Source organism: Staphylococcus sp. 231237_7MaSpsaltlick, from assembly GCF_043107035.1.
In genome coordinates, this window is sequence record NZ_JBICNX010000017.1 from 1 (window position 1) to 57,671 (window position 57,671).

General features: G+C 33.6%; 57 protein-coding genes and 5 tRNA genes (1 of these 62 running past the window's edge). 51 read left to right on the top strand and 11 right to left on the bottom strand.

Going from position 1 to position 57,671, the window contains the following annotated elements:
• Positions 1-48 precede the first annotated feature (48 nt).
• From ACF91D_RS22665 to glmM, 9 genes are all read left to right on the top strand, one after another.
• Positions 49-120, top strand: a tRNA-Glu gene (locus tag ACF91D_RS22665).
• Between the two features lie 8 nt (positions 121-128).
• Positions 129-204 (top strand) — tRNA-Val (locus ACF91D_RS22670).
• Positions 205-219: 15 nt separating this feature from the next.
• Positions 220-303: transfer RNA gene (locus tag ACF91D_RS22675), tRNA-Tyr, on the top strand.
• Between the two features lie 4 nt (positions 304-307).
• Positions 308-382 (top strand) — tRNA-Gln (locus ACF91D_RS22680).
• A gap of 3 nt (positions 383-385) precedes the next feature.
• Positions 386-458: transfer RNA gene (locus ACF91D_RS22685), tRNA-Lys, on the top strand.
• A gap of 259 nt (positions 459-717) precedes the next feature.
• Positions 718-1,626 carry an arginase gene (gene rocF, locus ACF91D_RS22690; protein WP_107527268.1) on the top strand — a complete coding sequence of 303 codons (909 nt, stop codon included), beginning with the start codon at positions 718-720 and terminating at the stop codon, positions 1,624-1,626.
• A 131-nt stretch (positions 1,627-1,757) separates the two neighbouring features.
• On the top strand, positions 1,758-2,564 hold the full coding sequence (gene cdaA, locus ACF91D_RS22695) for a diadenylate cyclase CdaA (RefSeq protein WP_042739451.1): 807 nt from the start codon (positions 1,758-1,760) through the stop codon (positions 2,562-2,564).
• Positions 2,565-3,497 carry a CdaR family protein gene (locus ACF91D_RS22700; RefSeq protein WP_119624582.1) on the top strand — a complete coding sequence of 311 codons (933 nt, stop codon included), beginning with the start codon at positions 2,565-2,567 and terminating at the stop codon, positions 3,495-3,497.
• 26 nt (positions 3,498-3,523) lie between these two features.
• On the top strand, positions 3,524-4,876 hold the full coding sequence (gene glmM, locus ACF91D_RS22705) for a phosphoglucosamine mutase (RefSeq protein WP_119624583.1): 1,353 nt from the start codon (positions 3,524-3,526) through the stop codon (positions 4,874-4,876).
• 104 nt (positions 4,877-4,980) lie between these two features.
• Here glmM and ACF91D_RS22710 read toward each other — a convergent pair whose 3' ends face one another.
• From ACF91D_RS22710 to ACF91D_RS22725, 4 genes are read right to left on the bottom strand one after another with little or no spacing between them, the layout of a single operon-like run.
• Positions 4,981-6,084: a mannitol-1-phosphate 5-dehydrogenase gene (locus ACF91D_RS22710; RefSeq protein ID WP_107527265.1), complete on the bottom strand. Its 1,104-nt coding sequence runs from the start codon at positions 6,082-6,084 to the stop codon at positions 4,981-4,983.
• Positions 6,084-6,518 (bottom strand): PTS mannitol transporter subunit IIA, encoded by a 435-nt coding sequence (locus tag ACF91D_RS22715; protein WP_042739455.1) that lies wholly within the window; start codon positions 6,516-6,518, stop codon positions 6,084-6,086. Before ACF91D_RS22715 ends, ACF91D_RS22710 begins: the two co-directional genes overlap by 1 nt.
• A 12-nt stretch (positions 6,519-6,530) precedes the next feature.
• On the bottom strand, positions 6,531-8,558 hold the full coding sequence (locus ACF91D_RS22720) for a BglG family transcription antiterminator (RefSeq protein ID WP_107527264.1): 2,028 nt from the start codon (positions 8,556-8,558) through the stop codon (positions 6,531-6,533).
• Between the two features lie 40 nt (positions 8,559-8,598).
• Positions 8,599-10,140 carry a PTS mannitol transporter subunit IIBC gene (locus ACF91D_RS22725; RefSeq protein ID WP_107527263.1) on the bottom strand — a complete coding sequence of 514 codons (1,542 nt, stop codon included), beginning with the start codon at positions 10,138-10,140 and terminating at the stop codon, positions 8,599-8,601.
• A gap of 653 nt (positions 10,141-10,793) precedes the next feature.
• Here ACF91D_RS22725 and glmS point away from each other — a divergent pair.
• The 4 genes from glmS to ACF91D_RS22745 all read left to right on the top strand — a co-directional run bounded on the left by glmS (position 10,794) and on the right by ACF91D_RS22745 (position 14,879).
• Complete coding sequence (gene glmS / locus ACF91D_RS22730; RefSeq protein ID WP_119624584.1) at positions 10,794-12,599, top strand: glutamine--fructose-6-phosphate transaminase (isomerizing); 1,806 nt, start codon at positions 10,794-10,796, stop codon at positions 12,597-12,599.
• A gap of 159 nt (positions 12,600-12,758) precedes the next feature.
• Positions 12,759-13,115, top strand: coding sequence for a DUF2200 domain-containing protein (locus ACF91D_RS22735; RefSeq protein ID WP_107512925.1), 357 nt, complete (start codon positions 12,759-12,761; stop codon positions 13,113-13,115).
• A gap of 58 nt (positions 13,116-13,173) precedes the next feature.
• A complete protein-coding gene (locus tag ACF91D_RS22740; RefSeq protein WP_107590179.1) occupies positions 13,174-13,983 on the top strand; it encodes an ABC transporter ATP-binding protein in 810 nt (269 codons plus the stop codon).
• 41 nt (positions 13,984-14,024) lie between these two features.
• On the top strand, positions 14,025-14,879 hold the full coding sequence (locus ACF91D_RS22745; RefSeq protein WP_042739461.1) for an HAD family hydrolase: 855 nt from the start codon (positions 14,025-14,027) through the stop codon (positions 14,877-14,879).
• A gap of 712 nt (positions 14,880-15,591) precedes the next feature.
• Here ACF91D_RS22745 and ACF91D_RS22750 read toward each other — a convergent pair.
• The gene (locus ACF91D_RS22750; RefSeq protein WP_119624585.1) at positions 15,592-16,695 is read right to left on the bottom strand and encodes a hypothetical protein; all 1,104 of its coding nucleotides are present in this window, start codon (positions 16,693-16,695) and stop codon (positions 15,592-15,594) included.
• Between the two features lie 130 nt (positions 16,696-16,825).
• Here ACF91D_RS22750 and ACF91D_RS22755 point away from each other — a divergent pair, with 130 nt between their 5' ends.
• A complete protein-coding gene (locus ACF91D_RS22755; RefSeq protein WP_042739463.1) occupies positions 16,826-17,557 on the top strand; it encodes a metallophosphoesterase family protein in 732 nt (243 codons plus the stop codon).
• A gap of 238 nt (positions 17,558-17,795) precedes the next feature.
• Here ACF91D_RS22755 and czrB read toward each other — a convergent pair whose 3' ends face one another.
• A complete protein-coding gene (czrB, locus tag ACF91D_RS22760) occupies positions 17,796-18,764 on the bottom strand; it encodes a CDF family zinc efflux transporter CzrB (RefSeq protein WP_107527830.1) in 969 nt (322 codons plus the stop codon).
• Between the two features lie 19 nt (positions 18,765-18,783).
• Positions 18,784-19,083, bottom strand: a complete 300-nt coding sequence (locus tag ACF91D_RS22765) for an ArsR/SmtB family transcription factor (RefSeq protein WP_042739465.1) — start codon at positions 19,081-19,083, stop codon at positions 18,784-18,786.
• Positions 19,084-19,237: 154 nt separating this feature from the next.
• Here ACF91D_RS22765 and ACF91D_RS22770 point away from each other — a divergent pair, with 154 nt between their 5' ends.
• The 9 genes from ACF91D_RS22770 to ACF91D_RS22810 all read left to right on the top strand — a co-directional run bounded on the left by ACF91D_RS22770 (position 19,238) and on the right by ACF91D_RS22810 (position 27,433).
• Positions 19,238-19,894, top strand: a complete 657-nt coding sequence (locus tag ACF91D_RS22770) for an SDR family oxidoreductase (protein ID WP_042739466.1) — start codon at positions 19,238-19,240, stop codon at positions 19,892-19,894.
• Positions 19,895-20,111: 217 nt separating this feature from the next.
• Positions 20,112-20,810: a FadR/GntR family transcriptional regulator gene (locus ACF91D_RS22775; RefSeq protein ID WP_042739467.1), complete on the top strand. Its 699-nt coding sequence runs from the start codon at positions 20,112-20,114 to the stop codon at positions 20,808-20,810.
• A 646-nt stretch (positions 20,811-21,456) separates the two neighbouring features.
• Positions 21,457-22,392 (top strand): type I phosphomannose isomerase catalytic subunit, encoded by a 936-nt coding sequence (locus ACF91D_RS22780; RefSeq protein ID WP_042739468.1) that lies wholly within the window; start codon positions 21,457-21,459, stop codon positions 22,390-22,392.
• 28 nt (positions 22,393-22,420) lie between these two features.
• Positions 22,421-22,651, top strand: a complete 231-nt coding sequence (locus ACF91D_RS22785; RefSeq protein WP_107512402.1) for a hypothetical protein — start codon at positions 22,421-22,423, stop codon at positions 22,649-22,651.
• A 208-nt stretch (positions 22,652-22,859) separates the two neighbouring features.
• Positions 22,860-23,840: a YeiH family protein gene (locus ACF91D_RS22790; protein ID WP_107527915.1), complete on the top strand. Its 981-nt coding sequence runs from the start codon at positions 22,860-22,862 to the stop codon at positions 23,838-23,840.
• Between the two features lie 73 nt (positions 23,841-23,913).
• Positions 23,914-25,284, top strand: a complete 1,371-nt coding sequence (locus ACF91D_RS22795; protein ID WP_107590184.1) for an EVE domain-containing protein — start codon at positions 23,914-23,916, stop codon at positions 25,282-25,284.
• A 244-nt stretch (positions 25,285-25,528) separates the two neighbouring features.
• The gene (locus ACF91D_RS22800; RefSeq protein WP_107528044.1) at positions 25,529-25,912 is read left to right on the top strand and encodes a thiol-disulfide oxidoreductase DCC family protein; all 384 of its coding nucleotides are present in this window, start codon (positions 25,529-25,531) and stop codon (positions 25,910-25,912) included.
• A 27-nt stretch (positions 25,913-25,939) separates the two neighbouring features.
• Positions 25,940-26,803 (top strand): ribokinase, encoded by an 864-nt coding sequence (gene rbsK, locus ACF91D_RS22805; protein ID WP_107528045.1) that lies wholly within the window; start codon positions 25,940-25,942, stop codon positions 26,801-26,803.
• Positions 26,804-26,986: 183 nt separating this feature from the next.
• Complete coding sequence (locus ACF91D_RS22810; RefSeq protein WP_107512398.1) at positions 26,987-27,433, top strand: Dps family protein; 447 nt, start codon at positions 26,987-26,989, stop codon at positions 27,431-27,433.
• 189 nt (positions 27,434-27,622) lie between these two features.
• On the opposite strand, the gene deoD is transcribed toward ACF91D_RS22810, so the two are convergent.
• Positions 27,623-28,333, bottom strand: a complete 711-nt coding sequence (deoD, locus tag ACF91D_RS22815; protein ID WP_042739475.1) for a purine-nucleoside phosphorylase — start codon at positions 28,331-28,333, stop codon at positions 27,623-27,625.
• 174 nt (positions 28,334-28,507) lie between these two features.
• On the opposite strand from deoD, the gene deoC reads away from it, so the two are divergent.
• The 4 genes from deoC to ACF91D_RS22835 are packed head-to-tail and all read left to right on the top strand — an operon-like array spanning position 28,508 to position 32,065.
• A complete protein-coding gene (gene deoC / locus ACF91D_RS22820) occupies positions 28,508-29,170 on the top strand; it encodes a deoxyribose-phosphate aldolase (RefSeq protein WP_107527253.1) in 663 nt (220 codons plus the stop codon).
• A gap of 43 nt (positions 29,171-29,213) precedes the next feature.
• Positions 29,214-30,515 carry a pyrimidine-nucleoside phosphorylase gene (locus tag ACF91D_RS22825; RefSeq protein ID WP_107512396.1) on the top strand — a complete coding sequence of 434 codons (1,302 nt, stop codon included), beginning with the start codon at positions 29,214-29,216 and terminating at the stop codon, positions 30,513-30,515.
• A 12-nt stretch (positions 30,516-30,527) separates the two neighbouring features.
• Positions 30,528-31,715, top strand: a complete 1,188-nt coding sequence (gene deoB / locus ACF91D_RS22830; protein WP_042739478.1) for a phosphopentomutase — start codon at positions 30,528-30,530, stop codon at positions 31,713-31,715.
• Positions 31,712-32,065, top strand: coding sequence for a DoxX family protein (locus tag ACF91D_RS22835; protein WP_042739479.1), 354 nt, complete (start codon positions 31,712-31,714; stop codon positions 32,063-32,065). The genes deoB and ACF91D_RS22835 overlap by 4 nt, the downstream gene beginning before the upstream one ends.
• A gap of 500 nt (positions 32,066-32,565) precedes the next feature.
• On the opposite strand, the gene ACF91D_RS22840 is transcribed toward ACF91D_RS22835, so the two are convergent.
• Positions 32,566-33,036, bottom strand: coding sequence for an S-ribosylhomocysteine lyase (locus ACF91D_RS22840; RefSeq protein WP_042739480.1), 471 nt, complete (start codon positions 33,034-33,036; stop codon positions 32,566-32,568).
• Positions 33,037-33,309: 273 nt separating this feature from the next.
• Between ACF91D_RS22840 and ACF91D_RS22845 the strand changes: the two genes are divergently transcribed.
• From ACF91D_RS22845 to ACF91D_RS22855, 3 genes are all read left to right on the top strand, one after another.
• Positions 33,310-34,494 carry a M20 family metallopeptidase gene (locus tag ACF91D_RS22845; RefSeq protein WP_107527251.1) on the top strand — a complete coding sequence of 395 codons (1,185 nt, stop codon included), beginning with the start codon at positions 33,310-33,312 and terminating at the stop codon, positions 34,492-34,494.
• Positions 34,491-35,687: an L-aspartate--L-methionine ligase LdmS gene (ldmS, locus tag ACF91D_RS22850; RefSeq protein WP_107527250.1), complete on the top strand. Its 1,197-nt coding sequence runs from the start codon at positions 34,491-34,493 to the stop codon at positions 35,685-35,687. The genes ACF91D_RS22845 and ldmS overlap by 4 nt, the downstream gene beginning before the upstream one ends.
• Before the next feature lie 142 nt (positions 35,688-35,829).
• A complete protein-coding gene (locus ACF91D_RS22855) occupies positions 35,830-36,495 on the top strand; it encodes a DUF2750 domain-containing protein (protein ID WP_107527249.1) in 666 nt (221 codons plus the stop codon).
• Between the two features lie 125 nt (positions 36,496-36,620).
• Here the strand turns inward: ACF91D_RS22855 and coaW are convergent, their stop codons facing one another.
• Positions 36,621-37,418: a type II pantothenate kinase gene (gene coaW / locus ACF91D_RS22860; protein ID WP_107527248.1), complete on the bottom strand. Its 798-nt coding sequence runs from the start codon at positions 37,416-37,418 to the stop codon at positions 36,621-36,623.
• Between the two features lie 90 nt (positions 37,419-37,508).
• Here coaW and ACF91D_RS22865 point away from each other — a divergent pair, with 90 nt between their 5' ends.
• From ACF91D_RS22865 to ACF91D_RS22880, 4 genes are all read left to right on the top strand, one after another.
• Positions 37,509-37,880, top strand: coding sequence for a VOC family protein (locus ACF91D_RS22865; protein WP_107527247.1), 372 nt, complete (start codon positions 37,509-37,511; stop codon positions 37,878-37,880).
• Positions 37,881-37,954: 74 nt separating this feature from the next.
• The gene (locus ACF91D_RS22870) at positions 37,955-38,815 is read left to right on the top strand and encodes a GNAT family N-acetyltransferase (RefSeq protein ID WP_107512392.1); all 861 of its coding nucleotides are present in this window, start codon (positions 37,955-37,957) and stop codon (positions 38,813-38,815) included.
• Positions 38,816-38,925: 110 nt separating this feature from the next.
• Entirely contained in the window at positions 38,926-39,474 is a 549-nt protein-coding gene (gene rpoE / locus ACF91D_RS22875) for a DNA-directed RNA polymerase subunit delta (protein ID WP_107527245.1), read from the top strand.
• Positions 39,475-39,800: 326 nt separating this feature from the next.
• Positions 39,801-41,411: a CTP synthase gene (locus tag ACF91D_RS22880; protein ID WP_042739488.1), complete on the top strand. Its 1,611-nt coding sequence runs from the start codon at positions 39,801-39,803 to the stop codon at positions 41,409-41,411.
• Positions 41,412-41,572: 161 nt separating this feature from the next.
• Here the strand turns inward: ACF91D_RS22880 and ACF91D_RS22885 are convergent, their stop codons facing one another.
• Complete coding sequence (locus ACF91D_RS22885; protein ID WP_042739489.1) at positions 41,573-42,094, bottom strand: DUF2529 family protein; 522 nt, start codon at positions 42,092-42,094, stop codon at positions 41,573-41,575.
• A gap of 218 nt (positions 42,095-42,312) precedes the next feature.
• Here ACF91D_RS22885 and fdaB point away from each other — a divergent pair, with 218 nt between their 5' ends.
• The 17 genes from fdaB to atpB form a co-directional block, all read left to right on the top strand.
• The gene (fdaB, locus tag ACF91D_RS22890; protein WP_042739490.1) at positions 42,313-43,173 is read left to right on the top strand and encodes a class IIb fructose-bisphosphate aldolase FdaB; all 861 of its coding nucleotides are present in this window, start codon (positions 42,313-42,315) and stop codon (positions 43,171-43,173) included.
• 328 nt (positions 43,174-43,501) lie between these two features.
• Complete coding sequence (locus tag ACF91D_RS22895) at positions 43,502-44,761, top strand: UDP-N-acetylglucosamine 1-carboxyvinyltransferase (RefSeq protein ID WP_107527936.1); 1,260 nt, start codon at positions 43,502-43,504, stop codon at positions 44,759-44,761.
• 93 nt (positions 44,762-44,854) lie between these two features.
• The gene (locus ACF91D_RS22900) at positions 44,855-45,175 is read left to right on the top strand and encodes a winged helix-turn-helix transcriptional regulator (RefSeq protein ID WP_042739492.1); all 321 of its coding nucleotides are present in this window, start codon (positions 44,855-44,857) and stop codon (positions 45,173-45,175) included.
• A gap of 312 nt (positions 45,176-45,487) precedes the next feature.
• Positions 45,488-46,915: an aldehyde dehydrogenase family protein gene (locus ACF91D_RS22905; RefSeq protein ID WP_119624586.1), complete on the top strand. Its 1,428-nt coding sequence runs from the start codon at positions 45,488-45,490 to the stop codon at positions 46,913-46,915.
• 288 nt (positions 46,916-47,203) lie between these two features.
• Complete coding sequence (gene rho, locus ACF91D_RS22910) at positions 47,204-48,520, top strand: transcription termination factor Rho (protein WP_042739494.1); 1,317 nt, start codon at positions 47,204-47,206, stop codon at positions 48,518-48,520.
• A 143-nt stretch (positions 48,521-48,663) separates the two neighbouring features.
• A complete protein-coding gene (locus tag ACF91D_RS22915) occupies positions 48,664-48,921 on the top strand; it encodes a type B 50S ribosomal protein L31 (protein WP_107527136.1) in 258 nt (85 codons plus the stop codon).
• A 194-nt stretch (positions 48,922-49,115) separates the two neighbouring features.
• On the top strand, positions 49,116-49,715 hold the full coding sequence (locus tag ACF91D_RS22920) for a thymidine kinase (RefSeq protein ID WP_042739496.1): 600 nt from the start codon (positions 49,116-49,118) through the stop codon (positions 49,713-49,715).
• On the top strand, positions 49,715-50,791 hold the full coding sequence (gene prfA, locus ACF91D_RS22925) for a peptide chain release factor 1 (protein WP_107512794.1): 1,077 nt from the start codon (positions 49,715-49,717) through the stop codon (positions 50,789-50,791). Before ACF91D_RS22920 ends, prfA begins: the two co-directional genes overlap by 1 nt.
• Positions 50,778-51,620, top strand: coding sequence for a peptide chain release factor N(5)-glutamine methyltransferase (gene prmC / locus ACF91D_RS22930; RefSeq protein WP_107527138.1), 843 nt, complete (start codon positions 50,778-50,780; stop codon positions 51,618-51,620). The genes prfA and prmC overlap by 14 nt, the downstream gene beginning before the upstream one ends.
• Before the next feature lie 88 nt (positions 51,621-51,708).
• A complete protein-coding gene (locus ACF91D_RS22935; RefSeq protein ID WP_107527139.1) occupies positions 51,709-52,755 on the top strand; it encodes an L-threonylcarbamoyladenylate synthase in 1,047 nt (348 codons plus the stop codon).
• Complete coding sequence (locus ACF91D_RS22940) at positions 52,752-53,177, top strand: low molecular weight protein arginine phosphatase (RefSeq protein WP_107512791.1); 426 nt, start codon at positions 52,752-52,754, stop codon at positions 53,175-53,177. Before ACF91D_RS22935 ends, ACF91D_RS22940 begins: the two co-directional genes overlap by 4 nt.
• A gap of 140 nt (positions 53,178-53,317) precedes the next feature.
• The gene (locus tag ACF91D_RS22945; RefSeq protein ID WP_107527140.1) at positions 53,318-53,842 is read left to right on the top strand and encodes a TIGR01440 family protein; all 525 of its coding nucleotides are present in this window, start codon (positions 53,318-53,320) and stop codon (positions 53,840-53,842) included.
• Positions 53,843-53,864: 22 nt separating this feature from the next.
• On the top strand, positions 53,865-55,103 hold the full coding sequence (gene glyA / locus ACF91D_RS22950; protein WP_107512789.1) for a serine hydroxymethyltransferase: 1,239 nt from the start codon (positions 53,865-53,867) through the stop codon (positions 55,101-55,103).
• Positions 55,104-55,121: 18 nt separating this feature from the next.
• Positions 55,122-55,751 (top strand): uracil phosphoribosyltransferase, encoded by a 630-nt coding sequence (upp, locus tag ACF91D_RS22955; protein ID WP_042739544.1) that lies wholly within the window; start codon positions 55,122-55,124, stop codon positions 55,749-55,751.
• A 22-nt stretch (positions 55,752-55,773) separates the two neighbouring features.
• Complete coding sequence (wecB, locus tag ACF91D_RS22960; protein ID WP_042739543.1) at positions 55,774-56,904, top strand: non-hydrolyzing UDP-N-acetylglucosamine 2-epimerase; 1,131 nt, start codon at positions 55,774-55,776, stop codon at positions 56,902-56,904.
• 156 nt (positions 56,905-57,060) lie between these two features.
• Entirely contained in the window at positions 57,061-57,411 is a 351-nt protein-coding gene (locus tag ACF91D_RS22965) for an ATP synthase subunit I (RefSeq protein ID WP_107527141.1), read from the top strand.
• A 28-nt stretch (positions 57,412-57,439) separates the two neighbouring features.
• Positions 57,440-57,671 carry the start of a F0F1 ATP synthase subunit A gene (gene atpB / locus ACF91D_RS22970; protein ID WP_107527142.1) on the top strand. It continues 491 nt past the right edge of the window, so the window shows 232 of its 723 coding nt (coding positions 1-232); its start codon is at positions 57,440-57,442; its stop codon lies beyond the right edge, outside the window.

Genomic DNA, 57,671 nt, shown 5'->3' on the forward strand with positions numbered 1-57,671 from the left:
CTGTTAACCGATCGGTCGTAGGTTCGAGTCCTACCTGTGGAGCCATATGGCCCCGTGGTCAAGCGGTTAAGACACCGCCCTTTCACGGCGGTAACACGGGTTCGAGTCCCGTCGGGGTCATTACATACGGAGGATTAGCTCAGCTGGGAGAGCATCTGCCTTACAAGCAGAGGGTCGGCGGTTCGAACCCGTCATCCTCCACCATTTAATTGAATATGCGGAGGGGTAGCGAAGTGGCTAAACGCGGCGGACTGTAAATCCGCTCCTTCGGGTTCGGCAGTTCGAATCTGCCCCCCTCCACCATTAATGGGCTATAGCCAAGCGGTAAGGCAACGGACTTTGACTCCGTCACGCGCTGGTTCGAATCCAGCTAGCCCAGCCATTAGAGCCATTAGCTCAGTTGGTAGAGCATCTGACTTTTAATCAGAGGGTCAGAGGTTCGAATCCTCTATGGCTCACTTAGATAAGCATTTCTCTTCGGAGAAGTGCTTTTTTATTTGTTCTAATAAATTTATTTTAAAAAAACTAATATTTATAATTATGATTTTTAATCCTTAAAGTGGCTGTTTTATTACTATAAAATGTATGATAAACCATTTTTTTGATTGTATATGTAAAATGCTTAATTTATATAAAAAAACCTTTATTATATTGACTTGAAAGTTAATTCTCTTTACCTTATTCTAGTATCACACGATGACAAAGGGGTTTTTATTAATGACAAATCAAGTTATAGATATTATTGGAGCACCATCTACATTTGGACAAAGAAAGTTAGGTGTCGATTTTGGACCTGATGCAATACGTTATGCTGGTTTAGTTGAAAGAATAAAAGCGATAGGTCTAACGGTAAATGACAGAGGTAATATAGATGTTCCAGATTTGAATTTGGAAAAATTCAATTCTGAACAGCATGGATTGCGTAATTTAGAAGAAATTGAAATTGTTTCACAAAATTTATGTAATGCTGTTTCTAATAGTATTAGTGAAAACCATTTCCCACTTATATTAGGAGGAGACCATTCTATTGCAATTGGCTCAATTTCTGGTGTAAGTCAACATTATGATAATCTAGGTGTTATTTGGTATGATGCACATGGTGATTTGAATGTACCTGATGAATCACCGTCTGGTAATGTACACGGTATGCCATTACGTATTTTAGCGGGTGATGGTGATAAGTCGTTAGTTGAAGTTGGAGGAAATAAACCTAAAGTTAAACCAGAAAATATTGTGCTAATTGGTATGAGGGATTTAGATATTGGTGAAAGACAATATATTAAAGACAACAATATCCAAACCTATACAATGGCTGATATTGATCGTATTGGTATTAAGCAAGTAATTGACGAATCTATTGCTTATTTAAAAGATAAAACGGATGGTATTCATTTATCTTTAGATGTTGATGGCTTAGATCCAATTGAAACACCGGGTACTGGAACAAGAGTATTAGGTGGTTTAACTTATAGAGAGAGTCATTTTGCATTAGAATTATTACATAATTCCAAATTAATTACATCAATGGATGTTGTAGAAGTTAATCCATTGATAGATCAGAATAATCATACAGCTGAACAAGCAGTGAGTTTACTTGGTAGCTTCTTTGGTGAAACGTTATTATAAATATATTTTAAGCTGATAGAGTGCAAAGCTATATCAGCTTTTTAAATTGTAAAAAATATATACTTCATATGACAGGTTAGCTATAGATTGGTATAATAATACCATGGGAACAGAATACCGGAGGAGATGTTATGGATTTTTCCAATTTTTTTGATAACTGGAGTACAGTAAAAATTATAGCCGGCGTACTCGACTTACTCATCGTTTGGTATGTACTTTATCTTCTCATTACAGTTTTTAAAGGTACTAAAGCCATTCAATTATTGAAAGGTATTGTGGTCATTGTAATTGGCCAACAGTTGAGTAAGATGTTGAATTTAACAGCGACATCTCGTTTGTTTGACTTAGTAATTCAATGGGGTGTTTTAGCGCTAATTGTTATATTCCAACCAGAGATTAGACGTGCATTAGAACAATTAGGACGCGGAAGCTTGTTCAAACGTTATTCTTCAAACTTGAATAATGATGAAGGTAAATTAATTTCCTCTGTATCTAAAGCTGTCCAATATATGGCTAAACGTCGTATTGGGGCGTTAATTGTTTTTGAAAAGGAAACAGGTTTACAAGATTATATTGAAACAGGTATTGCTATGAATTCTGAGATATCACAGGAATTACTCACAAATGTGTTTATTCCTAATACGCCATTACATGATGGAGCTATGATTATACAAGCAAATAAAATAGCAAGTGCAGCAAGTTATTTACCACTTTCTGATAGTGCAAAGATAGCGAAAAGTTTAGGAACCAGACATAGAGCAGCTGTAGGGATATCTGAGGTTTCAGATGCTTTTACTGTTGTTGTATCTGAAGAAACAGGTTCAATATCTGTTACTTTCGATGGTAAATTGCGTAAAGATATTTCGACTGAAGCTTTCGAAGAACTATTGGCTGAACATTGGTTTGGCACACACTTTCAACAGAAAGGTGTGAAGTAGATGTTAGAAAGTAAATGGGGGCTTAGATTAATTGCATTAGTTTTAGCGGTTGTTTTTTTCTTATCTGCGAATAACATGTTCGGTAATATTTTTGATGCGGATCATTTTGGACAAAAATCAAATGATACGCTACAAGAGGTACCTGTACAGGTTAAATATGATAATAAATCATTGTATGCAAGTGATGTACCTGACAAGGTTGATGTTGAAATTTCAGGACCTCAATCACAAGTGCTCAAGGCTGAGAATGCTGAGAATGTTCGTGCAGTCTTAGATTTCACTGGTGAAAAGGCAGGGAAGCATACTGCACAATTTAAAGTGAATGGTTTAAGCGAGGATATCGATTATAATGTTAAACCTAAGGAAGCAACTGTAAGTCTTGAGAAAAAGGTAAGCAAGAACTTAAAGGTTGAGCCAGATGTGAGTAATAGTGATTTAGATTCAGATTATAAGGTGAGCTCGCAAAAGGTATCTCCTGATACTGTCAAGGTTACAGGTGGTCAAGAACAGATCGATAAGATAGCATATTTAAAAGCAACATATAAAAACAAAAGTAAAATTTCAAAAAATTTAACAGATGCAGCGACAATAACTGCATTTGATAGAAATTTAAATAAAGTAAAGGTATCGATTGAACCGAAAGAGGTAAATCTAACGGTAAAGGTAACTGATTATAGCAAGAAGGTTAAAGTAAGACCCCAAACAACTGGTGAGTTACCAGATAATCTAAAGTTAGATGACATCGATTTAGAAGATAAAGAAATAGAAATATATGGTAATAGAGAGGACTTAGATGATATCAATTCTGTAAAGGCAGAAATTAATTTGGATAATATTACTGAGTCTACAAAGAAAAATATTAAATTAAAAATACCGGACAGTGTGACTAAAGCTAGTTCGCAAGAAACAACTGCTGATATTACTGTAAAATAGATTTCTAATATAAAGGAGATATAATGATGGCAAAATATTTTGGTACAGACGGCGTAAGGGGCATTGCAAATAAAGAATTAACTCCAGAACTTGCGTTTAAATTAGGGCGTTATGGTGGCTATGTATTAGCACATAACAAAGGAGAGAAACACCCTAAAGTACTAGTTGGTAGAGATACTCGAGTTTCAGGTGAAATGTTAGAGTCAGCGCTTATTGCTGGTTTGATTTCAATTGGTGCAGAGGTAATGCGTTTAGGAGTTATCTCAACACCTGGAGTAGCTTATTTAACACGTGAAATGGAAGCAGCATTAGGTGTTATGATATCAGCTTCTCATAATCCTGTAGCAGATAATGGTATTAAATTCTTCGGTTCAGACGGTTTTAAATTATCTGATGATCAAGAACAAGAAATTGAAGCATTATTAGATCAAGAAAATCCGGATTTACCTCGCCCAGTTGGGGAAGATATTGTTCATTATTCAGATTACTTTGAAGGTGCACAAAAGTATATTAGCTATATCAAATCAACAGTAGATGTAGACTTTGATGGAATGAAGATTGCGCTTGATGGTGCGCATGGTTCGACATCTTCTTTAGCGCCATATTTATTTGGAGATTTAGAAGCAGATACTGTAACAGTAGGTTGTAACCCTAACGGTTATAATATTAATGACGGTGTAGGTTCTACACATCCTGAAGTCTTGGCTAAGAAAGTAGTAGAAGACGAATGTGACTTTGGACTAGCTTTTGATGGAGATGGTGACAGATTAATTGCTGTTGATGAAAATGGTGAAATCGTTGATGGCGATCAAATCATGTTTATTATCGGTCAAGAAATGGCGAAAAATCAAGAACTAAATGATAATATGATTGTTTCAACTGTTATGAGTAATCTAGGTTTTTACAAGGCATTAGAGAACGAAGGTATCCAATCAAATAAAACTAAAGTTGGAGACCGTTATGTAGTAGAAGAAATGCGAAGAGGCAATTATAATTTAGGCGGAGAACAATCAGGACATATCGTCATGATGGATTATAATACGACGGGTGATGGTTTGTTAACTGGTGTACAATTAGCAAGTGTCATTAAACTAACTGGTAAGAGCTTAAGTCAATTAGCTAAGCAAATGAAAAAGTACCCACAATCTTTAGTTAACGTACGTGTAACAGATAAATATCGTGTTGAAGAGAATGTTGATGTACAAGAAGCAATGACTAAGGTAGAAGTAGAAATGAATGGCGATGGCCGAATTTTAGTTAGACCTTCTGGTACAGAACCATTAGTACGTGTAATGGTTGAAGCGGCCACTGATGAAGATGCACAACGCTATGCACAAACAATTGCAGACGTTGTACAAGAGAAAATGGGTTTAGATTAAATTAATAAACTTTAAATTATAAAAAAGTACTACTAACGATGAGTATAGATTACTCAGGTTAGTAGTACTTTTTTGGTTAACAGATGGTATACGTACGCTGCTTATTAAAGTAATTCGTATGCTTTAACAATTTCTTCAGTTAATTGAGCGTCTGTTTTAGCATACTCTTTTAAAAATGCTTCAACACCATATGATTTAATATAGTTATTTTTTTCTACGGTTTCTTTATCGTTACTATCTTCATATTTCAATAAGAGCGCAGCAGTTTTTACTAAATGATCATGCTTTAATTGATTTTTATATAAATAGTTTAACGGTTTAATTATACGATCTCGTGGTCCTATTTTTCTTAAAGTACCGCGACCTACACGTGTTACTTCATCTGATAGGTGTGGGTTTTCAAATCGTTTAATAATTTTTTCAACATACTGTGCCTGAGCTTCAGGTGTGAAATCAAATTGATGTGTGATATATTGGCTTGTTTCTTCAAGTGTGCCATATAAATCATGTTTGATACCATGGTCTTTAACTGCATCTAAAACTGTAGGCTTGTTGTGATATTTACCAGCATAAGCTAAGAAGGCATGACCCGTATTAACAGTCAATAATTTTCTTTCAATATATGGTGTTAGTTTATCAACATATTTGATGTGTTCTAATTCTGGACCAAACCAAGTATCCTTTTCTACAACCCATTCGTAAAATGGTTCTACCATAACATCTAAAATGTTGTCATTGCTTTGTAGTGGTACGATTCGATCAACGGCTGAATTTGAGAAATGAATGTGGTCACCTAATGGGCCAGTGATATCAAGGATTGCTTCTTTTAAAGTATCTGTTGCCATAATTGCATTTTCACATGCAACAATATTTACTGGTGTTTCCTTTTCCTTTAAAAATGAAGCAAATGATTTAGCGATAATTGGTAAAATATTTACACCTACTGCTGTAGTAATAATATCTGCTTCTAATACAGCTTGTTTTAATTTATCACTAGGGGATGCTGAATTAATTGCATCCACATTGTGTACGCGTGTTGTTGTTCGTGCTTCATCTGCTAAGATAACATCATAAGCATGTGCTTTATCTAAGGCGTCTATAATTTCTGTATTTACATCTGCGAAAGTGACTTTGATATTATTATCCGCTAAAATATATCCAATAAATCCTCTGCCAATATTGCCAGCGCCAAAGTGTAATGCTTTCATTATGCGTCAGCCTCCTCGAATACTTGTTTAATTTCTTCAGCTGACTTAGCGTTCACGATACGTTCTACATTTTCTTCTTCACTAAATGTAATTGCAATTTTAGATAGTAAGTCTAAATGCTCACCGTCTTTCCCAGCGATACCTACAACTACTTTAACTTCTTCTCCGTCCCAATCAATACCTTCAGGGATTTGTAATAGCGTTAGTCCTGATTGTAAAACACTTGCCTTTGCTTCGTCAGTACCATGTGGTATCGCTAAACCATTACCCATAAATGTTGAAACAACTTGTTCACGGTCTTTCATAGCTTGGATATATGCATCAGTTACAGCACCGCTTGATACTAATGCTTGTCCTGCTTTTTCAATTGCTTCATTTTGGTTGCTTACTGTTGCGTTAATAAAGATATTTTCATTACTAAATAATTCTGTCATAGTTAATCTCTCCTAGTTAAGTAAATTTTTTATTTTTGAAAGGTAGCTTTGCTTTATAATTTCAGTTATTTGTTCAGGTTCTTGCATAAATTCATCTAAACTGTCTAAATGTTCGACTAACTTGCTAGATAAATCACTAATAATTTCAGATAATATTGTGTCATCCGCAGGTAAAAACATATTAATTAAATAGCGGATTTCTACTGCAGTATGATTATCTTTTTCAAATAATAGTGGTTTTTCTAATATTGAAATTAAAATAAATGGCTTTTGAATTAAATCACTCTTTAAATGTGGTATTGCAATTGGATAAGGATCTAACGCATAACTTTGTTCTTCATTACGTTGTTGTAATAACTTAGTGAATGCTGATGAATCATTAATTACTTGATGCTTTAAAGTTTGCTCTCTTAAATAGCTTATCCAGTTGTTGATGTTACTATTATCAATATAAACTGAATCTATGAGTTCTAAACCTTTTCTTATAAAGGACAATGTTGAGGTAGAATCGGTAATTTCATTGACTAAACTGTGCTCTGTAGCCATTGGTTTAGTGTTGGCATTTGATTTTAAAAATGTAGCAACGTGATTAATGTCAGCATCTGGTAATAATGGATTAACTGTAATATAAGGTATAGTAATATCTAAATCTACAGTTGAGATAATAGCATCAAAATCACTGGTATTTAAGTATTTTAAATCACCAACGGATGCCTGTTTTGTTTGGGTGATTTCACTAAATGTTTGTTGTAGTCTCGTCGCTAATAAACGACTCGTACCAATGCCACTACTGCAAACGACTAATATAGATAGTGAATTTGTTTGTTGGCTGTATATCGCACCACCAAAATGTAATACAATAAATGCAATTTCACTGTCTGGAAATTGTAATTCAGGCCAGGTTTGTTGTAATGCTGTGCTAACCCCTTTAAATAGCACAGGATATTTCTGTTTAATCATTTCAGTTAACGGATTATATGTTTCAATATTTGCTTTAAGGCGATTTATTGCAGGTATAATATGCAATTTCAAACCTTCTGTCAAAGTTGTAGCATCTTTAAATGTTACTTTTGATGCTAGTGCAACTCTGTCTACAAAATTGAATATAACCGTTTCATCTTTGACATCATTGAGGTCTTCAGTAGATGCCTTTCGTTTAGCGCCACGTAAATGTATCGTGATAAATGTAATTTCTGCTTGGGTAAACTGAACACCATATATGTGTTCAAGGTTTAATGCCAATGCTTGAGCAACTTCATGTTCAAAGGTATCTTTAACATTGTTGTAAATATCATCACTTAAACCAACATATTCTCCATTTAACATACGATCAATACTTAAGACAACGTGTACAGTAAGTGTTAAGTAACTTGATTCAGTTAATGCGTAGGGAAGTTGCCCCAAGTGGTCCATAAGAATACGTTCAACTTGGAAAATTTTGTCCATATCAACCATAGAAAGTTGTGAAGCATTGAGCGATTGATAAACAAAGTGATTTTCAATTACAGAATAGACACTTGTACTGTTTAAGTTATTAACCATTAATTGGCTTAATAACTCTCTTTTTTTAGATTCAGGACCTTCTAAACGAATACCTTCTCCACGTTTTTTAATTAACTGTAACTGGTATTGTGTTAATTCATGTTCTAATTCATCTAACAGTTTAGCTAATGTTTGAGTAGATACACCAATTTCGTGGGCCAGACTATATTGTTTAATAGGTTCCTTTGCCTGAATAAGTCCATATAAAATAATTACTTTCTGTTCTTCTTGAGATAAGTCAATAGTGTCTTGTTTTAAAATAGTGTTTTTAAGGCGAGTCCTTAATTCCTGATCTGCAACTAATTGAATACCTTTTTTATTAACACGCTCAAGTTTAATATCGAATGTGTCGAGAAATATTTCTATAGATTTTAATTCCCGATGAATAGTACGAGAGGATACAGCTAGATGTTGAGCAATGTCATAAATTTTGACATATTGACCGTGATATTTAATTAACATTTCGATAATTTCTTTTTCACGAGTACTTAAAAACATAGCTATATCCTCCATTGAATGCCTTTAACAATTAAGGTATTTATTTTTCTTCTTCTTTTAAATTTTCTAATAATTCATCATATCTTGGTGAATTCAAGAAGTTGTCTACAGAAATATGAATTGCACTTGGAACTTGTTTGATTGCTCTATCTGTAAGTTTCTTTTGTGTAATTACAAGTTGTGCATCGCCTGGTAATTGATTTATTGCAGTATTGGTTACGTCAACGTTTTGAATGCCTGCTTTTTTAAATTTATTTCTTAACATACTTGCACCCATAGCACTTGAACCCATACCCGCATCACAAGCAAAGATGACATGGTTTACTTTGCTATAATCATGTGCATCAACATTTTCGGTATCATAATTATCTAGTAAATCCTCTTCCGATTCTTCACGCTCATTGTCACTTGCAGTAGCAGAAGTTGTAGCAGTTTGAGCTTTGTCATTATCTTCTTTCCCTGATAATTTAGATGCTACACTTGATTTTTTACCTTTACTTGCTTCCATCTTAGCAGTAGCAGCTTCTAAATCTTGTTCTGGTTCTTTAGTGAATTTCAATATTAATGAAGCAACGATAAATGAAACAAGTGCTGCTAATAATACACCAAGTACCATTTGTAAGAATTCACCTTTAGGTGCATTTAACATATAAACAATGAATGAACCTGGTGAAGCAGGGCTCTTGAATCCGAAATCAACAATAGAATATGTTGCAACACCAGTCATACCACCTAATATAACTGCGATAAATAATAATGGTCTCATCAATACATATGGGAAGTAAATTTCATGAATACCACCTAAGAAATGTATAATCCCAGCTCCGTATGATGTAGCTTTAGCAGTTCCTTTACCAAAAATCATATAAGCAACTAGGATACCTATACCAGGACCTGGATTTGATTCAATTGTGTAAAGAATAGATTGACCTGCTGATGCAGCTTGATCAGCACCAAGTGGTGTAAACACACCATGATTTATTGCATTATTTAAAAATACAATTTTAGCCGGTTCGACAATAATACTTACTAAAGGTAATAAGTGGGCATGTACTAAACTTTCAACAGCTAATGAAAGAATATGCATTATGAATTGCATAATTGGTGCTAATACTTTAAAGCCAATTATTGTCATAATGAAGCCTAAAATACCTGCAGAAAAGTTATTAAATAACATTTCGAAACCTTGTGGTGTTCTCGGCTGAATAAATTCGTCTGTCTTCTTCATTAACCAACCAACTAAAGGTCCCATTATCATAGCGCCTAATAACATTGGCGTATCTGGTAGTGCAACGATTACTCCCATCGTTGCTACAGCAGCGATAATACCGCCACGCATTTCGTGAATCAAGCGTCCACCACTATAAGCAATTAGTAATGGAATTAAATAAGTAATCATTGGTCCTGCGAGTTGGCTTAAATCTTTGTTAGGCCACCAGCCTCCATCAATGAATATTGCAGCAATAAACCCCCATGCGATAAAGGCGCCGATATTCGGCATAATCATACTACTTAAAAATGATCCAAATGCTTGAACCTTACGACCGATTCCTTTATTCTCCTCAGTTTGAGCTTGTGCCATATTTTTGCACCCCTTTTTTCTATTTGATATAGCTTCATTGTAGGGGGAGGAGGTCATATAAACAACTGAAAGTAATTTAAACTTTGTCACAGCTCATGTGACAAATGTATGTGTACAAAGAAAATGATTATTTATTACGGGTTATTTATTTGAAATAATAAAAATTTGATATTTAAATCCAATCTATTTATAAAGTTTATTTAATGTTTGCATTGCATGAGTTAAACATTGTACAATAGGTTGTATTGAAGGAAGGAGGATAGGAAAGTAAGTTGATCAATTTAAAGCGCCTGTGCAAGTGATGAGGTATTGTATCGAAGATTTAAGATTTATATCAGAAATCTTAATAGATAAGGATATCGAAACTTGTAGACGAGGAGGATAGTTATCGAACCATCGGCGGATGCTATCCCGGATGTGGCTCATTCGTGAACTTATTAAGGAAAACATTAGGGTAACCTAGTGCACAAAGTTAATAAGTTAGCCAAATTAAATAAAAACTATAAAAAGGTCATTGGGATAAGTATGTACTTTTTTAGAGTGATTTATAACCATTTAATGAAAATTAGTCTATAGAATTGTATTTATTTATTACGCACCATACTTATATTTAGCGTTTATACCAATGCCTTAATCATTGGAGGAATTATTAAATGTGCGGAATCGTAGGTTATATTGGGCATGATAATGCTAAAGAATTATTATTAAAAGGATTAGAAAAATTAGAATATAGAGGTTATGATTCAGCTGGTGTTGCTGTTGCAAATGACGAAGGTACTTCAGTATTTAAATCAAAAGGTAGAATAGCAGACCTAAGAGAAGTAGCTGACAGTGAATCAACAGATGGTAACGTAGGTATTGGACATACACGTTGGGCAACACATGGTGTACCTAACTATGAAAATTCACACCCACACCGTTCAAGTTCTAACCGTTTTACATTGGTTCATAATGGTGTAATCGAGAACTATGAAGAATTAAAGAACGAATATTTAGCAGATGTATCATTTATATCTGAGACTGATACAGAAGTGATTGTGCAATTGGTTGAACATTTTTCAAATGAAGGTTTAACAACAGAAGCTGCTTTCTCTAAAGTAATCTCATTATTAGAAGGTTCATATGCTTTAGGTTTAATTGACAATGAAGATAAAGAAACTATCTTTGTTGCGAAAAACAAATCGCCATTATTAGTTGGAATTGGTGAAGATTTTAACGTTATTGCATCTGATGCCATTGCTATGTTACAAGTTACAAATCAATATAAAGAGATTCATGATCACGAAATTGTAATTGTTAAACGAGATGAAGTCGTTATCAAAGATCAACAAGGTAATGTCCAAGATAGAGAAGCATATACAGCACAAATTGACGCAGCTGACGCTGAAAAGGGTGTATATGATCACTATATGCTTAAGGAAATTCACGAACAACCTGCAGTTATGCGTCGTATTATTCAAGAATATCAAGATGAAGATGGAAACTTGAAAATGGATGCAGATATTATTAAAGATGTTGCAGAAGCGGACCGTATTTATATTATTGCTGCGGGTACAAGTTACCATGCTGGTTTAGTTGGTAAAGAATTTATCGAAAAATGGGCAGGTGTACCTACTGAAGTGCATGTAGCATCAGAGTTTGTTTACAACATGCCATTATTATCAGAAAAACCATTATTTATCTATATCTCTCAATCAGGTGAAACTGCGGATAGTAGAGCAGTACTTGTTGAAACTAACAAACTAGGACATAAATCATTAACAATCACTAACGTTGCTGGTTCAACACTATCACGTGAAGCTAACCACACATTATTGTTACATGCTGGTCCTGAAATTGCAGTAGCATCAACAAAAGCATACACAGCTCAAATTGCTGTATTATCTATCTTGTCACAAATTGTAGCTAAAGAACATGGTCGAGAAGCGGAGATTGATTTATTACGTGAACTTGCTAAAGTTACAACTTCAATTGAAGCTATCGTTGATGACGCAGATATTATGGAACAAATTTCAAAAGATTTCTTAGCGACAACTAGAAATGCATTCTTTATTGGTCGAACAATTGATTATAATGTAAGTCTTGAAGGCGCATTGAAATTGAAAGAAATTTCGTATATTCAAGCTGAAGGCTTTGCAGGTGGAGAGTTAAAACATGGTACTATTGCCTTGATCGAAGAAGGAACACCAGTTATTGCATTAGCTACACAAGACAATGTAAACCTTTCAATCCGTGGTAATGTTAAGGAAGTTGTAGCACGTGGTGCACATCCTTGTATCATTTCAATGGATGGTTTAGATAAAGAAGGCGATACTTATGTTATCCCACATGTACATGAATTATTGACACCACTTGTATCAGTAGTTGCATTACAATTAATTTCTTATTATGCAGCACTACACAGAGATTTAGATGTTGATAAACCACGTAACTTAGCAAAATCAGTTACAGTTGAATAATGATAGTAAATAGAAACTGTCGATAGAGTCTACACTTTATCGACAGTTTTTTTTATGCTTTTATTTCAACTTTTGAAATCAATTCGTTGTTAAAAAGTTGTGCATTTATTATGCTTAGTGTATTGAAATAAATAATTGATTAGTGAAAGGAATTTGATGATGTCTAAACCTAAAGTTTATACAATGGAATTTGGTTTTGTGTATCCTCATTTAATCAATAAAGTTGAAAAAAAGGGCCGAACAAAAGGTGAAGCAGATCAACTTATAAAATGGATGACAGGTTATAGTCAACAAGATCTAGACAACCTTATTGAGGACGGTACAGATTATGAAAATTTTATTTTAAAAGCACCGGAGTTAAATCCTGATAGACGTAACATAACTGGGCGTATTTGTGGAGTGAAAGTCGAGGATATGGAAGAATCTGTAATGAAAGAAATTCGATACTTAGATAAATTGATTGATGAACTTGCAAAAGGGAAATCAATAGAACAAATTACAGAGCGATTAAAGTAAGATGAATAGTTAATTTGTTTGTTATAACAATGTAGTTTAAAAAAAGGGGTTAATCAACGTGCTAATAGACTTAAATGGAATCTCAAGAAGAAAGCAAGGTAAAGAAATAATTAAAGATGTAACTTGGCAAATTCAAAAAGGTGAAAAATGGATGCTCTATGGCTTGAATGGCGCGGGTAAAACAACGCTATTAAATATTTTAAATGCCTACGAACCTATCACATCAGGTGAGATTACTTTATTTAATATGAAACCTGGTAAACAAGGCTATTCTGCAGATGCTGTTCGTGAAAATATTGGATTTGTATCAAATAGTCTTATGGATCGTTTCCAGGATGGCGAAATAGTATTAGACGTTGTGATTAGTGGTATTTTCAAATCTATAGGCGTCTATCAATCAGTGACAAGTGAACATATTGAAAGAGCTAAACGCAGCTTACAACAACTTGGCATGTCTGAATTTGAACAGCAGTATTATGGTTACCTTTCTACAGGTGAAAGACAAAAGGTATTAATCGCAAGAGCATTGATGGGAGAACCACAATTGTTAATTCTAGATGAGCCAGCTTCTGGATTAGACTTTATAGCTAGAGAAGATTTGTTATCAACATTAGATGAACTTTATGAACAACATCCAGAATTGGCAGTGATTTATGTCACACATTTCGTTGAAGAAATAACTGAACGGATTCAAAAAGGTTTCTTGTTAAAGAATGGTCAACGCTTTATGCAAGGGGACATAGAAAGTGTGTTAAACAGTGACACATTATCGAACTATTTTAATAGAAATGTAAGTATTATAAAACAAAATCGTCGTTATTCTTTATTTTTAAACGAGGATAAGATTGCGGAAAATCAGAGAAAGTGACATAATTTAGGACGATATTAAATGTTGGAGGCAAACAAATAATGGATAACGTAAAAGCAATATTTTTAGATATGGATGGAACTATTTTACATAAAAATAATAGAGTAGATTCTGAAACAGCAGATGTAATTGCACAATTGAGAAGTAAAGGGTTTAAGGTGTTTTTAGCAACTGGTAGAGCGCATAATGAAATTCATTATTTAGTCCCAGAAACATTTGAAGTTGATGGTATTATAAGTTCAAATGGTACGCTTGGCATGGTAAATGACGAAATTATCTTTAAACACAGTTTGTCGTTTAATGCAGTAAATGAAATTGTTAGCCGTGCACAACAGCAATCAATTTATTATGAGGTATTTCCGTTTGAAGGTAACAGAATTGTGCTTGCAGAAGATGAGGCTTGGGCTAAATCATTGTTTGATGCTGAAACGCCACCTGGTAAGGTTGGAGAAAGTGAATGGACATCACGTAAAGAATCTATAGTTGAAAAGGTAGATTGGTCATCTGAATTACCAAGCACTACTTATTCTAAAATATATTTATTCTCAACTGATTTTGATAAAATTACTGCTTATAGAGAGCAATTAAAGAAAGATGCTGAGTCATTACAAATTAGTGTATCAAATTCTTCTCGCTTTAATGCTGAAACGATGGCTTATCAGACTGATAAAGGTACAGGTATTAAAGAAATGATAGAACATTTTGGGATTGAGCAATCTGAAACGCTAGTCATTGGGGACAGTGATAATGATAGAGCAATGTTTGAATTTGGTCATTATACTGTAGCAATGAAAAATGCGCGACCAGAAATACAGTCTCTAACAAAAGATGTAACTTCATATACCAATGAGGAAAATGGTGCAGCGCGCTATTTAGCAGAACACTTTTTAAAATAAAGATGTGTAATGATTTATTAATGTGTAAGTAACTGCTATAGTGCATCACAAAAGTATTTTTTATTAAGGGATGCTGAAAATATTATATATATGACACTTCGTGGATTAAATTTAGTAATGTCTATTAAATTGTGCGAAGTGTCTTATTTTTTGTGTTTTGATGCGCAAATACATAGAGAATGTTTGATTGTTTGGTATTTGAGTATGTACTATGGCAACGGAGTTATATACCCATACAAACGATACATTTAATACGGGCAACCTAAATCATTTCAATGTAAAAATCATACGTTTTTGTAAAGTATGTTGGCGAGACTCCTGTGGAAACAGGACAAGCTGAAGACTACAGGCTGAAGCTGTCCCCTAGGAAAGTGAGCCACCAATACTAGATCTTGAATAAAAAAGATAGTAGATAATATATCAAGTATTTAATTATTGGTATATCAACACTATAAAGTCATATTTAGTAAGAAAACTTAAATAGATGATAATTTAAAAATCACAAATCATTTCAAAGTATGTTGGCGAGATTCCTGTGGAAACAGGATAAGCTGAAGACTACAGGCTGAAGCTGTCCCCTAGGAAAGCGAGCCAACAATACTAGATCTTGAATAAAAAGTAGCACTCAGATAAATTGAATTCAATTATCTGAGTGCTACTTTTCAAGGATTAAATATCCAGACTTGTTTTAAATTGTTATAAAATTATGTTGTTATTTCTCTGACTGATTAAAGTTGTCTTTTAGTTTAGAGCCTTCTGATTTAGCTTTATCTTGTACAGACTCTGTTTGTTCTGAAACATTAGATTTAGATTTATCTTGTGCTGAATCTGTTTTATCAGAGACACTTGCTTTAGCTTTTTCTGTAGCATTTGTAACGCTCTTATTCGCTTTAGCTTTCTTTTTAGTGTCAGGATCAATATTTTTACCGTCAAGGTTATAATATTGAATTGTTGCTAAAATATTAATGTAATAGATGAACAATCTTACTAAAATAACAACAATTGTTACGATATAAGCAATTACTGTAGCTATATTTTGTGAAATACCGCCAGTACCAATAGAAATTAATTGACTAACCGGATTTGCTAAGATAATTACAATTAAGTTTAATAGTAAGATGCCAAGGAAGAATTTAAACCAAGTTTTTTGGCCGTTTTTAACACCTTTAAAGCCACGTTTAACTGCCTTCCATGCACCATCTTCTGGTGATTTGATAAATGCAACTGTAAAATTGATAATAACAACAGCCATAAACCAAATGATAAATGATTGGATAAATAAAACGATTGTGGCTGCAATAATTTGGAAAGTAAGTGAAATTGCTAATGCATGGTCTGCACCACTAATAGGTCCTTGCAATGCAGTGTATAGACTTACAATTCCTAAATTTAGTAATTTAGCTAGTAATAAATTAATAGCCATAAATACTACCACAGTTAATAAAGTAAATAGAGATAATTTAACTGATTTTAAGTATTTACCCTTTTTAAACATGGCAAAGATATCTTTAAATTTAGCTTGATCTTTATTAATTGCTTTATCGATTGTGTAGATAGTTCCAGCAATAATAGGGTAACCTACAAAGATAACGACAATTAATGGAATTAAAATAGTTAATATGAGCAAGAACAACGGTTTAGCAATTGGTTGTTGCATTGCCATTGACATTACAAAGCTATATATTGATGTTTGCATTGGAATCAAAGTTAAATAAGTCAATGCAAATAGAATTACAAAACTCACTAATGTAAACAATAAAATTTTAGCATTTTGTGGTTTAGCATTTTGTAAAGCTAGTTTATGAAATTTAAACAAAATTTAAGCACTCCTTTTTGATGATAAGAATACGATATCAAAAATTTGCAGATTTTAAAATTAATAGGTAGCAAAATTGAAATAAAATGTTAAAATATCCAATTGAGTATGAAGGAAAGGTGGCAAAATCATGAAATTTGCAATTATAACTGATGTTCATGGAAATTTTGATGCATTAGAAGCAGTTTTAGATGATATTGATCGACGAGGAGATATCACTAAAATTTATAATTTAGGAGACAATATAGGTGTAGGGCATGAAACCAATAAAGTTTTAGATGCTATTTTTGAAAGAGATGACATGGAAATTATTGCTGGTAATCATGATGAAGCGGTCATGTCTTTAGTGAATGATACGCCATACCCAAGTGATTTAAAAGATAAGTTTTATGAACATCATCAATGGATTGAGAATCATCTTGATGAAGATTATTATGATGCATTGAATAACTTGCCGCGTGTTTTAGAGAAAAAAATTAATCATAAGGATGTATTATTTATCCATTATGAAATTGAGAATGATAAATTACAAACACCAATCGATGGTCAACCCTTTAGTCCAATTGTTGAGCCGACTGAGGATAATATCACCCAGTTATTTGAAGATAAAGATGCAGATCTTATTACATTTGGTCATAATCATACAGTTCATTTATTTGATGATAAATCGACAATTTATTTTAACCCTGGTTCGGTAGGACTAAATAATGGGGCATATGCAGTTTATGGTATTGTCACAATAGATGATAATGAAATTGCTTGTGATAGAATAAAGGTCCCATATGATAACGAAGAATTTCTAAAAGGGTTTGATGAAAAGCAAGTACCTGGTAAGGCTTTAATTTTCGATAAATTTATTTAATAAGAATATTGTTTAAAAAGTAAAGAATGAAAAGACATAAATGAGCTATGACACTGTCATCAAATCGGTAAAATTTATAAAATTGATTGACTAAGTAAGTGTCTTAAGCTAAATAAGTTGATAATAAACTAAAAAAGCTGTTCCAGTTGAAGTGACTCGATATACACTCCAAATGTTGGATCAGCTTTTTTATATTATATTAATTTATTGCAAGATATGGGGTTACATTAATATATCGTTAATGCGCATGTGAATGATGACTGTGATGGTGTGTATTTAGTACTGCGGAACATAATGTTTTATCATCATGTTTATGTGCACTTGTTTCTAATTGAATCGTCATATGCTGAATATTTAAATGTTCGAGTGTATGCTCAATACGATGTAATAACTGCTCACCTTCGGCAATGGACATTTCATTATCAACAACGGCATGGCAACTTAATGCATTCATTTCATTGGAAATAGTCCAAATGTGGCAATCATGTACGGCATGTATAGCAGGCTCGCTTTTTATAGATGCAATCACTTGATTGATATCTACATTTGATGGCGTACCTTCCATCAAGATATTGAGTGAAGATTTAGTAATACCCCAACTACTTTTAATTATGAGTAGTGAGACAATAATACTCGCTATTGGGTCAGCTACGTACCAACCAAATGACCATATTAATATAGCTGCAATAATTGCTCCAACTGATCCTAATAAATCTCCTAGCACATGCAAGAAAGCACCACGCATATTTATATTCTCGTGGGTATCTCCACCTTTAAACATAAATGAGGCGACGATGATATTTACAATTAAACCAATGACGCTAATGATAAACATTTCAGTGGATTGGACATTTTCTGGTACAAAGAATCTACGAATGGCCTCAATAATAATGACTACCCCTATAACAAATAATGTCACACCATTAAATAGGGCAGCTAGAATTTCAAACCGTTTGTAGCCAAAGGTTTTGGACTTGGTAGCATTTTTTTCTGCATATATAAAGGCTAATAATGCGACGCCTAGTGAAACTGTATCACTTAACATGTGTAGTCCGTCTGATAGGAGCGCTAAACTATTAGCGAAAAAGCCACCTATAATTTCGATAATCATAAATAAACCAATTATAATAAAACTAATTAATAAGACCCTTTTATTGTTTGTGTGTACATGACCGTGTGCATGATTATGTCCATGATGATCTGACATTTGGATTTCCACCTTTCATCTATGCTTTATGTGTTGCGTGATGTATTGCTTGATCTAGTAATGTAGTGACATGTGTATCGTCTAAGGCATAAATCATAGATTGACCCGAACGATTTGATTTAACGAGATGTGCTTGCTTTAATGTACGTAATTGGTGTGAAACATTAGATTGACTTAAATTCAAAGTGTGTGCGATATGACCAACGCTACAATCACCTTGTGATAATAAGTGCATAATCCTAATTCGGTTTGCATCACTTAAAGCTTTAAATATTTCTGTTACATGTTCTAAAGTTGATTCATCAAATGATTCTGTCATACTTTCACCTCACCACATTAATATATGAACATTTATTCATATATTAATATATATTTGTCTTTTTGTCAAAATGATGGGATGAGTCGTTTTAGTTTTAAATTCTTATAAAAGTGGTAGACTTTTATTATGAAATCAATAAGGAGGTAACGAATATATGAGTATTTTACTTATTGGAGCAAATGGTGGCGTAGGTAAACACTTAGTGAATCAATTTAAAGATAGTGATGAAGCATTTACAGCTGGTGTAAGAAAAGAAGACCAGGTAGAATCATTAAAAGCAGAAGGCGTAGATAGTTTATTAATCGATGTAGAAGCAGATGATATTGATACGCTCAAAGAAAAAATCAAAGGATTTGATAAAGTTATTTTTTCTGTTGGTTCTGGTGGAAGCACTGGTGCAGATAAAACAATAAGTGTTGATTTAGACGGTGCAATTAAATCAATCAAAGCAAGTGAAGCTAATAATGTAAAACAATATGTAATGGTATCAACATATGATTCTCGTCGTGAGGCATTTGATGCAAGTGGTAGCTTGAAACCATATACGATTGCAAAGCATTATGCTGATGAATATTTAAAGCAAGCCTCAGTACCATATACAATCGTACATCCTGGTGGTTTATTGGACGAAGCAGGTAATAACAAAATAGAAGTAGGCGCATTCTTTGAAGGACGTGGATCAATACCACGTGAGGATGTTGCAACAGTATTAAAAGAAGTTGTGTCTTCTGATGATTATATTAATACTGAATTCCAAATCATTAGTGGTGAAAAAGATATTAAATCTGCTTTAGCTGAATTTGTTAAATAAACAAATGGTTGAACGCATAAAGTGCTAAGTCAAATGTGATTATATTGGTGTATATCATAATAAATCATATGTTAGTAGGAGTTTAGCATTATGAGCTATTCTTCTTGAGAGTTAATCCGTTTATGGATTAACTCTTTTTTTATTGAGAAAGTTATTCAATTTTGAGCTCACAAGTATTAAAATTTGATACAATAATACATATCGTGTGGAGGTTATTATGAAGATTTCAAACACAAAAATATACGAACAAGTTGCAGATATCATATTAGAAAGCATTAAATCAGGTGAATATAAAGTTGGAGATCGTTTACCCTCAATACAACAGTTGGCTCAAATATACGGTGTTAGTGTTGCGTCTATACGAGAAGCTTTAAATGCTTTACGAACAATTGGTGTAATCGAATTAAAACAAGGTTATGGGACATTTATTAAGCAAGTAAAGCCTACATTTTTTGAATTAGGTGACAAGTTTACATCGATCGAGCAAATTAAAGAACTATTAGAATTGAGAGAAATAGTTGAGAGTGCTACAGTGGAAAAGGCTGCTTTAAATCGTAATGACAGTGACTTGGCTCAGTTAAAGCAATCACTAGATGACATGGGAAAGGCAGTTACAGATGGAACTTCAGGAGAAAAAGCGGATCTTCAATTTCATTTGGCGATTGCTAAAGCTGCGAAAAATACTTTGCTAGTAGAGTTGCTTAATAATATTTCAGGTTTAATTCAAGATTCCATGGAAGAAACACGTAAAATATTTATATATAGTGCTCAAAAAACAATGCATCGTTTACATGAAGAACATGTACGCATATATAATGCTATCAAATCTCAAGATTCCAGTGAAGCCGTCATGGCGATGGAGGCACACCTGACAGAAGTAAGGGATACAATATTAACAAACTTTAAGCAATATTAATTAGTTATATCTATGAGTATCGTAGTTAGCGTTGCTCATAGATTTTTAAGATTGGGTGACAATACGTGACTCAAAGCTAGTTTTTAGACTGGCTACATTTATGTGATTAACCATTATTATTAGGATATAAATTGAAAATTTTACATAAAAAAGAAGCCCAAACTTTCCATGTTTGGACTCCCTAGCAAATTTTATATTGTTGAATGAGTTAACAACCCATTCAAGTGCATAATTAATCTTTAACTACCTTATACGCAGAATGCGCATGGGATACATTTTGTAACCCGAAGATTATTATACTATCACACAGTTTGAGAAAGCAAGTGTAAAATTAATTTAATTTTAACACATTTAATATATTATATAATCGGTGGTGTGAAACTGTTTGGATAAATAGCAATTCTTCTGTTATTACGTTACAACAAGGCTTGGATTATGAATTAACTTGATAATTCAAATTTAAAAGATTAATGACTACAAACATTGAAGTAAAAATTAAACGTTTTTAATAACTTGAGCTAAATTATGATACAATAATAATCGTGTAAGCAATATAATGAAAGCTTTATTAATCCATAGATAGATAAATAATTTTAAAAATTTCGATAGATAAATAAACAAATTGAACAATTTGGAGGTGTAAGTCATGGCATTATTTCTCAAGCCTATTTTCCATGAAAAAATATGGGGTGGCACAAAATTAAGAGACTTAGGATATGATATTCCAAGTGATAAGACAGGAGAAGCCTGGGGCATAGCTGCACATCCCAACGGTAACTGTGAAATTTTAAATGGACCATACAAGGGTCAAACATTAGCAAATCTGTGGAATGAACATAGAGAATTATTTGGAGACTTTCCAAGTAAAGACTTTCCATTAATGACCAAGATTGTTGATGCTACAGAATCGTTATCGGTTCATGTACACCCAGATGATGCTTATGCATTTGAGATGGAAGCAGGCCAATACGGTAAATCAGAATGTTGGTATATTATAGCTGCAGAAGAAGGCGCAGAAATTGTATATGGATTAAATGTTGATCATAAAGAAGAAGCGATTGATGTGATTGATGACGCTGCATTTGATTCAGCATTTAACAAAGTTAAGGTTAAACCTGGCGAATTTTATTTTATTCCAGCTGGGACAGTGCATTCCATTGGTGCAGGTGTATTAGTATATGAAACAATGCAATCATCGGATGTTACATATAGAATATATGATTATGATAGAACAGAAAATGACACAAAACGCACATTAGACCATGACAAAGCAAAAGATGTGATTGAGATATCGACTGAAAATATCAATATTGCGACAGATACAGAAATAATAGAGAATCATAGACGTACGCAGTTGGTTTCTAATGATTTCTTTACCATGGTTAAGTGGGAAATTTCTGGAACTTTAAATTATATGAAACCAAGAGAATTTGTCTTAGTATCGGTTATTGGTGGCGAAGGACAAGTGATAGTAGATGGAACTGTTTTTGATGTGACACAAGGTCAGAATTTCATTTTAACTTCAGATGACTTAGATACAATATTTGAAGGAGACTTTGAATTAATCATAAGTTACTTATAGTACTTTATTGTGAAAGGAGAGATGTGTGATGTATAAATATCTATATATTTCGTTAATATGTGGCATTATTTCTGGTGCAGGTATTTTCTTAAAAATACCACAATATCCTAGTCTCTTCATTCCTATGGTTATCAGTTTAATTGGTATGATTGCTGCAATAGTGACAATTCGAGATAAACAGGTTAGTAGCATGTTGCGTTTAGGTGGTATTTTAATTAATTTAATGCCATTGTTAGGCGCTTTTACAGTGACACAATAGTTTAATAGATAAGTATCTTTGCATTTATTAATGTAGGAGATACTTTTTTTGTGAAACTGTATAATATTTATTCAACATATTAAAAATCTAAAGCATTAATTGCTATTTGCGTTGAAATTTATTTAATTGAAATAATAGAAGTAGACATGATGATTAATTTTGATGCTGTGATAATCGCTTTGAAAAGTTTTTAGAAGGAATGGTGACAGTGGAAAAGGTTAGAGGTATTATTATGACCTTAGTGATTGCGATGGTAGCAACGATATTAGGTAGTAAGTTTCCTGTTATAGGAAGTGCAATTTTTGCAATTATTATTGGTATAATCATTAACAATATATTTTGGATTGCTCCAAAATATCGAGCAGGGATACAATTTAGTAGTAAAAAAATACTGCATTATAGCATTATAGTATTAGGGTTTAGTCTTAGTTTTCAGTCAATAGGTAGCGTTGGTTGGAAATCATTACCAATTATAGTTGTCACATTATTTGCAGCTTTTTTCACTGTATTTCTATTTATGAAGTTATTCAAAATCAATGAAAACTTAGGTATATTAATAGGTGTTGGCACATCTATTTGTGGTGGTTCGGCAATTGCAGCAACAAGTCCTGTTATCAAAGCGAAAGAGAGTGAAGTAGCATTTGCGATAACGACAATTTTTCTATTTAATATCATTGCTGTCTTTATATTTCCTCCTTTAGGCCACATATTCCAGATGAATCAAGCTACGTTTGGTTATTTTGGAGGTACAGCAATTAATGATACATCTAGCGTTATAGCGGCAACTTCGAGTTATGGTGACCAAGCACTAGCAACAGGTGCTATAGTAAAGCTAACACGAACATTAATGATAATTCCGGTCGTCTTATACTTTACCTATCGCACTATTAAAAAAGAAAAAGAGCAACATACAAACGTTGCCATAAAAAATATATTTCCTTGGTTTATCCTTTGGTTTGTTATCGCATCAATCATTAGTACTGTATGTCATTTTCCATCACAATTGATTCAAATATTCCAACAGTTATCAGTATTTTTAATAACAATGGCTATGGCTGGAATCGGCTTAACAGTTAACTTAAAACAATTTAAATCAGCAGGTATTAAACCGATTTTGTTAGGCTTAATTACATGGCTCATTGTCATAATAACTAGTATCATTACAATGAAGCTAATTAACTTAATGTAATGTTTGTTCAATAAGCAGTTTTTGCATATAATAGGTAAGATAGAATTTATAAATTAAGATAAGGAGCATCTAAATGGCAGAGGAAACGAGTTATTTTTGGTTGAATTGCGGATACAATCGCTGGAATCATAACGAACCATTAGTAGGGCAAACCACATTATTTGAATCAGGTGCACAATTTAGTCCTTCACAAGGTTTCCGATCATTCAAACAAGCAAAAATAGGTGACTATGTTATATTTTATCAAGTTCAGATGGATACTGGTTTATTAGGCTTTGGTCAAATTACGAGTGTGCAGACTGGCGCGCAAAACAAAATTAGAGTGCATTTTCAATTACAAGAGCAACTTAAACCATTGACTGCAGACTATTTAAAGCGTAGTGAGCAATTGGAATTTAGAATGAGCAATATGAAAGAAACATTGTTTAATCAAATTACTAAAGATGAATTTGATTTGATTGTTAGTCTTGGAAAAGGTGAAACAAAAGTGCCTAGATACTTTTTTGTTTCCGAAGAAGAAGAATACGAACCTGAGTCTACACACACAATTTTCACTCATACATATAATGGCATTAAACGTAATGGCTATCATTTTTACACACAATTAGAAATTGGAGATCAGTTAGTTTTTTATAATAGAAAAAAAGATCAATCTGTAATAGGTGTTGGTGAAGTAAGTCGACATATTCATGAAAAATCGCCAATTCCGGGTAGAACGAATAGCACGGCAATTGAAATTTATTTCGACAAGGCAATTGAACCTGTTTCATTGGGCACGTTAAATAAACATCCAAAGTTAAAAAATCTATATTTCTTACAAGAAAATGCCAAACAAGCTATTGCCAGTATGTCAAAAACACAATTTGAAGCAATCATAGAAATGAGTGAGAATGACGGCTTAAAATCACAATTTGAAATGGTTAAAAATGAACAGGTTATTGATACACAAAGTGAGGATTTGAAACCATTTATACTATTGGTTGCCGATAAAGGGGAAGGTTTACAAGCAGCGGAAGATTTATTACAAAAGACAAATGCTAATCCAGTATTGGTTGCTGGACATCCGGACTTTTCAGAGGATATGTTGTATGGTAAATATTTACCTAATGAATCCGGTGCACTATATTATCGTGAGGGCTTTATTACTAATTTAATGCCGAGAAAAGATAAAAGTTATTTAGTGATTGATAACTTTAATCGTGTGGATCCAGATATTTTTCAGACATACATCAATGTGTTAGAAGGTTATGAAATGACAATGCCTAGATACAATAAAGAAGGTAATATGATTAAATGGTCGAGACAGAAAGACTCATATTATCACTTTAATCCGAATTGGCATATTGTAGGCATCACATATGATGACTTAAACGAAATTAAACATAAGTATACTGAACAATTCTTGAAATATACAAGGATTGTAAAAGTTAAGCAAGACGATTAAATTAAATAGAATGATTTAAATTGAACTTATCACTGTCCTAAATTTGGCTTGTTTTAAATAGAGCTAGTCACTTTATGACGACGTGGTAAGTTTTTTTATTGTGTCGGAGCTAATCAAAATGAAAGATTAACACTTAGAAAATCATATTATGATTTATTATTATAGTTTTAGGATATAATAGAGGTATGAAGAAATAATATTCAAGTGGTATTGAAATTTCAAATTTCAAATAGGGGTGAAATAGATGCCAATAATTTATTATGATGGAACGTGTGTATATTGTTATAATTATGCGATTTGGTTAATACAAAACGGTCTGTCGAAACGCTATGAATTTGCTCAATTACAAGGCGAAACGGCGCAACATTTATTTGAGAATTATCCAGAAGCTGATGTGAAAAATAGTGTGATTTTGCAAAATGGTGATCAATTCGAATTTAAATCAGATGCGATTGCAACATTAATTACTTCACTGACAGGATATAAATGGTTGGGCGTATTACTCAGATTAACACCCAAATTTTTAAGAGAGTTCGGTTATAATGTGTTTGCAAACAATAGAAATCGTATGTGGAAGACACATTGGCATAAACCAAATAAATATGAGCAATCATTTTTTATTGACTAATGAGTAATGACAACGGAGGATAGACAAATGGGAAATATAATTGTAATAGGAAGTGCATCGATTGATTTAGTTGTAAAGACAGATATTATTCCAAAAGCTGGAGAGACAGTTATGGGGTCATCATTTTTTACAACGCCAGGAGGAAAAGGTGCAAATCAAGCAGTGGCAGCAGCTCGTCTAAGCGATCAAGTTTATATGATTGGTGCAGTAGGCGATGATGACTATGGACAACAAATACTAAGCAACTTAAATGAAAATAATGTAGATACACAATTTATGGACGTTATAGATAATGAAAGTTCTGGTACTGCACATATCACATTATACGATAATGATAATAGAATTATTGTCGTACCTGCGGCGAATCAATATGTTACTGCAGAGCGAGTGTTACCAAAATTAGCACAATTCCAAGCAGGTGATATTATACTCATGCAACATGAGATACCTGAGGAAACAATCGAAGCGGTCGTAGATTACGCAGTACAGCATCAAATAAAGGTGATGCTTAATCCAGCACCATATCGTAAATTGAAGCAAGATATTTTAGATAAGGTGACTTGGTTAACCCCGAACGAAACAGAGAGTGAATTACTGTTTGATAATCAAGTAGACAGTGCTTTGCAATCATATCCGAGGAAGTTGATAGTTACACAGGGTGCTGACGGTGCCGTCTTTTTTGATGGATCTCTACAAAAAGTGCCAGGATTCAAAAAAGAAGTAATTGATACAACTGGTGCAGGCGATACATTTAATGGTGCATTAGCAGTTGCGCTAAATGATAATAAGACATTAGAAAAAGCTGTAGATTTTGCGAATTTAGCAGGCAGTTTTTCAGTGACTGGTTTGGGTGCTCAAGGTGCAATGCCATACAGAAAAGACTTAGATTAACAACTCGATTTTAGGGTAAATGACTATTGTGTGACAACCACACATTCAGATTATAATAATTCTAATTTAAGTAGGTTAAACACTTTACAGATTGTAATTATTATAATATAATAGTTAATGTAATCAATAGAGAGATAAGCCTATTAGAAAGGCAAAGTAATAATATTAAGGAGAGGTTATATAATGGCAAATAATCAAGAAGTAGTAACAGTATTAAATCAACAAGTGGCAAACTGGACTGTAGCATTTACTAAATTACACAACTTCCATTGGTATGTTAAAGGACCAAACTTCTTTTCATTACACACTAAATTTGAAGAGTTATATGATGAAGCAAGTGGATATGTAGATGATTTAGCTGAACGTATTTTAGCTGTTGGAGGAAATCCAGTTGCAACATTAAAAGAAAGTTTAGAACTTTCAATTATTGACGAAGCAGGTAAAGGCTATAAAGCAGAAGAAATGGTAGAAGAATTATCTAAAGACTTTACTAATGTATCAAAACAATTAGAAGAGGCAATTGAAGTTGCGTCTAAAGCAGAAGATGATGTGACTGAAGATATGTTTATCGGTATGCAAACAAACATTGAAAAACATAACTGGATGTTAAAATCATACCTAGGTCAATAATAGATAGAATATTATATAATGTGTTGCAAAAGCCTTATGAATGGTGCTATTTAGCCTATTCATAAGGCTTTTTTTTTACAAATAAAAAACTATGAAGAAATCTATCGGTATAGATTTCTTCATAGTTTAACTGTTTATGAAATATGGTTAGGTATTAATATCCTAAGCACATAGTGATTGGAATGCGAATTATTCAGCTATCTCTAAAGCAATTTCCATCATTTGAGTAAATGAATTTTGACGTTCTTCGGCAGTTGTCGCTTCATCTCTTAATATATGATCACTTACTGTAAAGACGCCTAGTGCTTTTTTGTTAGCGTAAGTAGCATTTAGATACAATGCAGCTGATTCCATTTCAATTCCTAAGATACCCATACGTTGCCATCTTTCATTAAATGTTGAATCTGCATTGTAGAATGTATCAGAAGATAAGATATTACCTACATGTGACTTTGCACCAATTTCATCTGCTTTTTGTTTTGCTTTTAAAATTAAATCAAAGTCTGCTAATGGCGCATAATGTCCAGGAATATTGTATTGATCTACATAGCTTGAGTTTGTTGAAGCACCTTGAGCTATAATGATGTCATAAAGATTGACATTTTCTTGTAATGCGCCACAAGAACCAATTCGAATAATCGTGTCTACATCAAAGAAATTATATAATTCATAAGAATAGATACCGATACTAGGAATACCCATTCCAGATCCCATAACTGATACTTCTTTACCCTTATATGTACCTGTGTATCCAAACATATTTCTTACTTCGTTGAATTGCTCTACATTTTCTAAATAATTGTCGGCAATGTATTTTGCACGTAATGGATCCCCTGGCATTAATACTGTTTTAGCTATTTTAGTCCCATTAGGTTGAATATGAGGTGTTCCTTTTGTCATAATCATCTTCTCCTTTAAATTCTTTATCAAAATAAAGATAACATTTGTTTATTATTTTTGCGAATTTTTGTAGTATAGAGGTAAAGGGAAAGGCAATAAATCAAGTAAAAATTTACTTTTAACAATTTAAGTGAAGATAAATATTACTTTAAACAAAATTTAGGAGGATTCTAAATGAATTACGCAAAATATATAGACCACACATTATTAAAACCTGAGGCGACAAAGGATCAAATTGATAAATTAATTTTAGAAGCAAAAGAATATAATTTCAAATCAATTTGTATCAATCCAACACATGTGCAATATGCTGCAGAACAATTAACTGACAGTGATGTCTTAGTTTGTACTGTAATTGGTTTCCCATTAGGAGCAACAACAACAGAAACTAAAATCTTTGAAACTGAAGATGTCATCAAAAAAGGTGCTTCTGAAGTAGATATGGTAATTAATATTGGCGCATTAAAAGATGGGAATTATGATTTAGTTCAAAAGGATATTGAAGGCGTAGTAGGCGCTGCTAACGGAAAAACGGTCAAAGTGATTATTGAAACTTGTTTATTAACTGATGAAGAAAAAGTAAAAGCATCTGAATTAAGTAAAGCAGCTGGTGCTGATTTTGTTAAGACATCTACTGGTTTTGCAGGAGGAGGCGCTACACCTGAAGATGTTAAATTAATGAAAGATACTGTTGGAGATGCGCTCGAAGTTAAAGCATCAGGAGGCGTTAGAAATCTTGAAGACTTTAATAAAATGATTGAAGCTGGAGCGACACGCATTGGTGCAAGCGCAGGTATCCAAATCATCCAAGGTCTAGAAAGTGATTCTGATTACTAATTATATTTTCAATTTATTGTTGAAATAAGGGAGGTCTACACATATGAGAATGGTAGATTTAATTGAAAAGAAACGTGATGGCCAAGCGCTAACAGAAGAAGAAATTAATTTCTTTATTGAAGGTTATACTAAAGGGGATATACCAGATTATCAAGCTTCTAGTTTAGCCATGGCAGTGTATTTTCAAGATATGAATGAAGCAGAAAGAGCAGCGTTAACTATGGCAATGGTTAATTCAGGAGATGTTATTGATTTATCCAATATTAATGGTGTGAAAGTGGATAAACATTCTACTGGTGGTGTCGGTGATACGACTACGCTTGTACTTGCACCATTGGTTGCTGCAGTAGGTGTACCAGTTGCAAAAATGAGTGGTAGAGGATTAGGACATACAGGCGGTACCATTGATAAATTAGAGTCAATTGAGGGCTTTCATGTTGAAATTTCGGAAGAGAAATTTGTAAAGTTAGTAAATGAAGATAAAGTGGCTGTAATTGGTCAAACTGGGAACTTAACACCCGCTGATAAAAAATTGTATGGCTTACGTGATGTAACAGGTACAGTGAATTCTATACCATTAATTGCATCATCTATCATGAGTAAAAAAATAGCAGCCGGTGCTGACGCGATTGTCCTCGATGTCAAAACAGGTAACGGTGCATTTATGAAGACATTAGAAGATGCAGAATCTTTAGCACGTGCGATGGTGAATATTGGCAATAATGTAGGTAGAAATACGATGGCCATTATATCAGACATGGGTCAACCCCTAGGTAATGCGATTGGCAATGCATTAGAAGTCAAAGAAGCAATTGAAACATTACAAGGTCAAGGACCAAAAGACCTAACTGATTTAGTATTAACGTTAGGTTCGCAAATGGTAGTTGTTGGAGGAAAAGCACAAGACTTAGCAGAAGCGCGTACTTTACTTGAAAATGCAATTGCTGACGGATCGGCACTAGCACGCTTTAAAACATTTATTGAAAATCAAGACGGTGATGGATCAGTAGTAGATGATGTATCAAAATTACCGCAAGCACAATATCAAATTGACTACCCAGCTACAAAGTCAGGGGTCGTAACTGAAATTGTAGCAAACGAAGTAGGTGTTGCATCAATGATGCTCGGAGCAGGTCGTCAAACGAAAGAGGACGATATTGATTTGAGTGTAGGCATTGTCTTGAATAAAAAAGTTGGAGATAAGGTAAAAGCTGGTGAATCATTATTAACAATACACAGTAATCGCGAACAAGTAGATGATGTTATTGAGAAGTTAAACGCGAGCATTACCATAAGTGATAGCGGTAAAGCACCAACATTAATTCACAAAGTAATTACTGAATAGGAGTGAAACACAATGACGACACCTTTTAACAGAGTACATTTAATAGTTATGGATTCGGTTGGTATAGGCGAAGGTCCGGATGCTAAAGCATTTAATGATGAGGGAAGCCATACTTTAAAGCATACACTTGAAGGATTTGATCAAACATTACCTAATTTACAACAATTAGGATTAGGAAATATCGAAGCTTTACCAGTCGTTGACAAAGTTGATAAACCACTAGCTTTTTACACAAAAATGAGTGAAGCATCAGTAGGTAAGGATACAATGACAGGCCATTGGGAAATAATGGGCTTAAATATTATGCAACCATTTAAAGTTTATCCAGAAGGCTTTCCAGAGGAACTCGTTTCAGAAATTGAACGGTTAACTGGACGTAAAGTCGTTGCGAATAAACCAGCTTCAGGTACTCAAATCATTGATGAGTGGGGAGAACATCAAATGAAGACAGGCGATTTAATCGTTTATACTTCAGCTGACCCTGTATTGCAAATCGCTGCTCATGAAGAAGTTATTCCATTAGAAGAACTTTATGACATATGTGAAAAAGTGCGTGAATTAACTAAAGATCCTAAATATTTGATTGGTAGAATTATTGCTCGTCCATATGTCGGAGAGCCAGGTGCATTTAAACGTACATCAAACCGACATGATTATGCTTTAAAACCATTCGGTCGTACAGTGATGAATGAATTAAGTGATAGTGGTTATGATGTTATTGCACTGGGTAAAATCAATGATATTTATGACGGCGAAGGTGTGACCGAAGCGGTTCGTACTAAAGATAATATGGATGGTATGGATAAATTAATTGAAACAGTTCAAAAAGACTTTACAGGATTGAGTTTCTTAAACTTAGTAGACTTTGATGCACTGTATGGCCACAGACGCGATAAGCCAGGCTATGCACAAGCGATTAAAGACTTCGATGAGCGTTTACCTGAACTAATGAAATATTTACGAGAAGATGATTTAGTGATTATTACAGCAGATCATGGTAATGATCCGACTGCGGATGGTACGGATCATACAAGGGAATATATTCCAGTCTTGATGTATAGTCCTAAATTCCAACAAGGTCATGAATTGTCTGTAGACGATACATTTAGTTCAATAGGCGCGACAATCGCTGATAACTTTGGGGTAGCACTTCCTAAGTTTGGTAAAAGCTATTTAAAAGAAATGGGCGTTGAAAAATGAAGCGACTTTTAAGTATCGTGTTCGGTTTAGCTTTTTCATTTGTAGGCGTATTACATTTTAAAAATGAGGCTAATTTCACACGAATTGTACCAGCATATTTACCATTTAAACGAACAGCTGTTATAGTAACAGGGATAATAGAGTGTATTTTTGGTATATTATTATTGATTAAACAACCAACTACACGTTTGAAAAATGCAATTTCCGCGTTCTTATTGGCAGTATTCCCTGCAAATATTTATATGGCGCGTAAACAATTGCCTTTAGGGGATAAGACGCTTTCGCCTTGGGCATTATATCTACGTTTACCAATGCAGTTTCTATTCATTGGTATAATTCGTAAATTATAGAAACGAATGTATTAAATAATAAAGAAAGGTATGCAAAGACTTATTAAGTCACGCATACCTTTCTTTGTGTTTTTCTAAAATAATCAAAATTTACGAGTGAAAATGAGATTATGTCGCTTATTTTAACAGCATAGAGACATTAATGTACAATAAGACGAGATAATTGATGAAAGTATATGATAAGAAAACATTTGTAGTTGAGTTTATTAAGGTGATGGCAATTTAAAATTCACAAAAGTTTTCAATGTATTTTGGCGAGACTCCTAGGGAGTATAGGACAAGCTGAAGACTACAGGATGAAACTGTCCCCTAGGAAAGCGAACCAACAATACGAATAGGATGAATAAAAATAAGCACTCAGATAAATTAAATTATCTGAGTGCTATTTTTCTGGAATTTATGTTCCAGGGTGGTCTTAGTAATGCTTAGAGCAGTCTCACGATCAAGATGTATATGACTCGGTAATTATTTGGAGTTATATACTTTATAGCGTGAAATGGTTATTTATTTTCACCATAAACATCGTTCCATTCTGAACGTTTGTCTAAAAAGGCTTGCGCTATTTCTTTGGCACCTTCTAATGAATGACTCGCTGCCCATCCACATTGGACCTCATTACAAGCAGGTACTTCTGTAGCTGCTAATACATCTTTAATTGTTAATTCGATGATATTTAACACATCATTATAATCATCATGGTTAATGAATGAAACATAAAATCCAGTTTGACAACCCATTGGACTTAGATCGACAACCTTATCAGAATGATTTCTAATATTTTCAGCCATTAGATGTTCTAATGAGTGAAGGCCAGGCATCTCCATATGCTCTTTGTTTGGTTGTTTGAAACGAATATCATACTTATGAATGACATCGCCGTTGGCACCTTCCATTTTTCCTGCAAGTCTTACAAAAGGCGCATCCACAATTGTATGATCTAAATTAAAACTTTCAACGTTCATTTTTGGCATTATGCTTCCTCCTAAAATCTTAATAAAGTTATTGTAACAAGATGAACCTGCTTTTACAATTTGTTAAATGTGGTATAGAGACTAATACAAAAGTAAAAATGTTTTAAATTTCAGAAAATTAATGACAGAATACAACAAAGCCGATAGAATAAGTAATAATTAAAAGTGTTTTGTACACTTGATTAGATTATTAAATGAATTGGTATTGCATTTAATTTTTTAAAATTTAAGTAATAACTAGCTCGTAGTAATGTGGAAAGTAGGGTTTCAGCAATGGAAAACAAACAAAATATTTTAGATTATATAGAAAATGAAAAGAATAAATATATAGAATTAAGCCATCAAATACATCAAAGACCAGAACTTGGTAATGAAGAAATTTTTGCATCTCGAACATTAATTGAGCAATTAAATCGCCATAATTTTGAGGTAGAGACTGATATTGCAGGTCATGCTACAGGGTTTATAGCTAAATATGATTCATCGAAACCCGGTCCGACAATTGGTTATCTAGCGGAATATGATGCTTTGCCGGGTCTAGGCCATGCATGTGGACACAATATAATTGGAACAGCAAGCGTATTAGCTGGGATAGCCTTAAAGCAAGTGATAGATAAAGTTGGGGGACAAGTGATTGTCTTGGGCTGTCCTGCCGAAGAAGGTGGAGAGAATGGTAGTGCCAAAGCATCATATGTTAAGGAGGGCATTATTGATGAATTAGATATCGCATTAATGGTGCATCCAGGTAATGAAACGTATCGTACGATAAATACTCTAGCAGTAGATGTGCTAGATATTAAGTTCTATGGTAAGAGTACGCATGCATCTGAAAATGCACATGAAGCAAGAAATGCTTTAGATGCAATGATTTCTTATTTTAATGGTGTGGCGCAATTGAGACAACACATTAAAAAGAGTCAACGTGTACATGGAGTAATTTTAGATGGAGGAAAGGCAGCAAATATTATTCCAGATTTCACACATGCAAGATTTTATACTAGAGCAACAACTAGAAAAGATTTAGACGTCTTAACTGAAAGAGTTGGTCAAATTGCGAGAGGTGCAGCGATTCAAACGGGTTGTGACTATGAATTTGGCCCAATTCAAAATGGTGTGAATGAATTTGTAAAAACTTCAAAATTAGACGATTTATTCGCAAAATATGCGACTGAAATGGGTGAAGCAGTTATAGATGATGATTTCGGATATGGTTCAACAGATACAGGAAATGTGAGTCATGTTGTACCAACGATTCATCCCCATATTAAAATAGGTTCTAGAAATCTAGTTGGTCACACACACCGCTTTAGAGAAGCGGCAGGTAGTACTCATGGTGATCAAGCATTAATTCGAGGCGCAAAAATATTATCCTTAATGGGCTTAGAATTAATAGAAGATAGCGCACTATTTATAGAAATTGTTGAACAACATCAATTTATAAAGGAGCACAAAAAATGACAAAACAAAGTTCTCTAAGACCTAAAATAACACTTAGTGATCTTTATGATTCAAATATAGTATATACGTCTCGTCCATCATATATTTCAAATCCGTGGTTAGAGCCAGAAGAACACCAATCTAATTTTTTAACTGGTAGAGAATTATTGATTGCTAATCAAATGCCTGTGATTGTACATGAAGCGAGCGTTACAGAAAATTTAGCACAATTATTTCAATTAATTGGTCAAGACATGCCTAGTAATATTTATAAATTTAACGATAAATCTAGTTATGAACAATTACTAGCTACGTTAGCGCAAAGTCTTGATAAAAAAATTTATTTTCAATATATACATGATGAAGCGATATTGAAAAAACACTACTATGCATTGAATAAAGATATATTTGTTGCTTTAAATAATAAATCTCGTATACCAGAGTGGACGAATAATAAATATTTGCCAAAACGAGAAGTAGTGAATATAGAGGACTTTGAACAAGCAATCAAGCATTGGGAGTTTCCATTTGTTTTAAAACCAGGTGATGATCTACCTACAGCTGGTGGTTATGGTGTAATGATTTGCTATAATCAAACAGATTTAGATAAGGCATCCAAACGAATCGAGAAGGCTAAAAGCGAAACAGACACAATCATAATTGAACAGAAAGTTGAAGCAGTTGCAAACTATTGTGTGCAATTTGCATATACACCGAAGCTCGGTGTGCAATATATTGGAACATCACAACAACTGACTGACAAATACGGCCATTATAATGGTAATTTGAATGTTCAAGATGTACCAAAGAAAGTGATACAAGCTGGTAAAGAAATTATGGAAATGGGTGTTGCTCAAGGATATTATGGTGTTGCAGGCTTTGACTTATTAGAGGATGCACAGGGTGATATTTTTGCGATTGATTTGAATTTCAGACAAAATGGTTCTACAAGCATGTTATTACTCGAACCGATTTTAACTCAGGGGTTCCATAAGTTTTATAGTTATATTTCACCGGGTGATAATCAACATTTCTTTAATACGATTGTAAAGTACATTAAAAAAGGCGTGTTATTTCCATTATCATACTATGATGGTGATTGGTACACAGAAGAGCAAGTGAGCTCCAGATTTGGTTGTATTTGGCACGGTGAATCACAAAGTCAAATAGAAAAATTAGAATTACAGTTCCTTGAAGATTTAAAAAAAGGATAAATATGAGATAATGTATTTTAATGTGAATCAAAACATTTGCTATGTCATGTTTATAAATACTAATTGAGGTGTTTGACTGTATTATATATGTCATTTATATTTTGATTAGGTTAAAAATATAAAATGAAATGAAGGTGTTAGGATGTCCTATAAAGAAAATTCATTTTATCAAGATATTTTGGTAAGTGAGTGTTTTTATGTTGCAACAGAAGCAAAGGAATTAGTCAGTTATGAAATACTAGGTGAGTCACGCGTGTGTTTGTGGAGTGACAAGACATTGGCTCAACCATTCCTTGATACTAAAGGTATTGCGTTTGATAAAGTAAAGAAAATTGATGTGGATCGATTTGTTACTTATGAATTAGACGATATATTTAACGAAGGAGATCAAGTGTTGGTCAATCCAACTTCGAAATCAGATGGTGATTTAGTAGATGTCGTGAAAGTTAGTGATGAATTAATGTCTGATTTAGATAGTATACGTTTGAAGGAATTTGCTAAAGACGTAGCAAAAGAGGATGCAGTTTTTGGATTATCTGAAAAGGGTGCAAAGCAATTTGCATTAATTAGTGACGATGAACATCAAAGGCCACATATTATGCCCGTATGGAGTATAAAAAGTAGAGCGGAAAAAGTCCGTAGAGAAGACTTTGACAATCTTGAATTAGTTGAGATTGAAGGCGCTGTTTTTGATGAGTGGTTAGATACGTTAAGAGATGATGATAAAGCTGTAGCTATTGATTTGAAACCTGGTGTAGTGGGTACCGTTGTTTCAGCGCAAAAAGTGATTGAACAACTTGCGCTATAGAACAAGTAATTACGATATTGAAATATGATGATTTGAATGATGTCTTATATAATTTATTTATAAAAAAATTAAGGTCAACAAACGTATCTGGAATGTCTTAGATACGTTTGTTGACCTGTTACGTTTTATAGATGAAGTGCACCAAGAGCACCGGAAAAAGCACCATGTTCAATGTAATAAGGTTTGAATCCTCGTAATACAGTATAATCTTCAATAACGTGTCGTAATAGTTGATTATTGATAAACGTTGAGCCAATATAAGCGACATTTTCTGTTTTGTGTTCTCGTGCTACTGTAATAGCCATCGTTGTAATTGCTTCACCCACTACACCTATTACAGAAGAAAGTTTATCGGCATCGGTAAATGATTTATCTAAATTATGTAAGACATTACCGAAATTAGCTGCCGTTAAATCTCCTGGAATAGGAGGTTGAGTGTTTTTATAGATATGTTTTACCTTTAAATCGATGATATCTCTATTGCCATCTTGAGCAGTATCCGTCAATAACTGATAATCTTGAATGCCAGTTAATAAATAACCTAAACCTTGAATCATACCGCCACCGGTACCTACACCACCAACACGTTTTTGAGCTTTACCGTCATAATAATGAATTGACGTACCAGTCCCAACGTTAGCAAATATGTAATCATCTAGTTGATGGCCTTGTTCAGTTAATAATATATTTAATCCAACAGCCGAAGCATCGAATTCAACAAATATATTAGATTCGCAGTTAAGTTGTTGTTGAATTGTAGCAGCCTGACCACCAGTTAAACTGATACGCTCTGCATCAATTGAATTTAACCATTCTATAACTTGGTCAATCTCAGTCGTTAGCTTTGTATTATATGAACGTTTGCCATTCTCGTCTTGAACTATTTTTATTAATGTGCCCCCAGCATCAATGCCTATTTTCATAATGGTATTCCCCCAAATATTTTCATTCTTACTTATAGTATAATAAAATATAAGAAAATCAAATATGAAAGTAAAGGGAGCGATTGATTTATGATGCAATTAAGTCCTTACATTATTGTTGATGATGTACAAGAAGCGTTAGATTTCTATAAAACGGCATTTAGTGGAGAAATAAAGATATTAAATGAAACGAATGGACGCTTGTTACATGCTGAATTACATGTAAGTGATGATGTAGTATTACATATTTCTAGCAGTTATGGTCGACCAACGTCTAATGATAATACCAATATTATTTTGACTTTCGATCGTTTGGAAGAACAACGTCAAGTTTACGAGGCACTCAGTGTGGAAGGGGATCCGCATATGCCATTAGATAAAACTTTCTTTAATGCCATGCATGGACAAGTCAAAGATAAATACCAAGTGAATTGGCTGATGAATTGTTTTTTAACTTCATAAAAAACGGTTAGTAAGTTCATATAAGTGGTATGTTTTTGATAGATATATAAAACAGTTTAAATAGGGGATTAAATATGTTTACAAAAGAACAATTTGAAGATATTACAGTGCAGGTGTATGAAGATAAATACAAAGAAGCACTCTATGATTTTGAATTAAGTGAGCGCCAGCAAATTTATTCATCTCTTCCAAAGGATGTATTAAATGAAGCATTAGAGGATGATGATAGAATAGCGAACATTGCATTAAACAGTGATGGAGAAGTGGTAGGTTTCTTTGTACTACACCAATATTATCAACATGAAGGTTACGATACACCAAATCAAGTTGTATATGTTCGCTCATTATCCATTAATGAAAAATATCAAGGCTGTGGATACGGAACTAAAATGATGATGTATTTACCACAATATGTGCAAATCTTATTTCCGAACTTTAATCATTTGTATTTAGTGGTTGACGCAGAAAATAAAGGTGCTTGGAATGTATACGAGCGCGCAGGATTTATGCATGCTGCAACGAAAGAAGAAGGTCCGATTGGTAAAGAAAGATTGTATTATTTAGATTTAGACTCTAAATATGTTTCATCTTTAAAATTACAAAAGAGTACAGATGAAACACCTTATAATATTCATATGATAGATTTACTAAAAGATGGACAGAAAGTCGGCTTTATAGCGATTGAAAAGCATGAAAATCGTATGAATATTTCATCTATCGAAGTGAATGAAGATGAAAGACATCACGGTATTGCTGAAAGTGCATTACGCCAATTATCAACGTATATTAGAAAGCATTTTAATGATGTGGCTGTGCTGACAATCACCTTATATGGGGAACATAATGAATTAAAGCCTTTATGTATAAATAGTAATTTTGTTGAAATTGAAAGTGCAGATGATTTTATCACTTTTGAAAAATATATAAATTATTAATAGCGATTGCGAAATCAAGCATTGTCATTTATAATTTACATTTGTTATTATTACTTAAGAAAACATAGTACTGATTTGGATAAATGCCTTTGAAAGGAAGAATATATAATATGAGAATTCAAGATTATACAAAAGAAATGGTTGATGAGAAATCATTTATTGACATGGCTTACACGTTATTACACGAAAAAGGCGATACAATGAATCTGTATGATATCATTGATGAATTTAAAGCGATTGGACATTATGAAGATCACGAAATTGAAGATAGAATTGTGCAATTCTATACAGACTTAAACACGGATGGACGTTTCTTAAATATTGGTGAAAATATTTGGGGCTTACGTGACTGGTATTCAGTCGATGATATTGAAGAGAAAATTGCGCCAACTATTCAAAAATTTGATATTTTAGATGACGATGATGAAGAAGATAAAACATTGAAATTACTTGGTGAAGATGAAGCGGATGACGATGATGATATCCCTACAGTTACGGATGACCAAGAGACACTAAACGATCCTGAAGATCCAGAAGATGAAGAAGTGGACGAAGAGATTGAAGAGTCTGATATTGTAATTGATGAAGATGATGAAGACTTAGAAGACGAAGAAGAAGATGATGATGAGTACGAGGAAGATGAATTCACAGAAAATTAATTCTGCGATATTTAATTGACTTTTTTCGTGAACATGATAAAATTTTATTCGGGCTCCTTTAATTAGGACGACGTGTATAAATCATATACGCTCCCCCTTACAAATTTGTGAGAGGGAGCGATTTTTTTATTTTATAAACTAGTTAACTTATTATTTTTAATATCGTTACTTGTGTACTGGCGCTATTGTTAACGCCAAACCAATCTCCCATTAAAAATAATTTAAAAATGTAAGACATTAGATTAAAGTTTAACAATTCAATTGAAGTTAAGCATGTCAATTGCTGGTATTAATTTCTATACCATTATATTTATAGGAGGCAGAACATGACAAAATTTATTTTTGTAACTGGTGGAGTAGTTTCTTCATTAGGTAAAGGTATTACAGCAGCATCTTTAGGAAGATTGTTAAAAGATAGAGGATTGAAGGTTACAATTCAAAAATTTGATCCTTATTTAAATGTTGACCCAGGTACAATGAGTCCGTATCAACATGGTGAAGTATTTGTAACTGATGACGGTGCTGAAACAGATTTAGATTTAGGACACTATGAAAGATTTATCGATATCAACTTAAATAAATATTCAAATGTTACAGCTGGTAAAGTATATTCTCACGTATTGAAAAAAGAACGCCGTGGTGATTATTTAGGTGGTACAGTCCAAGTTATTCCACATATCACAAATGAAATTAAAGAACGCTTATTATTAGCTGGCGAAAGTACTAATGCGGATGTAGTCATTACTGAGATTGGTGGTACGACTGGTGATATTGAATCATTACCATTTATTGAAGCAATTCGTCAGATTAGAAGTGATTTAGGTAGAGAAAATGTGATGTATGTACATTGTACATTACTACCTTATATTAAAGCTGCAGGCGAAATGAAAACAAAACCAACACAACACAGTGTTAAAGAATTACGTGGTTTAGGTATTCAACCAGATTTAATTGTTGTACGTACTGAGTATGAATTAACACAAGACTTAAAAGATAAAATTGCATTATTCTGTGACATTAATAAAGCAAGTGTTATCGAATGTCGTGATGCAGATTCTTTATATGAAATTCCTTTACAATTAAGTAAACAAAATATGGATGACATCGTAATTGATCGTTTAGAGTTAGATGCAAAATATGATACACAATTAGATGAATGGCAGTACTTGTTAGATACAGTGAATAACTTAGATGGCAAAGTAACTATTGGCTTAGTAGGTAAATATGTAAGCTTGCAAGATGCATACTTATCAGTAGTTGAATCCTTGAAACATGCAGGTTATCCATTCAAGAAAGATGTAGAAGTAAAATGGATTGACTCAAGTGAAGTGACAGATGACAATGTTGCACAATATTTAGCTGATGTTGATGGTATCCTTGTACCAGGTGGTTTTGGGTTCCGTGCGAGTGAAGGAAAAATTTCAGCAATTAAATATGCTCGTGAAAATAATGTACCATACTTTGGTATCTGCTTAGGTATGCAATTAGCTACTGTAGAATTTGCAAGAAATGTTATTGGTTTAGAAGGTGCACATTCAGCAGAATTAGATCCAAATACACCTTATCCAATCATTGATTTACTTCCAGAACAAAAGGATATAGAAGATTTAGGTGGTACATTACGCTTAGGTTTATATCCTTGTACGATTAAAGAAGGTACATTAGCACATAAAATTTATGATGCACAAAATATTGAAGAACGTCATCGTCATCGTTATGAATTTAACAATGAATATAGAGAGCAATTAGAAGAAAATGGAATGGTATTCTCTGGTACTAGTCCAGATGGTCGATTAGTCGAAATGGTAGAAATACCAGAAAATGATTTCTTTGTGGCTTGTCAGTTCCATCCTGAGTTTTTATCAAGACCTAACCGTCCACAACAAATTTTTAGAGCATTTGTTGAAGCTTCATTGAAACATCAAAATAACAAATAACTATAACATATAGCTGAATAATTTTTGACTGTCGACCATGTATCGGTCGGCAGTTTTTTATAAAAATGAAGTAAGAAATATAAAAAAGGTTGGAACATGGAATTTGTCCCAACCAGAATAATGCGATTGATATTGAAGTATTGATTTAAATTTAACATAATCTATAAATCTAAATCATTTATCATTTCAACCATTTGTGTATAAATATCATAATAGATGTAATTAAAAGCGATAGGGTGAGGCGTGACAACTTTGTCATAGTCCTCTGTATAGACAATGGGTCTAGGCGTACTTAAATTAACAAAGTGAAATAAATGATCAGAAAAATCTACATCCTTTGGCTTATTACAAATCAACACAAAGTCTACATCTGCAGCTATTAATGCATCTACATCTTTTGCGACTGTAGAAGTATAATTAGGAGCGAACAAGCATACTCTATCTGTAGTATCTAATTGATCGATAGATGATAAATCAGTTAGACGTTTGCTTGATTTCAATCGCTCTTCACTTTCTAAAATATATGACTCATAAAACTTTAAATCATCGTAGCCCTTTATATAGACATGACCTTCACCGCCAATTGCTTGAATCAAACATTGGCTAGCCATTTGTATATCAAGTTCTTGGGTTTCAATGCGATTAAAAATTCCGTTAAGTTGCGTATTCAATATTTTTGACATACAACGTACCTCCATTCTACTCATTTAACTATTGTAAATAAGCTTTTAAGATATTGCAATTTTATAAAAATAGGTGCAAAAATGCGAAGTTTGCAGAAATTAAAAATAAAACTTTAAATAAAAACGCTTACAATTGTATAGAATAATGCAAAAAGTTTATGGTTTTGATATAATTAGATTGTAAAAATATGTGCTTAAAGCACCAAGGAGGAACTTTCATGCCTTTAGTTTCAATGAAAGAAATGTTAATCGATGCAAAAGAAAACGGTTATGCGGTTGGTCAATACAACTTAAATAACTTAGAATTTACACAAGCTATTTTAGAAGCTTCTCAAGAAGAGAACGCACCTGTAATCTTAGGTGTTTCTGAAGGTGCTGCTCGTTACATGGGTGGTTTCTACACAGTCGTTAAAATGGTTGAAGGTTTAATGCACGATAAAGAAATCACTATTCCAGTAGCGATTCATTTAGACCACGGTTCAAGCTTTGAAAAATGTAAAGAAGCAATCGACGCTGGTTTCACATCAGTAATGATTGATGCTTCACATGACCCATTCGAAGAAAATGTTGCAACTACTGCTAAAGTAGTTGAGTATGCTCACGAACACGGTGTTTCTGTTGAAGCAGAATTAGGAACTGTTGGTGGACAAGAAGATGACGTTGTTGCTGAAGGTGTTATCTATGCAGATCCTAAAGAGTGTCAAGAACTAGTTGAAAGAACTGGTATTGATACACTTGCACCAGCATTAGGTTCAGTACACGGACCTTATAAAGGTGAACCAAAATTAGGATTTAAAGAAATGGAAGAAATCGGTGCTTCAACTGGTTTACCATTAGTATTACACGGTGGTACTGGTATCCCAACTAAAGATATCCAAAAAGCAATCCCATTTGGAACTGCTAAAATCAATGTAAATACTGAAAACCAAATTGCATCAGCACAAGCTGTTCGTGACGTATTAAACAATGATCAAGAAGTTTATGATCCTCGTAAATATTTAGGTCCAGCTCGCGAAGCAATCAAAGCAACTGTAATCGGTAAAATTAAAGAATTTGGTACTTCAAACCGTGCTAAATAATTTTAATCGTAAAAATAACTATTATACTTCGGTATAATAGTTATTTTTTTTAACATCAAATTCAAATAAAACTAAAAATAAACAGTTAATAGAATTGAAATTTACATAAAATTTATAAGAAAAAACCTTTATTTATGATTTGAGTTGTGAAACATTGGGAAATAAAAGGTATAACAATTAATTTTTACATACTGTATATGCACTTAATATCATTTTTAATAGGTTTTGTTAGATTAATGTATTTTGCAAACACTAATGTTTTCATAGTATAATGCTAATGATGTTAAGAAAAAGAACGATTGAAAGTATGGTAAAGGAGAACGGATAAATGGGTCAAGAAGTGATAAAAATTAGAGGTGGTCAAACACTTAAAGGTGAAGTAAATATCAATGGTGCAAAAAATAGTGCAGTTGCTATTATTCCGGCAGCTATATTGGCCGAAGATAAAGTAACAATTAAAGGTTTGCCACAAATTTCAGATGTTGAAACATTGGTGAGCTTATTAGGTGATTTGAATATTAAAACAAATTTAACAGGTATGACACTCGAAGTGGATCCTGAAGAAATAATAAATGCCCCATTACCAAATCAAAAGGTAGAATCATTACGTGCTTCTTACTATATGATGGGAGCAATGCTTGGAAGATTTAATAAATGTGTTATCGGTTTACCAGGAGGATGTCCATTAGGTCCAAGACCCATAGATCAACATATTAAAGGTTTTAAAGCTTTGGGTGCGACAATCGATGAATCTAGTGAAACTTCTATGAAAATTGAAGCGGATAAATTAGTCGGTGCCAATATCTTTTTAGATATCGTAAGTGTGGGCGCAACAATCAATATTATGCTCGCTGCAGTTCGTGCTGAGGGTCAAACTGTAATTGAAAATGCAGCAAAAGAACCAGAAGTAGTAGATGTTGCAAGATTCTTAATTAGCTTAGGCGCTGATATTAAAGGTGCAGGTACAAGTACATTAAAGATTAATGGTGTAAAACATTTACATGGCTCAGAACATCAAGTTATTCCTGATAGAATAGAAGCTGGCACTTATATGTGTATTGCAGCTGCTTGTGGTGAAGAAATAAAAATAAATAACATTATACCTACACACGTTGAACCATTGATCGTAAAATTAAAAGAATTAGGTTTAGATATTAATGTTGGTGAAGATCATACTCAGATTAAACGTGGAAACAAATATACTAGTGTTGATATTAAGACGCTTGTTTATCCAGGATTTGCAACAGATTTACAACAACCGATTACGCCGTTGTTATTTATGGCTGATGGTGTATCATTTGTAACTGAGACGATTTATCCAGCACGCTTTAAGCATGTAGACGAATTGAAAAATATGGGTGCGGATATTGTAGCTGACAATGGTACTGCAACGATCAAACCATCTAAATTAAAAGGCGCTAAGGTTTATGCGAGTGATTTACGCGCGGGTGCAAGTCTAATTGTTGCCGGATTAATTGCTGAAGGCGTAACTACTATTTATAATGTGAAACATATTCATAGAGGTTATACCAATATTGTGAATACATTGAAATCACTTGGTGCAGACATTTGGACTGAAGAAGTTTAGGATTTGTGGTATAATAAATATACTACATAATTGAAGCGCACTATCCTAACTTTAATCTTCAATTATAATATTAAGTGATATGAGGTGATGACCATGGAGGTTTGCCCTTATCTTGAAGAAACCTTTAAAATAGTAGGTAGAAGTTGGAATGGTTTAATCATTAATTATTTGTCTCGGTGTACTGAAAAATCAGCACATTTTTCAGATATGAAACGTGATTTGAAAACAATCACGCCACGTGCACTAAGCATTAAATTAACTGATTTAATGGAATGGGGACTCGTTGAAAAGAATGTTGTTTCTACTAGCCCAGTCAACATCATATACCAACTTACAGATAAAGGGAATGCACTAGCGGCAGCATTAGTACCAATGGAAAAGTGGGCCCAAGAATATATTGAGCTCGAAAGTTAATGTATTGAAAAAGTTATTTAATAAATAAAATAGCATTCGACTTCTATTTAAACTGTGAACAACCATTGGGTTGTTTACAGTTTTTTTTGTTGCAATTTCCTACATTCACTCATGAACCTTCAATAATAATTTAAAATTTGGTGTTAAATAGCAATGCACAGGGAATAAAGGAAAGTGGCACATATGCAAAGTGTAATTATAATCGAAAACGTTTTATTCATAAAATTATATATCTTTGTGAGCAGTTTAGTTTAATTTTAAAATATCTAGGTTAAAATATGATTAGTAATTTACTTAAGGAGTGAATAATTAATGAGAAATTTCACTAAACAATTTATCAATGGAGAATGGGTAGAAAGCGCTAGTGGAGAGACTATAGAAGTAATCAATCCTGCAACTGAAGAGGTTGCTGGCACTGTAGCTAAAGGGAACAAAGAAGATGTGGATAAAGCAGTTGATGCTGCAGAGAGTGTATATTTAAAATTTAGACATACTTCTGTTAAAGAAAGACAACAATTATTAGATAATATTGTTAAAGAATATGAAAATAGAAAAGATGACATTGTTGATACAATCATCGATGAATTAGGTTCACCTGCATCAGTAGCGGAAAGTGTTCATTATCAAATGGGCTTAGATCATTTCACTGCAGCACGTGATGCATTAAATGACTTTGAATTTGAAGAACGACGTGGAGATAACTTGGTTGTAAAAGAAGCGATTGGCGTTGCAGGACTAGTAACACCATGGAACTTCCCAATGAATCAAACGTCATTAAAATTAGCAGGTGCATTTGCGGCAGGTAGCCCAGTGGTCCTTAAACCATCTGAAGAAACACCATTTGCGGCAGTTATTTTAGCTGAAATCTTTGAAAAAGCTGGCCTACCAAAAGGTGTGTTTAACTTGGTTAATGGTGACGGACAAGGTGTCGGACGTCCATTAAGTGCACATCCAAAAGTAAGAATGATGTCATTCACAGGTTCAGGTCCAACTGGATCAAGCATTATGAAAGAAGCGGCTGAAGACTTCAAAAAAGTATCACTTGAATTAGGTGGTAAATCACCATTTATCGTATTAGATGATGCTGATATCAAAGAAGCTGCTAAAGCAGCAACGAATAAAGTTGTTCATAATACTGGTCAGGTTTGTGCTGCCGGTACAAGAACACTCGTACCAGCAAGTATTAAAGAGGAATTCCTTACTGCAGTTAAAGAAGAATTTAGCAATGTTAAGGTTGGAAACCCAAGAGAAGAAGGTACGCGTGTCGGACCAATTATCAGTAAAAAACAATTTGACCAAGTTCAATCTTATATCGATAAAGGCATTGCAGAAGGTGCTGAATTGTTATTCGGTGGCCCTGGCAAACCTGAAGGCCTAGAGACTGGATATTTTGCAAGACCAACTATTTTCAATAATGTAAATAACGACATGGTTATTGCTCGTGAAGAAATATTTGGACCGGTAATGTCAATTATCACGTATAATGATTTAGATGAAGCAATTGAAATTGCAAATGATACAGAATATGGCTTAGCAGGTTATGTATTTGGTACTGATAAGGACACATTATTAAAAGTTGCTCGTTCAGTTGAAGCAGGTACAATACAAATTAATGAAGCGCCACGTCGTCCAGACTTACCATTTGGCGGTTATAAACAATCTGGAATTGGTCGCGAATGGGGAGACTTCGGTATCGAAGAATTCTTAGAAGTTAAATCTATCGCTGGTTACTTCAATTAATTTAAATAATTTTATAATATATCAATATCTGAGACTTAAATTGAATCTTAGATGACCTTAATATCGACAACTTCTATTGTGTAATGAAATAGAAGTTGTCGATTTCTTTTTTATTGAAGTAATGTATACGCATGGTGTGGTGGTTTTTAAGTTATGTAATCATTTTTAAATTTGAGAAAATGAAATACATTTTGTAATTAAAAAGAAAATTTGCTATAGTTAAAAAAGTAAATAGCGTAGTATTTATTACGTTGTTTAAAAACTTATTTATGAAATGGGTGCAAGATAATGCCTGAAAAAGAACGTACATCACCTCAGTATGAATCGTTCCACGAATTATACAAAAATTACACTACTAAAGATCTCACTCAAAAAGCAAAATCTCTTAAATTGATAAATTATAGTAAATTAAATAAAAAAGAATTGGTGCTTGCAATTATGGAAGCGCAAATGGAAAAAGATGGAAACTATTATATGGAAGGTATCTTAGATGATATCCAACAAGATGGTTATGGTTTCCTTCGAACAGTAAATTATTCAAAAGGTGAAAAAGATATCTATATTTCAGCTAGTCAAATACGTCGTTTCGAAATTAAACGTGGCGATAAAGTGACTGGTAAAGTTAGAAAGCCTAAGGATAATGAAAAATACTATGGTTTATTACAAGTTGACTTTGTTAATGATGAGAATGCAGAGGAAGTAAAGAAACGACCGCATTTCCAAGCGTTGACACCTTTATATCCAGAAGAACGCATAATGTTAGAAACAACACAGCAAAATTATTCTACACGAATTATGGATTTGATTACGCCGATTGGACTTGGTCAACGTGGACTTATCGTTGCACCACCAAAAGCAGGTAAGACCTCATTACTAAAGGAAATTGCCAATGCGATTGCTACGAATAAACCAGAAGCAGAATTATTTGTCCTACTTGTTGGAGAAAGACCGGAAGAGGTTACAGATATTGAAAGATCTGTTGAAACTGCAGAAGTAGTTCATTCTACATTTGATGAACCGCCTCAACACCATGTAAAAGTAGCAGAATTATTATTAGAACGTGCAAAGAGACTTGTTGAAATTGGTAAGGATGTTATTATCTTAATGGATTCAATTACACGATTGGCACGTGCATACAACTTAGTAATCCCACCTAGTGGTCGAACATTATCAGGTGGTCTAGACCCAGCATCATTACACAAACCTAAAGCATTCTTTGGTGCGGCAAGAAATATTGAAGCTGGTGGAAGTATGACTATATTAGCGACTGCTTTAGTTGATACTGGATCACGCATGGATGACATGATTTATGAGGAATTTAAAGGTACGGGTAACATGGAATTACATCTTGATCGTAAACTTGCAGAACGTCGTGTATTCCCTGCTATTGATATTGGTAGAAGTTCAACACGTAAAGAAGAATTGCTAATTTCACCAAAAGAATTAGAATCTTTATGGCAATTGCGTAATATGTTTACAGATTCACTCGATTTTACAGAACGTTTTGTACGTAAATTAAAACGTACAACTGATAATAAAGAATTCTTTGAACAGTTACAAAAAGCTGCAGAAGAAAGCACAAAGACAGGTAAACCAATTATTTAATAGAAGAAACATATTTGTTTAAGCTGTAATCTTAGATTTAGGGTTGCGTTTTACATGTATAGCTATTATAATTACGTAGTATTGGGTAAAAAACTCACAAACAACTCTGTTCCGGATGGTTCAGGGCAAAGGAGCTGAAAGTAATGAGACAAAATATTCATCCTGAATACCACAAAGTTATCTTTTTAGATACAACTACAGATTTTAAATTCTTAAGTGGTTCAACAAAATCATCATCTGAAACAATGGAATGGGAAGATGGAAATGAATACCCAGTTATTCGTTTAGATATTTCATCTGACTCACATCCATTCTACACAGGTCGCCAAAAATTCGCTGCTGCGGATGGTCGTGTGGAACGTTTCAACAAGAAATTCGGATACAAATCAAGCAACGAATAATCGTTGGTTTAAGGCATTCTCATTTTATGAGGATGCTTTTTTCGTTTAAAATAGTCATATGCTATTAAATAGAAGTATATTGATGAATAAAGCTGATACATAAAATAGTAAATATCTTTCAAAAATTGCACATTTCAAATAAAAAAATATGATATAATGAGACGATTATGTTTTGAAAAAAGGTGGAACGAATCATGTATGAAACTTATCATTCCGGGTGGATTGAATGTATTACTGGAAGCATGTTTAGTGGTAAATCGGAAGAATTAATACGTCGGTTAAGACGTGGTCTTTATGCTAAACAAAAAGTAGTCGTATTTAAGCCGGCTATCGATGACCGCTATCATAAAGATAAGATTGTTTCTCATAATGGTAATGCAATCGAAGCGATTAATATTTCGACTGCTGCTGAAATACTTAAACACGATTTATCAGATGTCGATGTGATTGGCATTGACGAAGTACAATTCTTTGAATCTAAAGTTGTAAATATAGTTGAGCAATTAGCAGAAAGAGGCCATAGAGTAATCACTGCAGGATTAGATATGGATTTTAGAGGGGAACCCTTTGAACCAATACCGCATTTACTTGCAGTAAGCGAAGATGTAACGAAATTACAAGCAGTATGTGCTGTCTGTGGTTCTTCTTCTAGTCGTACCCAAAGATTGATTGATGGAAAACCAGCTAAGGTTGATGATCCAGTTATATTGGTGGGCGCAAATGAAAGTTATGAACCTAGATGTAGAGCGCATCATATTGTTGCACCTAGTGATAATGAGAAGGAGGAAATGTAGTGTTTGATCAATTAGATATTGTAGAAGAAAGATATGAACAATTAAATGAACTATTAAGTGATCCCGACGTTGTAAATGATCCTGATAATTTAAGAAAGTATTCAAAAGAGCAAGCAGATTTACAAAAAACTGTTGAAGTTTATCGCGAATATAAACAGGTTAAAGAGGATATTTCTGAAATCGAAGAAATGTTGAATGATACCAAAGATAAAGATGAAATCGAAATGCTAAAAGAAGAAAGCCAAGGTTTAGCGAGTCGTGTACCAGAATTAGAAGAATCATTGAAATTATTATTAATTCCAAAGGACCCTAATGATGACAAAAACGTAATTGTTGAAATTCGAGCGGCTGCAGGTGGCGATGAAGCTGCAATTTTTGCTGGTGACTTATTTAGAATGTATTCTAAATATGCGGAAGCACATAATTATAAGACAGATATAGTAGAAGCTGCTGAAAGCGATCATGGTGGTTACAAAGAAATTAGTTTCTCAGTTTCTGGAGCAGATGCTTATAGTAAATTGAAATTTGAAAATGGTGCACACCGAGTTCAACGTGTACCCGAAACTGAATCGGGTGGCCGTATTCACACTTCTACAGCAACAGTTGCAGTATTGCCAGAAGTAGAAGATGTTGAAATAGAGATAAGAAATGAAGATATTAAGGTCGATACGTATCGTTCAAGTGGTGCAGGTGGACAACACGTAAATACGACAGATTCTGCAGTTCGTATTACCCATTTACCAACAGGTATTATTGCAACATCTTCAGAGAAATCCCAAATTCAAAACCGTGAAAAGGCAATGAAAGTATTGAAAGCACGTTTATTTGATATGAAATTGCAAGAAGAACAACAAAAATACGCAGCGCAACGTAAATCGGCTGTTGGTTCAGGAGATCGTTCTGAACGTATTAGAACATATAATTATCCGCAGAGTCGTGTGACCGATCACCGTATTGGATTAACTTTACAAAAGTTAGATCAAATTATGGAAGGTAAGTTAGATGAAGTGATTGATGCACTAACAGTATCAGAACAAACTGAGAAATTGAAAGAATTAAATAATGGTGAGCTTTAAATCAGTACTTGATCGTGCGAAGTTAGAATGTAGCAATCAGAATATTGAAACGACGAGAGTAGAATGGTTAATGATGGATATGTTTCAATGGTCTAGAGCAGCGTTGATCATACACTTGAATGATGAAATGACTACTGAACAATTACAACGGTTTGATATTGCCAAAGCGCGAATGTTGAAAGGTGAGCCTATTCAATATATTGTCGGCTATCAATCCTTTTATGGTGAAAATTTCAAAGTTAATCGTCATTGTCTGATTCCACGTCCAGAAACAGAAGAAGTTATGTTGCATTTTTCTCAAAGCCTCAAGCATGGCGATACGATCGTCGATATTGGTACGGGTAGTGGAAATATTCCAATTATGTTGAAGAAAATAGACACTTCATTGATTGTGTATGCGACAGATATTAGTGAAGAAGCACTGACAGTAGCTAAAGAAAACGCACAACAGCATCAAGTCGATATAGAATTTCTAAAAGGTGATGCATTGAAACCTTTAATTGCACAAGGCGTTAAAGTGAATGGTCTGATTTCGAATCCACCGTATATAGACCAAGCAGATGCAACATTTATGGAGGATACTGTTTTATCATATGAACCACATTCAGCACTATTTGCTAATGATCAAGGATATCGTGTTTATAATGATATTTTAGCTGATTTACCAAAAGTATTATTGCCTGGCGCGCAAGTTGTCTTTGAAATAGGTTATAACCAAGGACCAACGTTAAAAGATAAAATTCAAACAATGTATCCAGAGCTAATGGTATCGATTGTTCAAGATATTAACCATAATGATAGAATTATCAGTTTTAAATGGCATGACTAAGTTATGTATGTCTCATGTTTCACCATGAGCGTGCATAACTTTTTATTTTGCTTTAAAATTAAAAAAGTACAGGAAAGGATGTGTTTGAGTGGACACAAAAATATGGGACTTTAGTAATCAAAATGATATCAATAACAATGTAAATGTAGCTCATATCAACGAAATAACTTCCATATATAATGAAGGTGGATTAATTGCTTTACCAACAGAAACTGTATATGGGTTGGGAGCAGACGCTAGAAATGATGAAGCAATAAAAAAAATTTATGAAGCAAAAGGAAGACCATCTGACAATCCATTAATCGTACATATTTATGATATGGATCAAATGAAACAATTTACTACAAACTTAACGGAGAATGTAAAAATATTAATGAAACATTTTTGGCCTGGTCCAATTTCATTTATTCTTCCATTAAAGGAAGGGTATTTATGTGATAGAGTGAGTGGAGGTTTAGGTTCAATTGCCGTCAGAATGCCAAGTCATCCGGTTGGTCGAGCTATTCTTAAACAGGTCTATATACCGATAGCTGCTCCAAGTGCTAATTTGAGTGGCAGACCATCACCCACAACATTTGACCATGTCTTCAATGATTTGAATGGCAGAATTGATGGGATCATCAAGGCTGAGCAAAGTGAAGAAGGATTGGAAAGTACAGTATTGGATTGTACACAGTATCCTTATAGAATTGCACGACCTGGCTCTGTAACTAAGCAAATGATTGAACAAATTTTGCCAGGCAGTATAGAAGATAAAGCATTGAACACTGAAAAGCCTATTGCACCAGGAATGAAATATAAGCATTATTCACCAGACACGCCTTTAACCATAGTTCGACATTTAGAACGTCAACCAAATACTGAAAAAGATTGGACTCGAACAGCCTTTATTTTACCGAAGGATCATGAAACATTTGTGCCTAATCAAGCAAAATTCATTCCATTATGTAATAATAAAAACGATATAAAGGGTGCAAATCACAATTTATATCAAATATTGCATGAATTGGATAAAAATGAAGATATTCAGAATGCATATATATATGGTTTTGACATTAATGATCAGACTACAGCAATCATGAATCGTATTATGAAAGCTGCAAATCAAACTATTGTTGAAGGTGAAACACTATGAAAGTAATCTTTGTATGTACTGGCAATACGTGTAGAAGTCCATTGGCTGAAGGTATAGCTAAACAGAAAATGCCAAATATTGAATTCGCATCAAGAGGTATATACGCAATGGATGGACATCCTATTTCAAATAATTCACATCAAATTGGTTTAACTGAAGGTTTGGCAATGCCATCGCATTCGACAAAATTTGTTGCAAGTGATCTATCGGCAGATTTAATACTTACTATGTCTAATTCTCATAAATTGGCATTGTGTCAAATGTATAATAATACAGAAAATGTATTTACCATAAATGAGTATGTCGGGACAACTGGAGAAGTTTCAGACCCGTTTGGCGGCACAATAGAAGACTATAGAGAAATATTTAATGAATTAAATTGTTTAATTGACAGATTAAAAAATAAAATATTAAAGCAATAAATTTATGAAATTGGTATAAGTGAGTTACTAAATAAGTTATAATGATTACGTGTAGCAAATTTGCTATCAATCATTTTCGTATGTTTTTTTTATTAGGATTTGCATATTACTTTTTTTATTTAGTTAAAAGGGGTGGGAAAATGGAAGGTTTAAAGTTATTACTCGATGAATTAAAGTCAAAGTCATTCTTTAAAGCAGATGAATTATGTATCATTGGTTGCTCTACGTCAGAAGTTATTGGAGAACGTATTGGTTCTGTAGGTTCAATGGACGTCGCCCGTGAAATATTCACGGCGCTGAAGGAAATTGAACGTGAGACAGGCGTATCATTTGTCTTCCAAGGTTGTGAACACATCAATCGAGCGGTCACAATCGAGCGTTCTCATTTTAACCCTTTAACAATGGAAGAAGTAACTGTAGTTCCAGATGTACATGCTGGTGGTAGTCTAGCCACATATGCATATCAGCATATGGAGAATCCAATGGTCGTTGAACACATTACTGTGCCAAAGGGTATAGATATTGGTCAAACGTTAATTGGCATGCACATCAAGCATGTTGCAATTCCAGAACGTACAAGTGTAAAGCAAATTGGTGAAGCGGTTGTTACAATAGCTTCTTCAAGACCAAAAAAAATTGGTGGCGAAAGAGCAAAATATAACTAATACAGAAAAGAGGAATATATCCATGTCATTTATTCAAGAGCAAGATAAAGAAATCTATGAAGTGATTCAAAATGAGTTCAATCGTCAAAACAATAACATCGAACTTATCGCTTCAGAAAACTTTGTTTCAGAAGCTGTTATGGAAGCACAAGGTTCAGTATTAACTAACAAATATGCTGAAGGTTATCCAAACAGAAGATATTATGGCGGTTGTGAATATGTAGATGTATCAGAAACGTTAGCGATTGAACGCGCGAAACAAATCTTTGGTGCTGAACATGTAAACGTGCAACCTCACTCTGGTTCACAAGCCAATATGGCGGTTTATCTCGTAGCATTGGAGCACGGTGATACTGTATTAGGAATGAACTTAAGTCATGGTGGGCATTTAACACACGGCGCACCTGTTAACTTTAGTGGTCAATTTTACAACTTCGTAGAGTATGGAGTTGATAAAGAAAACGAACAAATCAATTATGACGAAGTATTAAAAGCAGCAAAAGAACATCAACCAAAATTAATTGTAGCTGGTGCTTCTGCTTATTCACGTACAATTGATTTTAAACGCTTCAAGGAAATTGCTGATGAAGTCGGCGCGAAATTGATGGTAGATATGGCTCATATCGCAGGTTTAGTTGCTGCTGGATTGCATCCTAACCCAGTTGAATATGCAGACTTTGTTACTACAACAACTCACAAAACTTTACGTGGACCACGTGGTGGTATGATTTTATGTAAAGAAGAATACAAAAAGCAAATTGATAAAACAATCTTCCCTGGTATCCAAGGTGGTCCTTTAGAGCATGTGATTGCAGCAAAAGCAATTGCATTTGGTGAAGCATTACAAGATGATTTCAAGACTTATCAACAACAAGTTGTTAAGAATGCTAAAACTTTAGCAGAAACTTTAATTAATGAAGGTTTCAAAGTGGTATCAGGTGGAACAGATAACCATCTTGTTTCTTTAAATGTTAAAGATTCAGTAGGTATTACAGGTAAAGTTGCTGAAGAAACATTAGATGCTATTGGTATTACATGTAATAAAAATACAATCCCATTTGATCAAGAAAAACCATTCGTTACAAGTGGTGTGCGTTTAGGTACGCCTGCAGCAACAACTCGTGGTTTTGACGAAGCAGCATTTGAAGAAGTTGCTAAAATTATAAGCTTAGTATTAAAAAATCCAGAAGATGAAAAAGCATTAGAAGAAGGAAAAGAAAGAGTTAAGGCATTAACAACAAAACATCCTTTATATAATTAAAATTGGAGGAAGTAAATTATGGGCAAAGTACATGTTTTTGATCACCCACTTATTCAACACAAATTAAGTTATATTCGTGATGTACATACAGGGACAAAAGAATTTAGAGAATTAGTAGATGAAGTCGGTATGTTAATGGCATACGAAGTGACGAGAGATTTAGAATTACAGGACGTTGAAATTGAAACGCCTGTAACCAAAATGGTTGCCAAACGTTTAACAGGTAAAAAATTAGCTTTCGTACCAATTTTACGTGCAGGACTAGGCATGACTCAAGGTATTTTAAATCTGGTACCGGCAGCAAGAATTGGTCATGTTGGTTTATATCGAGATCCAGAAACATTAGAAGCGGTAGAATATTTTGTTAAATTACCTCAAGATATTGAAGAACGTGAAATTGTTGTAGTGGATCCAATGTTAGCGACTGGTGCATCAGCAATTGAAGCAATTAACTCACTTAAAAAACGTGGCGCGAAACACATTCGTTTTATGTGTTTGATTGCTGCTCCAGAAGGTGTAGAAAAATTACAAGAAGCGCATGAAGATGTTGATATCTTTATCGCAGCATTAGATGAAAAGCTAGACGACCATGCATATATTACACCTGGCTTAGGTGATGCTGGAGATCGTCTGTTTGGTACAAAATAGTTTCTCCTAGGAGTGGAGTTGTATGAAGAAAATAATGACTGTATTCGGTACAAGACCGGAAGCAGTGAAAATGGCACCACTTATTTTAGCATTGCAAGAAGACCCTGATCTTCAACCAATTGTTGTCGTGACGGCACAGCATAGAGAAATGTTAGATTCTGTGTTAGCTAGTTTTGATATCAAACCAGATTATGATTTGGATATCATGAAACAAGGACAAACACTTTCTGACATTACTTCACGCATACTTACTAGAATAGAGGATGTTATCAAAGAGGAACGACCAGACATGATACTTGTTCATGGTGATACCATGACAACCTTTGCTGGTAGTTTAGCGGCATTATATAATCAAATACCTATCGGTCATGTAGAAGCAGGATTGAGAACATTTGATAAATATGCTCCATTTCCAGAAGAAATGAATAGACAGATGGTAGGGGTAATGGCTGATTTACACTTTGCTCCTACCAATAATGCTGCAACAAATTTATTAAATGAAAATAAACCATCTGAAACCATTGTAGTTACAGGAAATACAGCAATAGATGCAATGAACACGACCATACATGAATCATATGAATCAACTATTATAAATAAACATAAAGATAAACGAATTATCTTACTCACTGCTCATAGAAGAGAAAACATTGGTGAACCAATGACTCATATCTTTAAGGCAGTACGAGATATAGTTGATAGGTATGAAGATGTTGTCGTTGTTTATCCTGTACATAAAAACCCAAAGGTTAGAGAAATTGCAGACAAATATTTGTCTGATCATTCACGCATTGAATTAATTGAACCGTTAGAAGTGGTTGATTTTCATAATTTTGCTCATCAAGCGTATTTAATATTAACGGATTCTGGTGGTGTACAAGAAGAAGCACCGTCACTGGGGAAACCAGTATTAGTGCTACGAGATACAACAGAACGACCAGAGGGTGTCGAAGCTGGCACATTAAGAATTGTTGGCACTAATGAAGAAAATATCTTTGAAGCGACGCAACAACTATTAGATAATGCTACTTTATATGAGCAGATGAGTCATGCACGCAATCCATATGGTGATGGCTTAGCGTCTAAAAGAATTTGCGAGAATATCAAATATTATTTTCAGCTAATTTCTGAAAAACCGGAATCATTTAAATAAATAAAGGTGGTTAATGTGTCGAAAATGTGACAAGTTTGTAAAAATTTTAACTACAATTTGAATAGAATTGACACGTTAACCGCCCTATATTATTATTAAAACTATATGAATGGAACGGTTTTCATAAATGAACTACAAAATGAAATGAGGCACAAAATGAAACGTTTCAGCATCATTTTTAAACAGTACTTACAATACTATTTATTTGGTATAATTGTGCTCTTTATTGTGTTTATTTTCACAAGGTCACCAGTTGTATTAGGACTTATTTTAGGACTTACAGGTTCTTTATGTATTACATATACATTTGAATATTACCTTGCAAAAGCTAAAGATAAGGATAATATACATATTTCAACGGGCAACGTTTGGAGATATTTAACTGTGATTATAGCTTGTTGTATTTGGGTTCTATATAAGGAATATATCAATATTTTTGGTGTCATTGTTGGTTTATCAGTTTCTTATGTTTTAATTATTTTAAAACCTTTGATTCAAAAGAATTAAATATTAATCGTGAAAGAGGTGAGAGCAGATGCAACATGAACATCCTCTAGTTGGTTGGAAATTGTTTGGTATAGACATCGTGTTTAATCTTTCATCTATTATGATGTTGATTATTACAGCGGTTATTGTTTTTGTCATAGCTATTATTTGTACACGAAACCTCAAAAAACGTCCTTCCGGCAAGCAAAACTTCATAGAATGGGTTTTTGATTTTGTAAGAGGCATTATTGAAAGTAACTTATCATGGTCTAAGGGTGGAC

Bases quoted from the DNA above. Each gene is read 5' to 3' on its own strand.
- rocF (WP_107527268.1), top strand. From the start codon at position 718: ATGACAAATCAAGTTATAGATATTATTGGAGCACCATCTACATTTGGA.
- cdaA (WP_042739451.1), top strand. From the start codon at position 1,758: ATGGATTTTTCCAATTTTTTTGATAACTGGAGTACAGTAAAAATTATA.
- ACF91D_RS22700 (WP_119624582.1), top strand. From the start codon at position 2,565: ATGTTAGAAAGTAAATGGGGGCTTAGATTAATTGCATTAGTTTTAGCG.
- glmM (WP_119624583.1), top strand. From the start codon at position 3,524: ATGGCAAAATATTTTGGTACAGACGGCGTAAGGGGCATTGCAAATAAA.
- ACF91D_RS22710 (WP_107527265.1), bottom strand. From the start codon at position 6,084: ATGAAAGCATTACACTTTGGCGCTGGCAATATTGGCAGAGGATTTATT.
- ACF91D_RS22715 (WP_042739455.1), bottom strand. From the start codon at position 6,518: ATGACAGAATTATTTAGTAATGAAAATATCTTTATTAACGCAACAGTA.
- ACF91D_RS22720 (WP_107527264.1), bottom strand. From the start codon at position 8,558: ATGTTTTTAAGTACTCGTGAAAAAGAAATTATCGAAATGTTAATTAAA.
- ACF91D_RS22725 (WP_107527263.1), bottom strand. From the start codon at position 10,140: ATGGCACAAGCTCAAACTGAGGAGAATAAAGGAATCGGTCGTAAGGTT.
- glmS (WP_119624584.1), top strand. From the start codon at position 10,794: ATGTGCGGAATCGTAGGTTATATTGGGCATGATAATGCTAAAGAATTA.
- ACF91D_RS22735 (WP_107512925.1), top strand. From the start codon at position 12,759: ATGTCTAAACCTAAAGTTTATACAATGGAATTTGGTTTTGTGTATCCT.
- ACF91D_RS22745 (WP_042739461.1), top strand. From the start codon at position 14,025: ATGGATAACGTAAAAGCAATATTTTTAGATATGGATGGAACTATTTTA.
- ACF91D_RS22755 (WP_042739463.1), top strand. From the start codon at position 16,826: ATGAAATTTGCAATTATAACTGATGTTCATGGAAATTTTGATGCATTA.
- czrB (WP_107527830.1), bottom strand. From the start codon at position 18,764: ATGTCAGATCATCATGGACATAATCATGCACACGGTCATGTACACACA.
- ACF91D_RS22765 (WP_042739465.1), bottom strand. From the start codon at position 19,083: ATGACAGAATCATTTGATGAATCAACTTTAGAACATGTAACAGAAATA.
- ACF91D_RS22770 (WP_042739466.1), top strand. From the start codon at position 19,238: ATGAGTATTTTACTTATTGGAGCAAATGGTGGCGTAGGTAAACACTTA.
- ACF91D_RS22775 (WP_042739467.1), top strand. From the start codon at position 20,112: ATGAAGATTTCAAACACAAAAATATACGAACAAGTTGCAGATATCATA.
- ACF91D_RS22780 (WP_042739468.1), top strand. From the start codon at position 21,457: ATGGCATTATTTCTCAAGCCTATTTTCCATGAAAAAATATGGGGTGGC.
- ACF91D_RS22785 (WP_107512402.1), top strand. From the start codon at position 22,421: ATGTATAAATATCTATATATTTCGTTAATATGTGGCATTATTTCTGGT.
- ACF91D_RS22795 (WP_107590184.1), top strand. From the start codon at position 23,914: ATGGCAGAGGAAACGAGTTATTTTTGGTTGAATTGCGGATACAATCGC.
- ACF91D_RS22800 (WP_107528044.1), top strand. From the start codon at position 25,529: ATGCCAATAATTTATTATGATGGAACGTGTGTATATTGTTATAATTAT.
- rbsK (WP_107528045.1), top strand. From the start codon at position 25,940: ATGGGAAATATAATTGTAATAGGAAGTGCATCGATTGATTTAGTTGTA.
- ACF91D_RS22810 (WP_107512398.1), top strand. From the start codon at position 26,987: ATGGCAAATAATCAAGAAGTAGTAACAGTATTAAATCAACAAGTGGCA.
- deoD (WP_042739475.1), bottom strand. From the start codon at position 28,333: ATGACAAAAGGAACACCTCATATTCAACCTAATGGGACTAAAATAGCT.
- deoC (WP_107527253.1), top strand. From the start codon at position 28,508: ATGAATTACGCAAAATATATAGACCACACATTATTAAAACCTGAGGCG.
- ACF91D_RS22825 (WP_107512396.1), top strand. From the start codon at position 29,214: ATGAGAATGGTAGATTTAATTGAAAAGAAACGTGATGGCCAAGCGCTA.
- deoB (WP_042739478.1), top strand. From the start codon at position 30,528: ATGACGACACCTTTTAACAGAGTACATTTAATAGTTATGGATTCGGTT.
- ACF91D_RS22835 (WP_042739479.1), top strand. From the start codon at position 31,712: ATGAAGCGACTTTTAAGTATCGTGTTCGGTTTAGCTTTTTCATTTGTA.
- ACF91D_RS22840 (WP_042739480.1), bottom strand. From the start codon at position 33,036: ATGCCAAAAATGAACGTTGAAAGTTTTAATTTAGATCATACAATTGTG.
- ACF91D_RS22845 (WP_107527251.1), top strand. From the start codon at position 33,310: ATGGAAAACAAACAAAATATTTTAGATTATATAGAAAATGAAAAGAAT.
- ldmS (WP_107527250.1), top strand. From the start codon at position 34,491: ATGACAAAACAAAGTTCTCTAAGACCTAAAATAACACTTAGTGATCTT.
- ACF91D_RS22855 (WP_107527249.1), top strand. From the start codon at position 35,830: ATGTCCTATAAAGAAAATTCATTTTATCAAGATATTTTGGTAAGTGAG.
- coaW (WP_107527248.1), bottom strand. From the start codon at position 37,418: ATGAAAATAGGCATTGATGCTGGGGGCACATTAATAAAAATAGTTCAA.
- ACF91D_RS22865 (WP_107527247.1), top strand. From the start codon at position 37,509: ATGATGCAATTAAGTCCTTACATTATTGTTGATGATGTACAAGAAGCG.
- ACF91D_RS22870 (WP_107512392.1), top strand. From the start codon at position 37,955: ATGTTTACAAAAGAACAATTTGAAGATATTACAGTGCAGGTGTATGAA.
- rpoE (WP_107527245.1), top strand. From the start codon at position 38,926: ATGAGAATTCAAGATTATACAAAAGAAATGGTTGATGAGAAATCATTT.
- ACF91D_RS22880 (WP_042739488.1), top strand. From the start codon at position 39,801: ATGACAAAATTTATTTTTGTAACTGGTGGAGTAGTTTCTTCATTAGGT.
- ACF91D_RS22885 (WP_042739489.1), bottom strand. From the start codon at position 42,094: ATGTCAAAAATATTGAATACGCAACTTAACGGAATTTTTAATCGCATT.
- fdaB (WP_042739490.1), top strand. From the start codon at position 42,313: ATGCCTTTAGTTTCAATGAAAGAAATGTTAATCGATGCAAAAGAAAAC.
- ACF91D_RS22895 (WP_107527936.1), top strand. From the start codon at position 43,502: ATGGGTCAAGAAGTGATAAAAATTAGAGGTGGTCAAACACTTAAAGGT.
- ACF91D_RS22900 (WP_042739492.1), top strand. From the start codon at position 44,855: ATGGAGGTTTGCCCTTATCTTGAAGAAACCTTTAAAATAGTAGGTAGA.
- ACF91D_RS22905 (WP_119624586.1), top strand. From the start codon at position 45,488: ATGAGAAATTTCACTAAACAATTTATCAATGGAGAATGGGTAGAAAGC.
- rho (WP_042739494.1), top strand. From the start codon at position 47,204: ATGCCTGAAAAAGAACGTACATCACCTCAGTATGAATCGTTCCACGAA.
- ACF91D_RS22915 (WP_107527136.1), top strand. From the start codon at position 48,664: ATGAGACAAAATATTCATCCTGAATACCACAAAGTTATCTTTTTAGAT.
- ACF91D_RS22920 (WP_042739496.1), top strand. From the start codon at position 49,116: ATGTATGAAACTTATCATTCCGGGTGGATTGAATGTATTACTGGAAGC.
- prmC (WP_107527138.1), top strand. From the start codon at position 50,778: ATGGTGAGCTTTAAATCAGTACTTGATCGTGCGAAGTTAGAATGTAGC.
- ACF91D_RS22940 (WP_107512791.1), top strand. From the start codon at position 52,752: ATGAAAGTAATCTTTGTATGTACTGGCAATACGTGTAGAAGTCCATTG.
- ACF91D_RS22945 (WP_107527140.1), top strand. From the start codon at position 53,318: ATGGAAGGTTTAAAGTTATTACTCGATGAATTAAAGTCAAAGTCATTC.
- glyA (WP_107512789.1), top strand. From the start codon at position 53,865: ATGTCATTTATTCAAGAGCAAGATAAAGAAATCTATGAAGTGATTCAA.
- upp (WP_042739544.1), top strand. From the start codon at position 55,122: ATGGGCAAAGTACATGTTTTTGATCACCCACTTATTCAACACAAATTA.
- wecB (WP_042739543.1), top strand. From the start codon at position 55,774: ATGAAGAAAATAATGACTGTATTCGGTACAAGACCGGAAGCAGTGAAA.
- ACF91D_RS22965 (WP_107527141.1), top strand. From the start codon at position 57,061: ATGAAACGTTTCAGCATCATTTTTAAACAGTACTTACAATACTATTTA.